General features: G+C 47.4%; 39 protein-coding genes, 1 pseudogene and 1 riboswitch (1 of these 41 running past the window's edge). Of the genes and pseudogenes, 38 read left to right on the top strand and 2 right to left on the bottom strand.

Annotation, left to right across the window (positions count from 1 at the left end):
- The 19 genes and pseudogenes from AC4EVX_RS05110 to AC4EVX_RS05020 all read left to right on the top strand — a co-directional run.
- Positions 1 to 5,236: the 3' portion of an FMN-binding protein gene (locus AC4EVX_RS05110; RefSeq protein WP_490159708.1), read on the top strand. 1,526 nt of this gene lie to the left of the window's left edge; 5,236 of the gene's 6,762 nt are visible here — the last part of the coding sequence; its start codon lies beyond the left edge, outside the window; its stop codon occupies positions 5,234 to 5,236.
- 702 nt (positions 5,237 to 5,938) lie between these two features.
- Positions 5,939 to 6,490 (top strand): TetR/AcrR family transcriptional regulator, encoded by a 552-nt coding sequence (locus tag AC4EVX_RS05105; protein WP_308450996.1) that lies wholly within the window; start codon positions 5,939 to 5,941, stop codon positions 6,488 to 6,490.
- A gap of 96 nt (positions 6,491 to 6,586) precedes the next feature.
- Entirely contained in the window at positions 6,587 to 7,108 is a 522-nt protein-coding gene (locus tag AC4EVX_RS05100; protein WP_490159707.1) for a GNAT family N-acetyltransferase, read from the top strand.
- 108 nt (positions 7,109 to 7,216) lie between these two features.
- Positions 7,217 to 7,327, top strand: a riboswitch (TPP riboswitch).
- Between the two features lie 188 nt (positions 7,328 to 7,515).
- The gene (thiC, locus tag AC4EVX_RS05095; RefSeq protein ID WP_490159715.1) at positions 7,516 to 8,859 is read left to right on the top strand and encodes a phosphomethylpyrimidine synthase ThiC; all 1,344 of its coding nucleotides are present in this window, start codon (positions 7,516 to 7,518) and stop codon (positions 8,857 to 8,859) included.
- A 35-nt stretch (positions 8,860 to 8,894) separates the two neighbouring features.
- A complete protein-coding gene (gene thiD / locus AC4EVX_RS05090; protein ID WP_177978288.1) occupies positions 8,895 to 9,716 on the top strand; it encodes a bifunctional hydroxymethylpyrimidine kinase/phosphomethylpyrimidine kinase in 822 nt (273 codons plus the stop codon).
- A gap of 152 nt (positions 9,717 to 9,868) precedes the next feature.
- Positions 9,869 to 10,756 carry an SIS domain-containing protein gene (locus AC4EVX_RS05085; protein WP_177978289.1) on the top strand — a complete coding sequence of 296 codons (888 nt, stop codon included), beginning with the start codon at positions 9,869 to 9,871 and terminating at the stop codon, positions 10,754 to 10,756.
- Positions 10,757 to 10,965: 209 nt separating this feature from the next.
- Positions 10,966 to 12,900, top strand: a complete 1,935-nt coding sequence (locus tag AC4EVX_RS05080; RefSeq protein WP_308451426.1) for a beta-glucoside-specific PTS transporter subunit IIABC — start codon at positions 10,966 to 10,968, stop codon at positions 12,898 to 12,900.
- A gap of 69 nt (positions 12,901 to 12,969) precedes the next feature.
- The gene (locus tag AC4EVX_RS05075; protein ID WP_177978291.1) at positions 12,970 to 14,406 is read left to right on the top strand and encodes a 6-phospho-beta-glucosidase; all 1,437 of its coding nucleotides are present in this window, start codon (positions 12,970 to 12,972) and stop codon (positions 14,404 to 14,406) included.
- A gap of 227 nt (positions 14,407 to 14,633) precedes the next feature.
- On the top strand, positions 14,634 to 15,626 hold the full coding sequence (locus tag AC4EVX_RS05070) for an ROK family protein (RefSeq protein ID WP_177978292.1): 993 nt from the start codon (positions 14,634 to 14,636) through the stop codon (positions 15,624 to 15,626).
- Between the two features lie 159 nt (positions 15,627 to 15,785).
- On the top strand, positions 15,786 to 17,297 hold the full coding sequence (locus AC4EVX_RS05065; RefSeq protein WP_177978293.1) for a transglutaminase domain-containing protein: 1,512 nt from the start codon (positions 15,786 to 15,788) through the stop codon (positions 17,295 to 17,297).
- Positions 17,298 to 18,091: 794 nt separating this feature from the next.
- The gene (gene tyrS / locus AC4EVX_RS05060; protein WP_177978294.1) at positions 18,092 to 19,315 is read left to right on the top strand and encodes a tyrosine--tRNA ligase; all 1,224 of its coding nucleotides are present in this window, start codon (positions 18,092 to 18,094) and stop codon (positions 19,313 to 19,315) included.
- Positions 19,316 to 19,338: 23 nt separating this feature from the next.
- Positions 19,339 to 20,139: pseudogene (locus AC4EVX_RS05055) on the top strand (GTP pyrophosphokinase); the annotation flags it as partial.
- A gap of 293 nt (positions 20,140 to 20,432) precedes the next feature.
- A complete protein-coding gene (locus AC4EVX_RS05050; RefSeq protein ID WP_490159706.1) occupies positions 20,433 to 23,660 on the top strand; it encodes a hypothetical protein in 3,228 nt (1,075 codons plus the stop codon).
- A 121-nt stretch (positions 23,661 to 23,781) separates the two neighbouring features.
- Positions 23,782 to 24,315: a signal peptidase I gene (gene lepB, locus AC4EVX_RS05045; RefSeq protein ID WP_308451420.1), complete on the top strand. Its 534-nt coding sequence runs from the start codon at positions 23,782 to 23,784 to the stop codon at positions 24,313 to 24,315.
- Positions 24,316 to 24,350: 35 nt separating this feature from the next.
- Positions 24,351 to 25,394: a DUF7601 domain-containing protein gene (locus AC4EVX_RS05040; RefSeq protein WP_490159705.1), complete on the top strand. Its 1,044-nt coding sequence runs from the start codon at positions 24,351 to 24,353 to the stop codon at positions 25,392 to 25,394.
- 220 nt (positions 25,395 to 25,614) lie between these two features.
- Positions 25,615 to 26,346, top strand: a complete 732-nt coding sequence (gene srtB / locus AC4EVX_RS05035) for a class B sortase (protein WP_490159704.1) — start codon at positions 25,615 to 25,617, stop codon at positions 26,344 to 26,346.
- 22 nt (positions 26,347 to 26,368) lie between these two features.
- On the top strand, positions 26,369 to 27,217 hold the full coding sequence (locus AC4EVX_RS05030; protein WP_177978298.1) for a Spy0128 family protein: 849 nt from the start codon (positions 26,369 to 26,371) through the stop codon (positions 27,215 to 27,217).
- 112 nt (positions 27,218 to 27,329) lie between these two features.
- Positions 27,330 to 28,256: a sortase domain-containing protein gene (locus tag AC4EVX_RS05025; RefSeq protein ID WP_177978299.1), complete on the top strand. Its 927-nt coding sequence runs from the start codon at positions 27,330 to 27,332 to the stop codon at positions 28,254 to 28,256.
- Between the two features lie 289 nt (positions 28,257 to 28,545).
- Positions 28,546 to 29,805 carry a CNNM domain-containing protein gene (locus AC4EVX_RS05020; protein WP_177978300.1) on the top strand — a complete coding sequence of 420 codons (1,260 nt, stop codon included), beginning with the start codon at positions 28,546 to 28,548 and terminating at the stop codon, positions 29,803 to 29,805.
- Positions 29,806 to 29,993: 188 nt separating this feature from the next.
- Here the strand turns inward: AC4EVX_RS05020 and AC4EVX_RS05015 are convergent, their stop codons facing one another.
- A complete protein-coding gene (locus tag AC4EVX_RS05015; protein WP_177978301.1) occupies positions 29,994 to 31,136 on the bottom strand; it encodes a DUF362 domain-containing protein in 1,143 nt (380 codons plus the stop codon).
- Between the two features lie 240 nt (positions 31,137 to 31,376).
- Between AC4EVX_RS05015 and AC4EVX_RS05010 the strand changes: the two genes are divergently transcribed.
- From AC4EVX_RS05010 to argH, 12 genes are all read left to right on the top strand, one after another.
- Entirely contained in the window at positions 31,377 to 32,144 is a 768-nt protein-coding gene (locus tag AC4EVX_RS05010; protein WP_490159703.1) for a FadR/GntR family transcriptional regulator, read from the top strand.
- A 248-nt stretch (positions 32,145 to 32,392) separates the two neighbouring features.
- Positions 32,393 to 34,180 carry a dihydroxy-acid dehydratase gene (ilvD, locus tag AC4EVX_RS05005; protein ID WP_490159702.1) on the top strand — a complete coding sequence of 596 codons (1,788 nt, stop codon included), beginning with the start codon at positions 32,393 to 32,395 and terminating at the stop codon, positions 34,178 to 34,180.
- Positions 34,181 to 34,499: 319 nt separating this feature from the next.
- A complete protein-coding gene (locus AC4EVX_RS05000; protein WP_490159701.1) occupies positions 34,500 to 35,237 on the top strand; it encodes a hypothetical protein in 738 nt (245 codons plus the stop codon).
- Between the two features lie 121 nt (positions 35,238 to 35,358).
- The gene (locus AC4EVX_RS04995) at positions 35,359 to 36,171 is read left to right on the top strand and encodes a histidinol-phosphatase (RefSeq protein ID WP_490159700.1); all 813 of its coding nucleotides are present in this window, start codon (positions 35,359 to 35,361) and stop codon (positions 36,169 to 36,171) included.
- An 805-nt stretch (positions 36,172 to 36,976) separates the two neighbouring features.
- A complete protein-coding gene (gene aspS / locus AC4EVX_RS04990) occupies positions 36,977 to 38,308 on the top strand; it encodes an aspartate--tRNA(Asn) ligase (protein WP_177978306.1) in 1,332 nt (443 codons plus the stop codon).
- Between the two features lie 139 nt (positions 38,309 to 38,447).
- Positions 38,448 to 38,741: an Asp-tRNA(Asn)/Glu-tRNA(Gln) amidotransferase subunit GatC gene (gatC, locus tag AC4EVX_RS04985; protein WP_177978307.1), complete on the top strand. Its 294-nt coding sequence runs from the start codon at positions 38,448 to 38,450 to the stop codon at positions 38,739 to 38,741.
- Between the two features lie 26 nt (positions 38,742 to 38,767).
- Positions 38,768 to 40,243 (top strand): Asp-tRNA(Asn)/Glu-tRNA(Gln) amidotransferase subunit GatA, encoded by a 1,476-nt coding sequence (gene gatA / locus AC4EVX_RS04980; protein ID WP_177978308.1) that lies wholly within the window; start codon positions 38,768 to 38,770, stop codon positions 40,241 to 40,243.
- 1 nt (position 40,244) lies between these two features.
- Complete coding sequence (gene gatB / locus AC4EVX_RS04975) at positions 40,245 to 41,681, top strand: Asp-tRNA(Asn)/Glu-tRNA(Gln) amidotransferase subunit GatB (RefSeq protein WP_177978309.1); 1,437 nt, start codon at positions 40,245 to 40,247, stop codon at positions 41,679 to 41,681.
- Positions 41,682 to 41,916: 235 nt separating this feature from the next.
- Complete coding sequence (locus tag AC4EVX_RS04970) at positions 41,917 to 43,251, top strand: aspartate aminotransferase type Ic (RefSeq protein WP_177978310.1); 1,335 nt, start codon at positions 41,917 to 41,919, stop codon at positions 43,249 to 43,251.
- Positions 43,252 to 43,573: 322 nt separating this feature from the next.
- Positions 43,574 to 43,987: a GtrA family protein gene (locus tag AC4EVX_RS04965; RefSeq protein ID WP_177978311.1), complete on the top strand. Its 414-nt coding sequence runs from the start codon at positions 43,574 to 43,576 to the stop codon at positions 43,985 to 43,987.
- A 46-nt stretch (positions 43,988 to 44,033) separates the two neighbouring features.
- A complete protein-coding gene (locus tag AC4EVX_RS04960; protein ID WP_490159699.1) occupies positions 44,034 to 46,853 on the top strand; it encodes a YfhO family protein in 2,820 nt (939 codons plus the stop codon).
- Between the two features lie 79 nt (positions 46,854 to 46,932).
- Positions 46,933 to 48,309: an argininosuccinate lyase gene (gene argH / locus AC4EVX_RS04955; protein WP_490159698.1), complete on the top strand. Its 1,377-nt coding sequence runs from the start codon at positions 46,933 to 46,935 to the stop codon at positions 48,307 to 48,309.
- A 447-nt stretch (positions 48,310 to 48,756) separates the two neighbouring features.
- On the opposite strand, the gene AC4EVX_RS04950 is transcribed toward argH, so the two are convergent.
- Entirely contained in the window at positions 48,757 to 49,515 is a 759-nt protein-coding gene (locus AC4EVX_RS04950) for a 3D domain-containing protein (protein ID WP_408612093.1), read from the bottom strand.
- 559 nt (positions 49,516 to 50,074) lie between these two features.
- Between AC4EVX_RS04950 and hrcA the strand changes: the two genes are divergently transcribed.
- The 7 genes from hrcA to AC4EVX_RS04915 form a co-directional block, all read left to right on the top strand.
- On the top strand, positions 50,075 to 51,118 hold the full coding sequence (gene hrcA / locus AC4EVX_RS04945) for a heat-inducible transcriptional repressor HrcA (protein ID WP_177978314.1): 1,044 nt from the start codon (positions 50,075 to 50,077) through the stop codon (positions 51,116 to 51,118).
- Positions 51,119 to 51,124: 6 nt separating this feature from the next.
- Positions 51,125 to 51,724, top strand: coding sequence for a nucleotide exchange factor GrpE (gene grpE / locus AC4EVX_RS04940; RefSeq protein WP_177978315.1), 600 nt, complete (start codon positions 51,125 to 51,127; stop codon positions 51,722 to 51,724).
- Between the two features lie 114 nt (positions 51,725 to 51,838).
- On the top strand, positions 51,839 to 53,719 hold the full coding sequence (gene dnaK / locus AC4EVX_RS04935) for a molecular chaperone DnaK (protein WP_177978316.1): 1,881 nt from the start codon (positions 51,839 to 51,841) through the stop codon (positions 53,717 to 53,719).
- A 251-nt stretch (positions 53,720 to 53,970) separates the two neighbouring features.
- The gene (dnaJ, locus tag AC4EVX_RS04930; RefSeq protein WP_490159697.1) at positions 53,971 to 55,125 is read left to right on the top strand and encodes a molecular chaperone DnaJ; all 1,155 of its coding nucleotides are present in this window, start codon (positions 53,971 to 53,973) and stop codon (positions 55,123 to 55,125) included.
- A 480-nt stretch (positions 55,126 to 55,605) separates the two neighbouring features.
- The gene (locus AC4EVX_RS04925; RefSeq protein ID WP_490159696.1) at positions 55,606 to 55,833 is read left to right on the top strand and encodes a hypothetical protein; all 228 of its coding nucleotides are present in this window, start codon (positions 55,606 to 55,608) and stop codon (positions 55,831 to 55,833) included.
- Positions 55,834 to 55,921: 88 nt separating this feature from the next.
- Positions 55,922 to 57,265, top strand: coding sequence for an electron transport complex subunit RsxC (gene rsxC / locus AC4EVX_RS04920; protein WP_177978318.1), 1,344 nt, complete (start codon positions 55,922 to 55,924; stop codon positions 57,263 to 57,265).
- A partial coding sequence (locus AC4EVX_RS04915) for an RnfABCDGE type electron transport complex subunit D (RefSeq protein WP_490159695.1) occupies positions 57,262 to 57,671 on the top strand: 410 nt, incomplete at its 3' end. The genes rsxC and AC4EVX_RS04915, both read left to right, overlap by 4 nt.

The following is a 57,671-nucleotide window of genomic DNA, read 5'->3' as shown; positions in this document are numbered from 1 at the left end:
TGAGAACGGCGCAGTTGATGCAGGTGAAACTGGAATTACCGTTAGTGGAGCAGAACTCCCGGCTGATTTTGATGTTGAGTATGTAGTAAAGAATTCCCTCGGCGAGAGCGCCCCTGTTCAGTATGATGCCGAGAGCGGAAAGCTGACGTGGGAAGGAAAACTGAGTGCAGGAAGCTACACGCTGACTGTGACCGACAAGTCCGGTAAGTATGCACCGTTAACCGGAAGTTTTGTTCTTGAGACCGAGGCAGTTCCGGCGGTATTTACGCTGACTGAGGATGGCTGGAAGCTCACAAAGGCTGACGATGTTTCTGATGAGGAGTTCCGTGCTTACCTGTCCGCAATCACGAGTGTAAAAGTTGGTGAGAAGAGTTACTCAGCAAGTGGACGTGGATCTGTGAAGATCATTGACACGATGACCGGAGAGATTGATTTCACTGCAAAATCAAACAATGAGACAATCTTTACCACCGGAGAGACGTATGAGCTTGAGATCACAGCAACCGGATACAAGAAGAATGTAGTCGGAACCGTAACTGCTGAGGAGAAGAAGCCGACAACAACCGCAAAAGAGGGCGAGGCAACTGTTGAGTCAGAAAGTGGCAAGCCGGTAGCAGGAACGTATCAGGCAAAGGTTCTCGTAACAACCGATGCAGATGGCAAGATCGTTTCGATCAAGGATAACGGAACAGAGCCGGGAGCGAACAGCACGTTCTGGAACAATGCGACAGAGATCTTTAAGAGGTTTGCAGGAAAGACTGTCGATGAGGTTGATGGTGTCGAGGCGATCAGCGGAGCAACCGTTTCCTCAAATGCAATCAAGCAGGCAGTCAAGAATGCACTTCAGAAGAGCGATGCCACCGAGGAGTACCAGTACCTGCTGATGAACATCCCATATGAGGAGTTCTATGAGGCAGAGATCGAGGGCAATGAGATGCCGGTAGATGGCGTTTCCTCTGCAACCAAAACAAAGACGAGAAGCGGAAGCCTTGTAGGTGGTTCCTATCATGTGAACAGCGACGGAACCGACATCAGCGGTGTAATCTTCCCGGTTAAGGTTGCAAAGGATGCAGATTTAAGCAAGTTTAAGCAGATCACAGACAGCGATTCTCTGACGATCACCGTGACGAACCGTGGTAAGGAAGTAACAACCACATACGAGGGCAAGGAAGCACTGTTTGAGAGTGCAGACTATTCTTACTACATTCTCTCTCAGACTCCGGATTATTACAAGGAGCTGACGATTGACGAGAATGGAACGCTTTCCTTCGGCGAGGTTCAGGGCGAGAAAGAAAATATCGCGAGCGGTGTAAGTGCAACCCTTTCTACGGAGACTAATTACGGCGATTATCAGCTGAGCTTTACCGGACTTCCGTCTGCAATCAACAATGATACAACCGTTTACGGTGTTGTTCTTCATACTGATAAGGGCGAGGACTATGGTCTGCGCCACCTTGAGAATATCTGGCTGAGAACAAACCTTGCATGGTCCGCAGGTATTGTGACAACGACTCATGGAAATACGCTGAAATCTGCGCATTACGAGTCGATGATGGGCAAGGCAATCACCGGAGTGACCTACTACACAAGCAATGGTGTACTGGAAATCACGCTTGACGATGAGGTCTATGTACCGTTCAAGTTTGCTCATGCAGAGTTTGATGTTGCTGGTGCAACCGTTGAGTCTGGAAAGGCAGAGATTAGCGGACTTGATGCGGTTCCGGATGATTATGAGGCAGAGTACACGATCACCGATCCGAATGGAAATACCGCAGATGGATTTACGGTTGAGAACGGTCAGGTTGTGTGGAGTGGAAAGGCAATTGCCGGAACTTACACGCTGACCGCAAAGGATAAGAAAGACAAGTACGCAGAACTGACTGCAAGTTTTGTTCTGACGACCGAGAGCATTCCGGCAACCGCGACTGCAAATGCAGATGGTGTATGGTCTCTGACAGTAGCAGAAGATGCAACCGCAGACGAACTCAAATCTTACCTGTCCTCGATTGTTTCTGTAACGGTAAACGGAACGAAGTATCAGGCAAGTGGACGAGGCGCTGTGAGCATCATCGACCCGAACACCGGTCTGATCAAGACGGATGCAAAGAGTGGCGATGAGGCAATCTTCGTCACGGGTGAGAAGTATGAGATCGAGGTAGAGGCAACCGGATACGAGAAGAACCTGACATTCGAGATGATTGCAGGCGAGGCTCCGGCACCGGAAGGCACAGTTGTAGAAGGCTCTGCAATGGTAGATGTCTTTAATTATGAGGCAAAAGTAAAAGTAACCTATAATGCAGAGAACGGTGTTATTGAGAAGGTAGAGGATAATGGAACAGAGCCAGGAAGCAATAAGAGCTTCTGGCAGACTGCATTGGATAAAGTTCTGTCTCGTTTCATTGGAAAGACGAAAGACACTGTGGATGAGGTAGATGCGAAGTCTGGAGCAACTTATTCGGCAAATGCAATCAAGAAGGCAGTTAAGAATGCACTTCCGGATAATGGAGTTGAGAAGCCGGATGCACCGAAGCTGACGACTGCTGATTTCCGCACGAAATTCCTCTATGCAGGAACAGACAGTGCAGAGCTTGCCGTGGAGGCAGAGGATGACGCCGTTGTGAGGTACACGATCGACGGCAGTGATCCGTCCGCAAATGGAAACAGTGTTCTGACTGCTGTGGATGGTGTGATTACCATCACACCTGAGACAAATGCAGACCAGACAATCACAGTCAAGGCAGTTGCCATCAAGAATGGTGTAGCTTCCGCTGTTACGGAGCAGGAAGTTCAGTTTATTGAGATTCCGGAAACACAGAGTGGTATGAGAGTATACGAGGGAAGCTCGATCGTCAATACCCCGTCTGGCAAGCCGTATACTGCAAAGCTCAAAGTTACTGTTGCTAATGGAAAGATTGTCAAGATTGAGGATAATGGAACAGAGACAACCGATATCCGCGATGAGGCATTCTGGGGTCCGTACATGTTCCCGAAGTATGAGCAGGACATTTCTGCGAAGTTTGCAGGAAAAGATCTTGAAGAACTGGTAAATGCAAAGACGGTTCCGAACAGCACTTCTGATCTGCGTGTCGATGCAGTTACCGGAGCAACCGTATCTTCGGATGCAGTGAAATACGCAGTTATCGATGCAATGCGCTCTGAGCCGATTGATTCGAGCGATGAGACTGTGATGGCACCGACCGTAACCGCAGGATGGAATACTCTCGTAACAAGAAAGAGCTACGGTGTAAACCTCAGAGTTTCTGCTGGTGAGAACACAACTGTTTACTACACGACAGACGGATCTGATCCGACGCTGGAAAATGGAAGCAGATGCTATGGTTCTGTTACTGTTTATACAAATGATAGAGTGAATGGTGATAAGGTTCAGGTGAAGTTTGCTGGTTTTGATGCAGATGGAAACCGCAGTAAGATCGTTTCCGTATGGTGCGCATTTACGGATAATGTTCCGAGTGCAATCTACAAGACCGGAACTTACACCGGAAGCGCCGATGATCTCGAGGCAACCGTAACCGTGACGAATGGATATGGAGACAGACCGATCATTTCCCTGGTTAGTCTTGACGAGGAATCTCAGAAAGACTGTGAGGACTTCCTGTCAGAACTGCTTGCAGAAGTCTTCTATGAGCAGAGCACGAAGATCGATCTCCTTGATGAGTACGATGCAGAGAAACAGCAGAAGGTTCTCGATGCAATCGATGTTGCGCTGGAAAAAGCTCTGAGTGCAGAAGTAAGCGTTTCCCTGAATCCGGAAAAGAAGATTTATGGAACACGTTACGGTAAGTATGAGTTTGACGAGGCACCTGAGGTAACACTGAGTTGTGCGGTGAAGGGCACTGAGATTTACTATCATGAAACGGATTCCTCTGCAACAGAGACTCCGGATGCAGATACTTGGACGCTGTATGACGGAGCATTCACTCCGACATTCACAAATGAGCAGGGCGGTACGCTTTATATTAATGTGGCATCGACGAAGGATGGAGAGAACTGGCTTGATACAAGACAGATTTCAATCACCTACAAGGAGAAGCCGGATGAGAATACCGTTATGATCGGTGATACCGGTTACACCAGCCTTGAGAAAGCATTTGCAGAGGTTGAGGATGGTGACACGATTGTTCTGAATAAGGATATTAACCTTGAAGACAGTGTGGAGATGCCGAAGGCAAGCTTCACAATCACTTCCGCAGAGGGCGAGTGCTACAAGCTCGAATCCAAGTATGCACTTGAGCTGAACGGTGATCTGGAAATCTCCAACCTTGACTGGGATGCAGAGGCATATCTCAACGGTCATAACTTTACTGCTGGTGAGGGTCTTGCAGAAAGCGAGTGGAGTTACACAACGCTCTACGCTAGCTCGAAGACAGGCAGTGTTGAGAGAAATCCGGAGATCAATATCCAGTCTGGGCAGTTTGAGATTTACGGAGTTGCAAGAAATGCAGAGCTGATCGGTGATTTGACTGTTTCTGTAAGCGGAGCATCTAAGATCAAGTTCATCGGTGCACAGTACAGCGGTAAGCTCGATGGAGACATCTCTGTGACGGTCAACGGTGATGAGGGCGCAATGCTTTACTCCTTCGTCGGAAGACAGAGCAGTGGAGAGGTAACTGGCGATTTGAATCTGAAACTGGAAGGTGCAGTTGAGCTTAACAGTGGATGGTTAGCAACCTACCAGACTGTTCAGTATAACGATGATGCAAGCTGGGGAACTCTTGATCTGTCAGAGGCAGATCTCACTGAGGATGAGGTAAAACTCTTCAAGGGATTTGAGAATGTAATCAAAGCTAATGAGGATGAGATTACTGAGGAAGTTCCGGCAACCGAGGTAGCTGAGAAGAAGACTGAGATCGAGACGGATCAGATAGAAGAAATCACAGAGGACGGCGAGACCGCAAAGGATGAAACCACAGAGGAGGATTCCAAGAAGGATGAGACGGCTTCTGATGAAGATGAAATCACCGGTGACGACGAGATCATTGATTCTGATGAGACAACGGATGAGATCACAGATGATGCCGAGGATGAGAAGTCCGAGGACGATTCCAAGGACAGCGGTTCTGAGAATGCTGAGTCTGAAGAAAAATCTGATGAGGATTCCGAAGCTGACGCAGATGAGGTAGAAGAAGATACAGAGGACGCAGAGATCGAGGGTGAGAGCGATGTCGAAGAGACAGTCGAAGAATCCGAGCTGATCGAGGAGGACTCTGAGAACTAAAGAATTGGTAGCGTAAGTAGCAAAGAAGAATTTTTAAAGAGACCAGAGGTTTCGCAGATTCTCCCCGAAAGGGAGAGCGTTTGTGGCATCTCTGGTCTTTTGTTTTAATGTGCTTTGGCACGAGATTGTGGAAAATTTGTGGATAAATAGGGTGAATAAACATGCATATATCAGTGAATATCATGCAATATTTTTTGTGGATAATGTGGATAACCCAAATTTCCACCCTCAAATAACTTTAAAATCACCTTCAAACAGTCCTCATAAAAATCATATTAATAACCTGTTTATAACCTGCTTAACATGCAGGTTTTTTATATTAAAAAGATAATAAAACCAGCTTTTTTTAACCAGGTTTTTCTATTAAAACAACACTTGTTGATTTAAAGCAAGTAGAGTATAATAAAAAGGCTCAAAAATGGCGATATTATCCATACAAGTGTTGAGATAAAGAAATAAACCAACATCTGTATGGATATTAAAAGAGAATAACACAACATATGTTGCGTTAATAGAAATAATTAAACCAACATATGTTGAAATAAATAACAAAAAACCAACAAGTGTTGTGATAAAACGCCATAAAAAACCAACATCTGTTGAGTTAAAAGATTTATTAAACCAACATGTGTTTAGATAATATAGGAGAACCAGCATAAAAAGCATATGAACAAACCAAATAATAAAAGAAAACGTACCTCTATGGAATGTATTGAAAAGGTATTTATGGAGCTTCTCAGAACAAAAAAATTAAGTGAAATACAGGTTACTGATATTTGCAAACAGGCAGGTTTGAATAGAACCACATTTTATGCAAGTTATGCAGATGTGTATGATCTTGCAGACTCGGTTCGCAACAAATTTGAGAAGGTATTGCCGGAGTTTTACAATGGAGATCAGGACACTTTGAATGGCGAAGAGGAAGCAGATCACAGAGGATATTATTTGCGCCTGCTTCGTCATATAAAGGCAAATCAAATTTTTTATAAGACTTATCTCAAATTGGGGAATGATACTCCTTATGGGATGTTTTCTTATGATAAGAATGACAGAAAGCGGATGCAACCGCATTTGGAGAGTCAGAGTTCCTTAGAAAAATATCGCATGGAATTTCTGCGCGGTGGAATTTTTCAGATTATCAAGATTTGGCTTTACAATGGATGTCAGGAGACTCCGGAGGAACTGCTTGGCGTTGTGGAGGCAGAATGTCAGGGATGGATTGCGGAAAAAGGAAAACTCCCAAGGATTTTTTAATCTTCAATCTTCAAATGACAAAAGAGAAAAAAGGGCAAGTTAAGAAAGAATCAAAGAGAATAGGTGCAACAAATCATTCAGAAGGAGAATAGAGAGATGAGAGAGATCAGAGTGGCACAGCCGGAACAGCTTGAAGAAATCATGGGGATCTATGCGTATGCACAGAAATTTATGGCGGAACATGGGAATCCGACCCAGTGGGAGACGATTTATCCGCCGAGAGATCTGGTTGAAGAAAATATTCATCAGAAGAAATGTTATGTCTGTATGGACGGAGGCAAGATAGAAGCAGTCTTCTATTTTGCGAAGGAAGAAGACGAACCTTCTTACCGTCAGCTTGAATCAGGAGAATGGCTCAATGACAGACCTTACGGTGTCGTTCACCGGATTGCGGTGGCAGAGGGGACACGTGGAGCCGGCTCGTTTTGTCTGAACTGGGCATTTGAACAGTGTGGAAATTTGAAAATCGATACGCATGACGACAATAAGCCGATGCAGAACCTTCTCGCAAAACTTGGGTTCGTGTACTGTGGCAAACTTAAACTGGAGGAGAATGATCTGAGAAAGGAATTTCAGGAAGTGCGAAATCCGTGGAGAGGATATCACAAGGCGAACTGAGGAATTTTCTCGATTCGTTCAGAAAAAAACTGGACAGAATCATTCGACAGTGATAAACTAAAGAAGAATAAAATCAGATAATTTCATTCAGACAAAATAATTCAGATAAAAGCAAACAAAGGGAGCTTGTGGAAGCAGGCTGAGAGGAAGTAATCAAACTTCGACCTTAATAACCTGATTTGGGTAATGCCAACGTAGGGATCGAATGCGAAAACCGATGACCGAAAGAACATTTCAGACGGCGTCCTGTAAAGAACATCTCGTTCCCACACAGGATGCCGTTTTTTGATTTCATAATTTTGTAATTCGTACCATAATTCGTGGGAAATTGTATTTTATGACACAAAAACGCTTCATGTAAATACACCAAAGAATATTTTATATGAATGATATGAATGAATCGCGTCATGCTGATGAATGCTGTTATAGGAGGAGAGAAAATGAGAGAGTACACAACACAGATGGATGCGGCGAGAAAGGGAATCATCACGCCGGAGATGAAGATTGTAGCAGAAAAAGAAATGATGAGCGAGGAAGAACTGCGTGCCCTGATTGCGGAGGGCAAGGTAATCATTCCGTGTAACCGCCTGCACACTTCGATTGATCCGAACGGAGTCGGTTCGATGCTCAAGACAAAAATCAATGTCAATCTCGGAACTTCCCGTGACTGGAAAGATATTGATATGGAGCTGGAGAAGGTAAATGACGCAGTGAAGATGGGAGCGGAGTCCATCATGGATTTAAGCTCTTACGGAGACACGCAGGCATTTCGTCGCAAGCTGACCGCAGAGTGTCCGGCAATGATCGGAACCGTGCCGATTTACGATGCCGTTGTCTACTATCATAAGGCACTCAAGGACATTACCGCGGAGGAGTGGCTGAAGATTGTGGAAATGCACGCAAAGGATGGCGTGGACTTCATGACGATCCATGTCGGCATCAACAAGAGCACCGCAAAGCGTTTCAAGGACAACAAGCGCCTGATGAACATTGTATCGAGAGGTGGATCAATCATCTTTGCATGGATGATGATGACCGGGGAGGAGAACCCGTTCTATGAGTATTATGATCGCGTTCTGGAAATCTGCCGGGAGTACGATGTGACGATCAGCCTTGGTGATGCCTGCCGTCCGGGATGTCTTGAGGATGCAACTGACATTTCCCAGATTGAGGAGCTTGTGACACTTGGCGAGCTGACCCGCCGTGCATGGGAGAAGGATGTGCAGGTTATGGTAGAGGGACCGGGTCATATGCCACTTGACCAGATCTCTGCAAACATGAAGATTCAGCAGACCGTCTGCAAGGGTGCTCCGTTCTATGTCCTTGGACCGCTCGTCACGGATATTGCACCGGGGTATGACCATATCACCGCAGCGATCGGAGGTGCGATTGCAGCAGCATCCGGCGCAGCCTTCCTGTGCTATGTAACTCCGGCTGAGCATCTTCGCCTTCCGGATGTCAACGATGTAAAAGAGGGAATCATTGCTTCCAAGATTGCAGCCCATGCAGCAGATATTGCAAAGGGCGTAAAGGGTGCAAAAGATTGGGATCGCGCAATGGGCGCAGCGAGAAAGAAACTCGACTGGGAGGAGATGTTCAAGCTCGCAATCGACCCGGAGAAGGCGAGAGCATACCGCGCATCTGCAAAGCCGGAGAAAGAGGATACCTGCTCGATGTGTGGAAACTTCTGTGCAGTCAAGAATATGAACCGCATCATGGACGGAGAGATCGTTACCATTTTTGATGAGTGATGAAAATAAATAGGTAATAGGTGACAGTGACAATTATGGAAAACGGAGACGATAAAAAGATCAGCCGGAAAACCGTTCTGACGATCGCTGGATCGGACAGCAGTGGTGGAGCCGGGATTCAGGCGGACTTGAAGACGATGACGGCACTTGGCGTCTATGGAATGAGCGCAATCACGGCGTTGACAGCGCAGAACACGACCGGAGTGGCGGGGATTTTTGAGGCAGATCCCGCCTTTGTCGGACTTCAGCTCGACAGTGTATTCACAGATATTTTTCCGGATGCAGTGAAGATCGGAATGGTTTCCGGAAAAGAGACGATCCGTGTGATTGCGCAGAAACTTCGCGAGTATCATGCGAGAAATGTCGTGCTCGATCCGGTTATGGTGTCAACGAGTGGTTCGAGACTTCTTGCAGAGGATGCGATGGGGATACTCGCAGGGGAACTTCTTCCGCTGTCAGCGGTTCTGACTCCGAATATTCCGGAAGCTGAGATTCTCGCAGAGATGAAGATTGAGAATGAAGCTCAGATGGAAGAAGCCGGAGAAAAGATCTCAAAGCGCTACGGTGGTGCGGTTCTGGTAAAAGGTGGTCATCAGATCTCAACCGCAAATGATGTTCTCTACCGTGATGGGGAGTGGATCTGGTTTCGTGGAAGCCGGGTCAACAACCCGAACACACATGGAACCGGATGTACACTCTCATCAGCGATCGCCTGTGGACTTGCAGAGGGAAAGAGCGTGGAGGAGAGCGTAAGATGTGCAAAAGAGTATCTTACGGGAGCACTTGCCTCCGGTCTGGATCTCGGAAGGGGAAGCGGACCGCTCGATCACTGTTTCAAGATCAGACCGCTTACTTAGGCGTTGTGCATAAGCGCAGAATCCCAACTTCACGAATTCTTTTATTTATAGTATAATAATGAGTATAACTCAGAGTGGATGCCTCCTCCTCTAAAGGTGGAGGCATCGGACTTTTGCCACCGGCAAAGAAAATGATGGAATGAGGTTGAGGGATGATTTTTGAACAACTTACGGAGATGAAGGGATTTACTCATCAGGAGCAGGCTGTGGCCCGTTACATCTTGGAGCACACAGAGGCAATTCTGCCAATGTCTGCGGAAGAACTGGCGAAGGCATCTTACACCAGCAAGGCGACGGTAATCCGCTTGAGTAAGAAACTTGGACTTGCCGGATATCAGGAGCTGAAATTCCAGATCGTTTCAGAGAGTGTGCAAAATATCCGGATCAATCAGTTGCTTCAGAATGAACCGATCAACGAAAAAAGCACCTATCAGGATGTTTTAAATGTGATCCCGGCATTGTATGACAAAGCGATCAGTGATACGCGAATGTGTATGGATAAAAATGTGGTAAACCGGATTTTTAACAGGATGATGCGGGCGGATCAGATTGATTTTTACGGAAACGGGATCACTTACACGCTGGCACAGTCAGCGGCGTTCAAATTTTCCACGCTTGGTATGGAATGTCATGCCAGAGAGAGCGTGAATGCCCATTACCTGACGGAACGACAGGATCAGAAGCGGATCGCTTTTGTAATGAGCTTTACAGGGGCAAATCGTTCTATGATTGATGTTGCCCGGTATCTGAAAAAAACAACAAAGACGTTTGTGACAGGTATTGTGGGGAGACACAATGCGGATATTCGGGAATACTGTGATGAAATCATAGAGATTCCCTCCAGGGACTCACTTTTGAGTCTGAAAGTCATGACTTCTTATACGGCGGTTACTTATGTGCTGGATGTGCTGTTTGGCATGTGTCTTTCTCAAAATTACGGAAATCATGTGGAAGCAGCTTTGAAAATGGTAAACCGGGAGTCTCTGCGGACTACGGTGGACTATTGGAATCTGATTTACAATAAAGAGAAAAAGTCCTGAAAGAGAAAAACAATCAGAGACAATTAGAAACAATCAGGACTAATCAGGACTGATAAGGAATTGGACCATTGGTTCAAAATTTTGACCGGCTGGAACGGCAATTTTGAACCGATGGTCCTTTTGCTTTTTCGGATGCTGACATTTTATTGAATCAATGGTAAAGTTGCAGACAGAAAGAACCAGAGAGAACGATAAGGAGGAGGTTACACATGGATTACAAAAGACTTGCAGAACAGATCTTAGAGCTTGTAGGCGGAAAAGAAAATGTTTCTGGTCTTGTACATTGCGCGACCAGGCTTCGTTTTAACCTGAAAGATGAAAGTAAGGCGCAGACGGATGCTCTGAAAAAGACAAAGGGTGTAGTTGGGGTAGCAAAGAGTGGCGGTCAGTATCAGGTCATCATTGGAAGTGATGTGGCAAATGTGTTTGCACCACTGAATGAATTGTGTGATTTAAAGGAAAGCCGTGTAGGGGAGGAACAGAAAGAGAAAAAATCGAAAGTGGCAACGGCGATCGATACCTTATCTGGGATTTTCACACCGATTTTGCCAGCATTGACAGCCGCAGGTATGTTGAAAGCGGTACTGTCACTGCTTGTAGCGTTTAAACTGGTTGCTTCGAGTGACCAGAGTTATCAGATTCTGAACTTTATGGGAGATGCAACCTTCTATTTTCTGCCGATCCTTTTGGCAAGCTCGGCGGCAAAGAAGTTTAAATGCAACCCGTATCTTGCTATGATGTTGGGAGGTATTCTCCTGCATCCGAATTTTGTCAATATGGTATCTGCATCCAAAGAATCGGGAGAGGCGATTCGCCTGTTTATGATTCCGATCTACAATGCCAGTTATTCTTCCTCGGTAATTCCGATCATTTTAGCAGTATGGTTTATGTCCGTGGTGGAACCAATTGCAGACCGGATTTCTCCAAAGGCAATCAAATTTTTCTCCAAGCCGTTGATTACGATTCTGGTGAGTGGTGTTGTAACGCTCTCTGTGCTGGGACCGATCGGTTACGTCATCAGTAACTATATTGCGACATTCCTGCGGGCAATGGAGAGCTATGGATGGCTGGTTTCTATGATTCTTGGTGCGGTGTTCCCGCTCCTTGTTATGACTGGAACACATTATGCGATCGTCCCGGTAGGCATCAACAATCGTATGACTATGGGTTATGACAGTATGGTTTATCCGAATAACCTGGCATCCAACGTGGCTCAGGGTGGTGCAACCCTTGCAGTGGCGTTTAAATCAAAAGTATCTGAAATAAAACAGCTTGCGATGTCTGCCGGTATCACGGCAGTCTGCGGAATTACAGAGCCGGCGCTGTATGGTATTAATGTACCTTACCGGACACCGCTCTACTCTGCGATGGCAGGTGGTGCTGTGGGTGGTCTGTTCGTCGGACTGATGCATGTAAAGAACTACTCTGGCGGATCACCGGGACTTCTGACTCTGCCGAGCTATATTGGCGGAGATAGCCTCAGAGATCTGCTGTTTGCCAGTATTGGTGCGGGAATTGCTTTTGTGGTTGCTTTCGTAATTTGTTTTATTCTTTACAAAGACCCGAAGGAAGCTTTAGAGGGGGATGGAAAAGAAAAGGACAGTGTTTCCGCAGAGAACAAGAGCACGGTGGAGACAGAAAAGACAGAAACCTTTGTTTCAAAAGAAGATTGTGCACAGCCGGCTTCTGACTGTGATATGGTTTGTTCTCCGGTTTCAGGTAACGTGATTCCTCTGAGTGAGGTGAAAGATGAGGTATTTTCTCAGGGAATCCTTGGAAATGGTGTTGCCGTGATTCCGGATGAAGATGTGATTGTATCTCCGGTGAATGGAACAATCGTATCTATTTTTGATACGCTTCATGCGGTCGGTCTTCTGGCAGACAGCGGAGAAGAAGTGCTGATCCACATTGGTCTTGATACGGTAAAGCTGGGTGGAAAGTATTTTAAGGCTCTGGCAAAGACCGGAGATCGTGTATCGGTTGGCACTCCGCTGATTCAGGTAGAATTTGACAAGGTGAAAGAAGCCGGGTATGACACTGTAACCCCGGTGCTGGTAAGCAACACAGCAGTTTATCGCAGTGTGACGGGCGAAACAGGAAAACACGTAAAAGCAGGAGAGCCGGTTATTCAGGTACAAAAGTAAAAACGTAAAACGTAAGAAAGCAAGAAAGTAAGAATAATCGACTGGTGGACAGGAATAGGAGAAATGACGATGCATGGATTACCAAAAGAATTTTTGTGGGGCGGTGCGACAGCAGCAAACCAGTGTGAAGGCGGTTATCTGGAATGCGGAAAGGGATTAGGAACGGTAGATGTGATTCCCTGGGGAGAAAACAGACGGGCAGTGATGGAGGGCATCATGGATTATCATAGCTTGCCGGAGGATTCCTTTTATCCGTCCCACGGTGCTACCGATATGTACCATCACTGGAAAGAGGACATCCAGTATATGGCAGAGATGGGATTTAAGTGCTATCGCTTTTCGATTGCCTGGTCCCGCATTTTCCCAACAGGAGAAGAGGCAGAGCCAAATCAGGAAGGACTGAAGTTTTATGATGATCTGATTAATGAATTACTGGCAAATCGGATTGAGCCGGTGGTTACGATTTGTCATTTCGATGTGCCACTGCATCTTGAGGAAACCTACGGATCATGGAGAAGTAGAAAGCTGATTGATGCCTATGTAAAATACAGCAGAGTCCTGTTTGAACATTTTAAGGGGAGAGTTCACTACTGGATGACGTTCAACGAAATCAATATGCTGATGCATCTTCCGTTTATGGGAGCAGGAATTCGTTTCCGGGAGGGAGAAAACCAGAAGCAGGTGAAGTATCAGGCAGCGCATTACGAACTGGTGGCTTCTGCGATGGCAACAAAAATTGCCCACGAGATCGACCCGGAAAATAAGATTGGCTGTATGCTGGCAGCAGGGAGTTTTTACCCGAATACCTGTAATCCAGAGGATGTCTGGGCGGCGAAGAAGCGGGATCGTGGAAATTATTTCTTCGTGGATGTACAGGCGCGCGGTGGATATCCGGCTTATGTAATGAAACAGTTTGAGCAGGAGAATATCCATATCACGATGGAGCCGGAAGATGAAAAGATCCTTCGGGAGAATACGGTGGATTACATCGCATTCAGTTATTATACTTCCCGTCTCACCAGCGCTGATCCGGATGTAATTGCGAAAAATTCCATTTCCGGTAATGTAATGAAATCCCTGAGAAATCCACATCTGAAGGTAAGTGAGTGGGGATGGCAGATTGACCCACTGGGACTGCGCATCACGATGAACGATCTCTATGACCGCTATCAGAAGCCACTGTTTATTGTGGAGAATGGTCTGGGTGCGGCAGATCGGATTGAGGAGGATGGAAGCATTCAGGATGACTACCGTATCGCCTATCTGGAGGCTCATCTGAAGGAGATGATGAAGGCTGTGGAAGAGGACGGTGTGGATTTGATTGGTTATTGTGCCTGGGGCTGTATCGATTTGGTGAGTGCTTCCACCGGAGAGATGAAAAAGCGTTATGGTATGGTCTATGTGGATCGGGATAACGCCGGAAACGGAACCTTAAAGCGTACTCCGAAAAAGTCGTTCGGATGGTATCGGCATGTGATCGAAACAAACGGGGAGTGTTTGAAATAAATAAAAAACAATGGCGGTAGGTCCAGATAAAAAATGGATCTACCGCCATTTTCTGTGTATATCGGAGACATGGTTGTTTGACAAGAATCTTATGACAAGTCTGATAAAAAATGGTATGATTAATTGAACTGGGATAAATGGATAAAGGCAATGAACAAAGGTAATGGATAAAGACATAGTTAAAAACAATAGATAAAGACCGCGACAGGTGAGGAGATGGACAGCTTATGGGACAGAGATATGTGGGGATTGATCTTGGGGGAACAAAGATTGCAGTTGGAATCGTCAGAGAGACGGCGGAAAATAAGTTTGAGATTGAGACAAAGATCCAGGCTCCGACGGGTCTGCCGAGAGAGCCGGAGGATCTGGCGGATGAAATTTTTCGGCTGGCAGTCCGACTGTTGGATTCTCAAAAACGGAGCTTTGCAGAGATCGAAAGTGTGGGAATTGGAATTCCGGGAACGGTCAATCAGGAAAAAGAGAGCGTGGAGTATGCAAATAATTTTGGCTTCGACAACGTTCCGTTTGTGAGAATGTTGCGGGATCGATTTCCATGTCCGGTCTATGCGGAAAATGATGCAAAATCGGCATCCTGGGCGGAGTATTTAGCGGGAAGCGGTCAGGGAAGTAAGTCGATGGTGGCAGTGACGCTCGGGACCGGAGTCGGTGGTGGCTTGATTCTCGATGGAAAGATTGTGAGCGGAGTCAATGCTTCTGCCGGGGAACTCGGACACATGGTGATCCGAAAAAATGGGCGCAAATGTACCTGTGGGCGAAGGGGATGCTTTGAGGCGTATGCGTCGGCATCCGCGCTCGTCCGGTCGGCGAAACGGGAGGCAAAGAAGAATCCAGATTCTCTCCTGAATCAATTGTGCGCAGGCGACCGAAGTGCGATTGATGGAAAAACAATTTTTGAGGCGGTTCGGGCAGGGGATCTGACAGCAAAGGGGGTGTTCGATCAATATCTTGATGATCTGGCGGATGGAATTGCAAATATCATCAATATCATTCAGCCGGAAGTACTCTGTATTGGAGGCGGGATCAGTGGAGCGGGAGAGGAATTGCTTGCTCCGTTGAGGCAGAGAGTTGCGCCGATGATTTATTCGCGGGGTTCCGAGAAAAATACGCGTCTTGTGACGGCAAAACTCGGAAATGATGCCGGTATCATCGGAGCCGGGGTGCTCTGTCGCCTGGAAAAAGCGATAGAAAAGAAAGGATAGAAAAGAAATAAAGAGAGAGCTAAAATAAAGAATAAATGAAAGAATAAATAAAGAGTAAATAAAGAATACAGATAAAGACAAGACAAAAAAGAGACCAAAACAAGAAACAAAAAGAAGCAAGAAAAGCAAAAATACGACAAAGAAGGGACAGGAGCGACGATGAGTGAAGCAGAAGATAAGAGAGAATACTCAAAGGAGAGACAGGAGAATCCAAACAATAAGAACGAAAACAGAATTTATCTCGAGGCAGGAGGGAGCGTGAAGAGCCTTGATGCGCTGACCGTGGAACTCCCGGAGGATATTGCAAGACTTAAGGCAATGGGACATTTAAAACTCGCGAAGCGGGTAATTGAGAAGCGTCTTGAAAAGGACCTTCCGGAGGCGTTGAGAGAGCGTCTTCTTCTTGAGCGGGAGATTATTGCGCGTCTTCCAGAGCAGTATCCGCACAGTTGGCAGAGTGCGATCAATATGATGAAGGAGACATTTGCAGATTTTGAAAATGAGGAACTCGATGATCTTCTGGTGGAGGGAGCGTTTGAGTGGATCTGCATCAACGGGGAGATCAAACTCAAGGACAATTTCATTGACAACCTGATCAAGACCCGGAAAGATCTTAGCTATCGTCTGCTCAATGAGGAGACGATCTGGGATCGCCGAGCACAGCTCAATATGCTCGATGATGTGATGCACAAGATGAAGGAAAAGGGAAGTCTGAGAAGCAAGATTCATATCAAGAGTACAGCATCTCTGCGTCCGTCTGCGAGAAGAGAGGGCACAAAGATTCAGGTACAGCTTCCGCTTCCGATCGAGTATGCTCAGGTGAAGAAATTTGCATATCTCGGTTGCAGTCCGGAGTGTGGACAGGTGGCTCCGACGTCTGCGCTTCAGAGAACGATCTGCTTTGAGACAGAATATCAGAGTGGGCAGACCTTTGAGGTGGAATATGAACTTGAGAATGAGATGAAATACTGGGACTGGAAAGAAGCCGCCGAAAAGTTGGATTTGAGCCGGGAAGAGGAAGAATCGAATGAACCGAATGGAGAGCGGGAAGAGGCGAAAAAGTATCTGGGGGAACAACTCCCGCATATCCGTTTTACTCCATATCTGAGAGCACTTGCGCAGGAGATTGTCGGGGATGAGACAAATCCGGTGAGAAAGGCAAAGAAAATCTATGATTATATCACGACTCATGTAATGTATTCCTATGTGCGCTCCTACTTTACGATCGAACAGCAGGCGACGTTTACGGCGACAAACTTAAAAGGCGATTGCGGACTTCAGGCACTGCTCTTTATCACGCTCTGCCGAATCGTCGGTGTGCCGGCGAGATGGCAGTCCGGTCTCTATGCATGTCCGAAGAATATCGGCTGTCACGACTGGGCACAGTTCTACATAGAGTCGTATGGCTGGCTGTATGCAGATGCCTCGTTTGGAGGAGCTGCGTGGAGAGCGGGAGATCTCGAGCGCTGGGAGTTTTATTTCGGAAATCTCGACCCATACCGGATTCCGACAACCTGCGAGTATCAGAGTGATTTTTATTTCCCGAAAAAGTATCTGAGACAGGACCCATATGACAATCAGATGGGCGAAGCGGAATACGAGGATCAGGGGCTTCTCGTGGGAACAGATTTTGATACGAAGCATGAGAAGATTGAGATTGATCTCATTTAAATCGCATTCGGCAAGGGGCTTGACAAACATCCTGGGAAAAGGCTATAATGCAAGCGTGATCGCAAAATTTTCGGCGCATGGGAATGCGACAGCAATCAGATCGGATAGGAATCAGATCGAGTAGAATCCAAATTGGATAGAAATCAAACTGGATAGGAATCCGACAGAATTTGTGATCAGAGATCAGAAAAGTGAAAATCAGTCAGGCAATGAGAGGAAGAAGTACCATCGGGAATACCCGCACAGAAAGTAGCCGGAAGATGAGAGGCGCGCGGAGAGACGGCATGGGAATACATCCTTGAGCTTCACACTGAACGTGGTCGTGAACAGAAAAAGAGCAAAGAATCGATCCGATTTTTGTTTTGTTTCAGAGAGCGGGACATCAGTAGGCTGTGACGGAGTCGGCGACCGTTATCATGTCGGAACGTTATAGAAACCATGCAGAACAATCACAGATGGGATAGAATATGACGCTCAGTGAGGCAGGCAGTGCAAGCTGTCTGTGAACAGAAGGTGGTAACACGAGCATGCGCCTCGTCCTTTTGATGGCAGAACCATTGAGAGGGCGGGGCTTTTTCTTTCATAGGAACTTGATAACGCCCGGACTTCTCGGTTCTCACGAATAGACGTGTGTTTGAATCGTATTTTCAGATGCACGCAAGCGCAGAAAATAAAGATTTCCCCCAAAAAGAGCGAAATCAAAAAACAAATAAGAAACACAGACAAGAAATAAAAAAGAAAGACAGAAGCAACGAAGAAAAAAGAACGAAAAAGAGAAAAAGGAGATTACAGCGATGAATTGTTACGAAGAGCTGGTTGCCCGCGGTCTGATCGCGCAGGTGACAAATGAGGAAGAGATCCGTAAGATGGTCAATGAGGGAAAGGCAACGTTCTACATTGGATTTGACCCGACCGCAGACAGCCTTCATGTTGGACACTTTATGGCACTGTGCCTGATGAAGCGTCTTCAGATGGCAGGAAACAAGCCGATCGCTCTGATCGGAGGCGGTACCGCAATGGTAGGTGATCCGTCCGGACGTACCGATATGCGTCAGATGATGACGGTTGAGACGATCCAGCACAACTGTGAGTGCTTCAAGAAGCAGATGAGCCGTTTCATCGATTTCGGTGAGGGCAAGGCAATGATGGTAAACAATGCAGACTGGCTGTTAAAGCTGAACTACGTTGAACTGCTTCGCGATGTAGGTGCTTGCTTCTCCGTAAACAACATGCTTCGCGCAGAGTGCTACAAACAGCGTATGGAGAAGGGACTGAGCTTCCTTGAGTTCAACTACATGATCATGCAGAGCTACGACTTCTATGAGCTGTTCCAGCGTTACGGCTGTAACATGCAGTTTGGCGGAGATGACCAGTGGAGCAACATGCTCGGCGGTACCGAGCTGATTCGTCGTAAGCTGGGTAAGGATGCTCATGCGATGACAATCACCCTGCTCTTAAACTCTGAGGGCAAGAAGATGGGTAAGACCCAGTCCGGCGCTGTATGGCTTGATCCGAATAAGACCTCCCCGTTCGATTTCTACCAGTACTGGAGAAATGTCGACGATGCAGACGTATTAAAGTGCCTGCGTATGCTGACCTTCCTTCCGCTTGAGCAGATCGATGAGATGGATAAATGGGAAGGAAGCCAGTTAAATACTGCAAAAGAGATTCTTGCATTTGAGTTGACGAAACTTGTTCACGGTGAGGAAGAGGCAGTTAAGGCTCAGACCGCTGCAAAGGCTCTGTTCTCCGGTCAGGGAAGCCTTGAGAACATGCCGTCCTACCAGCTGAAGGAGGAAGACTTCACGGATGGAGCAATCGACCTTCTCGCAGTTTTGCAGAAGTCTGGTCTGGCTTCCTCTCGTTCCGAGGCTCGCAGAAATGTTGAGCAGGGCGGTGTATCTGTCAACGGAACTCAGGTAAAGGACATTAAAGCATCCTTTACGAAAGACGATTTCGGCGGAGACGGAATGGTTGTAAAGCGCGGTAAGAAGAACTTTATGAAGGTAACTCTGTAATGCCATCTGGAAACCAGATTAAGATGATTAAAAAGAAAAAATTTTTAAAAGAGTATCACATCGAAAAAGAAGAGCTGAAACGAACCGGCATGAAGTGGGATGAGCTGAATGCGATCTATGATCACTATTGTCAGCTTGAGGGACAGTTGAAACGGATCGGAAAGGATTTTGTGAATGATTACCTGTATGACATTGAGCGTGCAGGCATTCACTCCTACCGTTACCGAACGAAACAGCCCGGTCACCTGATTGAGAAGATCATTCGCAAGAAGCAGATGACCCCCGATCCGTATCAGTATATCGATCGGACAAATTACTGGAAATACATGACGGACTTGATTGGAATCCGCGTCTTCTTCCTTTACCGGGAAGATTGGATTCGCTTTCACAACTACATCACTTCCGTGTTTGAGAATAATCCGGAATGTTATATAGAAGACCGTCTGATGGATTTTGATGAGAATCCCGATCACTGTTACATCGCGGAGCGCCCGAAGGTTTACCGCAGAACGGGTGATACCAGAATCTATGACAAGCGCCTGATCGACATCAAGTCGGACGGCATTTACCGGTCTCTGCACTATATCATTAAATATAAGGGATATTATGTGGAGATTCAGGGAAGAACGCTTTTTGAGGAAGGTTGGAGCGAGATCGATCATGACATCGTCTACCCGTATTTTCAGGATGACGAGATGCTGACGGATTTCTCGACTCTGCTCAATCGTCTCGCGGGAATGGCGGACGAGATGAGTTCTTATTTCCGTCGGATCAAGGATATGAAGATGGAATCCGCTGAGAAAGCCGAGAAGGCTGAGAAAGAAGAAAAAGCCTACAAAGCAGAAAAAACAGAAAAGACAGAGAAGGCGGAAAAGTCTGAGAAATCTGAGAGTCTGAGCAAGGCGGACAAGGTGACAAAGAAGGCATCAAAAAAAGAAAAAGAAGCTCAAAAAAGCGAATAAAACTGAATAACAATCGAAGAAGCGTCGAAAAAGAAAGAATACTGTTTACGGATTGTTCCGAAAACGGTATTCTTTTTTTCATATTTTTTTGCCCCCTTTCATATCTTTCCATTAGAGCGTGTCCCGGGAAGGGATTCAAGAAAGGGGGGAAGGCAATGGATACACATTTCAAGCAAGAGGTATCCAGGATCGTTCATGTTCTGAAAATGCGCGGAAAAAGATTCTGTGCGGTACTTTTGTGTGTGACGCTTGCGATGGGAAGTGGACTGTTTCACCTGGCAGTGGTGGCATCATCGGGAAATAGCGGTGTGACGGAACTCGAACTTGACCCAAAGCAGCTTTACGCATGCATTCAGCAGACCGTGAAGTCTCAGAAGTCCCTGAATCCGGATGATCGGAAGTGGAGAGGGGCATATGCCGGAGAGTACCAGAACATTCTCTACGGGGAGGATGGGGAGGGAGAGAACCTGTATGAGGTTGCGCTTCCGGAGGACTTTACAAAGAAAAACAGGAAAGAAAAGGTCGGGCTTCATGTGTTTGTCCGGCTGGATGATCGAATCAACCTTGAGAATGATTTAGAGGATGATTTGGAAAATGATCGCGATTTAAGCGGGGATTCAAGAAAAGATCTTCGAGAAAATTTGAATATTCATTCTGTGAAAACTCAGCAGGAGCTCTATGAGTTTCAGGGGGATGAGACTCTGATGTTTCTTTTCACGAATCAGACGGATGTGACACAGCGCGTCAGCTTAAATCTTGGAAGATATTCGACCGGAATTGCCTCGATTGGTCCGAAGAGCTGGGTGAAGAGAGGGGCGGATGAGGAATGGTCGACCGGATCGGATGCATTTGGCAGTGCGACAAACTCCGATTCCGATGAGTTTGAGACGATGGCAACAGAGGGGATGAAAGTGGAATCTGGGACAACCTCAAATGCGGATGGTACTTCCAGTACACGTTCCGGTGTAGTTGCGACGTCCTCAAATATCGAGCGCCAGACCTTGAAGGGTCAGTGGCTGGAGATGGTTTTGGCAGACCGCAGGGCAGGAAGAGGATTTGTGACAACGGCAGAGGATCTTGAGCTTGAGCAGTTAAAAGATCTTGCTTCCGATTCCGATGCAGACTTTTATGAGTCGGAGACAGAAATTGCGGTTGTGCGTGCGTGGGCAGAGCAGGGAAGCTTGCCGGATCATGCGAGTCTTGAAGTCACGCAGATAAGCGGGGATGAAGGACAGGATGGCGAAGAATATCAGGAATACCAGAGAGCGAAAGAAGCTCTTGATCAGCAGGAGATTGCATATGACGGGATGATGGCATTTGACATCGGATTTCTTGATGAACAGGGGGAGGAGATTGAGCCGGACGGAGTTGTGGAGGTACATATTGAACTCAAGGACGGGGCACTTCCGGAGGATGCAGATCCCGAGTCGCTTGCGGTTCAGCATTTGCTTGAAAACGGCGAGGAGATGGAGGTGCGCCGGATGAATGTGGAGGGTGAACCGCTTGAGTTTAAGACAGACAGTTTTTCGACCTACACGGTGACATTCCGGACGGAGCTCTCATCGATTCGATCGATTTCGATTCGAGATGACATTACAAATAGCGGAACTCTGATTCCGCTGATCAATGGCTCAGAGCTGACCCAGGGGGGATCGGGAAGACTTTTTCTTCAGTGGTACCGTCAGACTTCTGACGGAGACTGGGAGGCAATAGAGCGCGTTAAGGTCAGCGGAGATTCCTACAACGTTTCAGATGACGGAAGACTTAATGTTGCCCTGGATATTTATACGAGACGGACGGAAGACTCGGATTACCGGAACAAGCAGTATACATACCGAGTAGAGGCGTGGCTTGAGGGGGACGAAAACAATAAAAAGGTTTCCTCCTCCTACACGGAACCGTATTATATGCAGATTCAAAACGGTGGATTTGAGAACCCTTCTGTGACAAGGTGGATTCAATATAAGAAATCTTCTTTTGTGCAGCTTCCAAATGGAACGAGCGGACTTGTGTGGAGGACGACGGGATCAGATGGAAAAATCGAGATCACGGGGGACAATCCGAGTGGAGCCTATCATTTTGAGCAATATATAGAGGGAGAGAGGGCTGCCGAGCTCAACTGTGAGGCATATGGTTCTCTATATCAGGATGTCCTGACGGTTCCGGGATCGGAGCTTCACTGGCAACTTTCCCATGTCGGCAGAGAATTTCCCCCTGTCGGTAAAGAGGGAGCTGATACGATGCGCGTCGTGATCATGTCGGCGCCGGAGGCGATCGCTTCTAATATCACGAGTCAGAGCGCAATGGAGACACTTTGGGCGGAGCACCCGGAATATTTCCAGATTGCAGATGGACTCACGAGTGCGGATATCACAGATGGACCGGCGGACTGGAAAACGTATTCCGGCGAGTATCAGGTTCCGGCAGGTCAGTATCTGACGCGATTTTTCTTTGTTGCAGTCAATGCCGTGGGTGGAGCGACGCAGGGAAATCTGATCGACAACGTGTGGTTCAGCACGGAGCTTCCGCCGGCAAAACCGGATCGCGGACATTTGACACTTAAAAAGACTGTGTTCGGTCTTGACGCAGAGGATGCGCAGAATTATCGGGTGACTGTGACGGCAAAGAAGGAGGGCAGTAAGGAGACTCTGACAGCGGAGCTTTCCGGATTTATCGCAAATGGAGACGGAAGTTATTCAGCGACGAGAACGTTTCAGAATGTAGGTACCGGAACATATGAGATATCTGAAAATGTGTCGGAGACGGTAAAAGAGCTGCTCTCGGAAAAATATCAGGGTCCGACGAGTACGGTCAATGGAGAAAACGGAACAAGTACAACTGTTGAGGTTCATGACCAGAGTGAGACGATTGCAGAATTTGCGAACACCTATGTGATCTATTCGACACAGGTCACGGTGGAAAAGCAGGTGAGCGGAAACATGGGCGGAAAGAGAGAAGAGTTCTTTTTCCGTGCGGAGGTGTCAAGAGCGGGAAGCCCGATCAGACAGCTGGAATTTCCGCTTCAGGATAAGGATCACGCTTCTTCAGATGAGACAAGATCCCGTGTGCTCACAGAACTTCGCGAGGGTGATGTTGTGACGATCACAGAGACGGGAGGTGCGAGCGGATATGAGACGACGCCGACGGTGAGTGGAAATGTTTCGGATACGCAGATTCTGAATTCCGGAAAGACGATCCGGTTTGTGATTGGAAGTGGAGCGGGAGATATCCGGGTAACATTCACAAATAACCGGGAGATCACGTCTCCGACAGGAATTCCGGGACAGAAACTTTCTGGTCTGCTCGCGATGATGGGACTCTTGTTTGGCTCTGTCTGGATCTGGTGTGAGGGATGTTTTTCAACAGGAAAGAGAAGAAAATAGAGTTGTGAAAGTGCAACGTAAAAAGTTTATTTGGGAAAACGTGGGAAAAGTGCAAAAAAGGCGTGAGAAGTTTAAGGAAAGCGTGAAAAGTTCAGAGGAAAATGAAGATGGGGAAGTGAAAATGAGGAAAACGACAGAGAAGAGAGACCGGGAGGAGAGAAATTGGCAGAGAGAAGAAATTGTGATGTTTTTTCGGAATCTGGCAGTTATGGCGCTTACGTTGATTGTGATGTTCGGTGTGGTATTTGGGGTTTACCGCGTGCACGATAATGCGATGTCACCGCGGATCAGCGCCGGAGATCTGTTGTTCTATTATCGTCTGGAAAAACAGTTGCGAACTCAGGATGTGGTGGTGCTCAGAAAGGATGGAAAACGCTATGTAGGAAGAGTTGTGGCAAAGAGTGGAGATCAGGTGGAGGTAACGGAGGACGCATGTCTCAAGGTAAATGGAAATCTGATTGTGGAGACGGATATTTTTTACGATACGCTCCGAGATGGAGACCATCTCGATTACCCCGTAATACTCGGAGACGGTCAGTATTTTGTGCTTGGAGATTTCCGAATCGGTGCAGAGGACAGCCGGTATTTTGGTCCGGTGGAAAAGAGCGAAATTCTCGGAAAGGTGTTGATTTTGCTTAGAAGAACCGGATTTTGAGATATAAAAAATGTGTTGGAAAGAGAGGATTATCTATGAGACGAAGAAGAATGGGAAAGAAGGCAGTGGTGGTAACGATGACGGCAGTGGCGCTGTCTTCTATTGGAGCGCTTCCGGCGTTTGCAGAGGTGGCACCGATTGAGTCCGTGAATCTGATCAAGAAGGTTCCGACGGATGGAAAGACGTACTCACCGGCGACCTCATTCTCGTTTGAACTTACCGAGGGAGATGCAGGAACATTCAAGGATGAGGTAGTCTATGCCGGTATCAGCGGAGGTTTGACGTTAGACCCGAATAATTCCTTTGATTTCACACCGGGAAATGAGGGTGTGCTCGCGGAGTACAGTAAGACAGGAGCGATTTTGGTGGATGCGACGAAGTTTACGACTCCGGGCATTTATCATTATCAGGTGAAAGAGGTTATTCCGGAAGCTGTGGCAGACCGGTATGAGGGAATCACCTATGATGACAGTGTTTATGATGTCTATGTCTATGTGGAGAATAATTCCGACTACACCGGCTATATCGTGTCTGCTGTGAAGGCGACGAAGGATAATGGAGAGACGAAGTCGGATGATCTGATGTTCCGAAATGATTACGATGGTGTACATAAGCTGACGCTGATGAAGGAGGTAACCGGTAATCAGGGCAATCGCGACAAGGAGTTTGAGTTCACAATTCAGGTGAACGGACAGGAGAATGAGAAGTATGCGACAAACTACACGCTTGCGGATGGAAGCACACTCGTGCTCACAAGTGGAGCAGATGCCGTGACGGTATCCCTCAAGCATGGCGAGTCGATAGAGGTCTATGGACTTTCCGCAAATGATGTCTACACGATCGTCGAGGCAAGTTATGCATCCGATGGATATCAGACAACGATCGCGGGTGCAGATTCTTCAGATGGTCTGACTGCAACCGGTAAGACAGATACCGGGGATGACACGGTTGTTTACACGAATGACAAGACGATCACTTCGCCGACCGGTATTGCGATGGAGTTTGGACCGTATGCGTTGATGCTCGGAGCGGCGGGAGCACTCGGTGGTGTGTTCTTCCGCAAGAAGAGAGAGGAGTAAATAAAAAGCTCCGACGGCGAGAGAAAGTCCTGCAAACGCGCTCTCGCTCCGGGTTCAGCGTAGCAGTGCATAAGACCGTAAAATACACGGTCTAAGCACTGACGCTTCACACGGGTTTGCAGGAGCTTTCTCGCCTTACGTCGCTGGTAATGTGTGTGTAAGGTGAATTTTGTAACCCCATAACTTGTAAAATTTTGGGTGAGAAAGGAGGGATCCCAGAGTGGAACTGGCAGGTCATGTGGCGCGGACGGGAAACAGATTTTTTCGGATTCTGGCGGGCATTTTGATTCTGATGATGCTTTTTTTCGGTGGCTGGTCGCTCTGGGAGAACTTCCAGCTCAGTCAGGAAGCATTTTCAAAAGGACGGATTTTGCAGTATAAGCCGGGTACGGATGGAAGTGGAGGGACGTACAGTCTGGACGAACTGGCAAAGCTGAATCCGGATACGCGGGGGTGGCTGACGATTGAGGGAACACATATCGACTATCCGGTTGTGCAGGGGGAGGATGATATGACGTACATCAATAAGAACGTGTTCGGGGAATTTGCCCTGACGGGATCGATTTTTCTGTCGTGTATGAACAGCCCGGATTTCTCAGACCCCTATAACTTGATTTATGGTCATCACATGGACAATGGAGGAATGTTTGGAGATGTGATGGAATTTCTTGACTCGGAGTATTTTGATGAACATCCGGAGGGAGAGTTGGTTTTGCCGGAGAAGAGGTTTCGCGTTGTCCTCTTTGCCTGTCTTGAGACGAATGCCTATGATCCTCTTGTCTATCATCCGGGACCGGAATATCAGAATGAAAATCTGCTTGAGGAACTTCGGGATCGTGCATCCGTTTACCGGGAGATCGGTGTGAGTGATTCAGATAAGATTGTGGGAATGTCAACCTGTGTGGACGCACAGACGGATGGACGCGTCGTGCTGTTTGGAAAGTTGGAATAAAACGGAAGGAGGAGCGGGAAATATGGATCAGATAAAAAGAAAATGGTTGTCGATACAGTCTGTCGTGATGACGGGAATTGCTGTGTTTCTGGCAGTGGTGGTCGGGATTGTGGCACTTCCGGCAATGGCATTTGCATCGTCTGACCTTATCTGGGTATCCATTCCCGTACAGGTGCAGACATCAGGAAATGCGCCGTCAGGAATGACATACCAGATTGAGCTTGCAAGGAAACAGTCAGATGCGCCGATGCCGGAGAGTGCGGGGGATGTCGATCAATTTGTACTGACGGCAAATGTCGGGGAAAATGTAACCTTTGAGCGGATTGCGTATTCAGTGCCGGGGGATTATGTGTATCAGGTTACGCAGACAACACAGGATCGATCCAATTTTACCCTGGACAGAAGTGCTTATCTGGTGACTGTGCATATCTTAAATGGAGCGGATGGCAAATTGGAGAGTGGACTTTCCGTTGAGAAGCGTGCAGGGGACGGGCAGACGGAACCTGGGGCGAAGGCGGAGAGTATTCTGTTTGCAAATCGCTATTCACGGTCGTCAGGGGGCGGTGGTCATTCTGGAGGTAGTTCCTCATCCGGAGGTGGATCTTCGTCATCAGGAAGTTCAGGTTCGACGAGTACGTCGGAGACAACGACGGGCGAGCCGACGGAGACTTTTCCGGATATTCTGTTTCCGGAGCAGGAAGCAGTTCTTCCTCAGCCGTTTACTTTGCCGAAGACGGGAGATCTCACCCATGAATGGTTCTGGACCTTGCTTGCAGGAGCTTCCGGAGTGGTTGGAACGGGACTTGTAATCGGAACTTTTGTCGGAAAGAAGAGACGGAAGGCAGAGGAAAATGGAAGCCGTCTGGCATGAACGTGGATGACGATGAGAAGACATAAAAATGAGAGAAAATCAGAGAAAACGGGATTGACGAGAGCGATTGATGAGAGAACAGAAATGAAATAACATGAAAAACATGAAAAAAATGAAAGAACGGGAACATGCGGGAGGACAAATTGGGATTTTGATCTGTGCAGTCGTATTTCTGATTTCTTCTGTTGAGTGGGGGCGAACCCGGATGCAGGCAGTCAGAGAGGCAGACACGATTGCACAGCTTGCCGAATTGACACGGCAGGATACAGGATCGGTTACGCAGTCCTGGCCTTCGCCACAGGATGATTTTGAGGAAGGACAAGAAAAGGGAAGTTCCGAGCGGAAAATGCCAGATCAAAATTTGCAGGAAGAAAATTTTCCTGAACAGGAAAAGGATCATGAAACCCGCGATTACGCAAAACTGAGCAGACTGAATTCGGATTTTGCAGGATGGCTCTGGATTCCGGGAACGATGGTTGATCTTCCGGTTATGAATGATCCGGGAGACCCTCAAAAATATCTGCGAAAAGATTTTTTTGGAAAATCTTCGACAGGCGGAAGTCTGTTTGTTGCAGAAGGGTGCGGGACGGAGAGTGACTGTCTGTTGATCTACGGGCATAATATGAGAAATGGAACGATGTTTGGTTCGCTTAAGTGTTATGAAAAAAAAGAGTACTGGGAAACTCATCGCTGGATTCATTTTTATATGCCGGAGAATTTGTGCTCGTATGAAGCCTTTGCCGTGTTTCGGACAACGGTTTCAGAGCCTGAAACGGTTTTTGAACAGGAAACAGCGACGGGAGCAGATGCAGATGCGAACGCAGGTGGTCAGGGGGAGAATTTCCCCTATTATCGCTATGCGGGAAATCTGAATCAGGAGCAGTTTCAAAATTTGATTCGGGAGGTTCGTGAATATGCCTGTTATGACACGGGGATCGTGCCCGAGTACGGAGACCAGATTTTGATGCTTTCTACTTGCAGTTACCACGCAAAAAACGGGAGAGTTGTTGTCGTGGCAAGAGCGGCCAAGGGAAAATGATCTGTGATGAGACTATTGACAGAAAATGAGATTTTTTTTATAATGAGATCTGTTTCATGGATATTCGTGTACAAGAAAGGATTTTTTATCAGATGGACGATAGTGACAACCAGAGTGACAGTGATGAAAACCATATGTTTATGATGCGTTGTGAGATAGAAGAGGCATAGTCTGTTCTCTAAGGGGAGGGCAGGCTGTGCCTTTTGTGCGTGTCAGACGACACAAAAGATGTAAAAAGGTATCGAGTAGAAAAAACGGAAACAGAGATGGAACTAAAGGAGAGAATATGATGAGTAGTAACAGTGTACAGTTGGCAGTGATTCTTGTCTGCCTGGTGATGTCTGCCTATTTTTCGGCAACGGAGACAGCATTTTCTTCGTTGAACCGAATTCGGATCAAAAATATGGCAGATAAAGGAAACAAGAGAGCGGAGCTGGTGATGAAGCTCGAGGATAATTTTGACAATATGCTGTCCTCGATGCTGATCGGAAACAACATTGTAAATATTTTGGGAACATCACTGGCGACGTTGATGTGTGTGCGGATTCTCGGTGAGGAGAACGGCGCAAGCGTTTCCACGGTGATTATGACAATCGTGGTTCTGGTATTCGGTGAGGTAACGCCGAAGAGCGTTGCAAAGGAAGTGCCGGAACAGTTTGCAATGTTTTCTGCGCCGTTTATGAACATTCTGACAAAGATTCTGACCCCGTTAAACTTTCTGTTTGCACAGTGGAAAAAACTGCTTGCAAAGTTATTCCAGATGGAGAACGATCATGGAATCACAGAGGAAGAACTGCTGACGTTCGTCGAGGAAGCGAAGGAGGACGGTGGAATTGACGAGCAGGAGGGACGCCTGATCCGAAATGCAGTCGAGTTTACGGAGCGCGATGTCATGGATATCGGAACTCCGCGTGTCGATGTGATCGGTGTGCCGGAGGATGCAGAGCTGACGGAGATTGATCAGGTGTTTGCGGAGACGATGTTCTCCCGCCTTCCGGTTTACCGGGAAAATATTGACTGCATTGTCGGAATTATTTACCAGAAAGATTTCTATTCAAAGGTTTATCACAAGGGAGGAAAACTCGCAGATATCATCCGTCCGGCGCTCTTTGTTTCAGAGAGCAAGAAGATTGGTTCTCTGTTAAAAGAGCTTCAGCAACAGAAAATGCACATCGCTGTGATTGCCGATGAGTTTGGTGGAACGGCGGGAATTGTGACGCTTGAGGATATTCTCGAGGAGCTTGTCGGAGAGATCTGGGATGAGCATGATGAAGTCATTCAGGAGATCGAGAAGATTTCCGATCATGAATACATTGTCCGCGGTGATGTAAATCTTGACAAGTTCATGGATCTGATCGGACGCGAGACGGACAGTGATGCCCAGACCGTCAGCGGATGGGTGATGGATCTGTCAGGAGAGATTCCAAAAGAGGGAGATGTGGTCACTGGCGAGGATTTGAAGGTGACGGTGCTTGAGATGGATCGCAGACGCGTAGAGCGGGTGAAGATTGAGATTCTTCCGAAGAAAGAAAAAGACGAGGAAGATTAAATTTTTATATGCGATACGTTGTACCATACGGTATTCAATTAATGTTCGTAAAGAGTCATCGTGTGATTTACTATAACGGATATACAAACAGCTGTGAGACAGTGGGGAGATGACTCCCCTGCTGAATCACAGCTGTTTTTGTATATAACCGTTTTTTACGGCTGTTTCGTTTTTTGACTGGTTTTTATTTAGTGTCCCTGACGGCAATCGATCAGCTCGTAATCACGGCTTCCAAGACCGATCTTCTCTGCATGCTCAAGGCAGGAACGCCACTCAGACTCCGGCGTGGAGTTGCGGAACGGATCGTGATGATCATGGAAATGAGGCTCGGACATATGGCGGTCGAGCTGGCTTCCCGGCATCGGAGATGCTTTCATGCAGGCATCCACGCAAGCCTGATCGAGGGCAAGCGGATCGAATGAAGCGAACATACCGATATTCGGCAGAATCGGAACATCGTTCTCACCGTGACAGTCGCAGTTCGGAGAAACATCTACGATCAGGGAAATGTGGAAGTTTGGGCGACCGTCGACAACTGCCTTGGTGTACTCTGCCATACGGCAGTTTAAGAGCTCATTTGCATTGTTGTTGTCAAAGCTGATTGCATCGAAGTTACATGCTCCGAGACAGCGACCACAGCCGACGCAGTTGTCCTGGTTGACGTGCATCTTGCGGGTTTCTTTGTCAAATACGAGACCACCGTTTGCACATTCTCTCTGACAACGGCTACATCCACGGCAGAGTGCTTCGTCGATGTGCGGTTTGCCACTGCAATGCTGTTCGGTCTTTCCGGCGCGGGAGCCACAGCCCATACCGATGTTCTTGATTGCTCCGCCGAAACCGGTCATCTCATGACCTTTGAAGTGGGTCAGGCTGATGAAGACATCGGCATCCATGACAGCGCGTCCGATCTTTGCAGATTTTACATACTCACCGCCGACAACCGGAACATCAATGTCATCGGTTCCCTTTAAGCCATCACCGATGATAACCGGACATCCGACTGTGAGCGGGGTAAAGCCGTTCTCCCAGGCGCACTCGAGATGCTCAAGTGCATTCTTACGGCTACCCGGATACATCGTGTTACAGTCGGTTAAGAATGGCTTTCCGCCGAATTCCTTTACGACGTCAGCAACTGCCTTTGCGTAGTTCGGACGCAGATAGCTGATATTTCCGAGCTCACCGAAATGCATTTTGATTGCAACAAATTTGCCGTTCATATCGATGTCACCGATGCCGGCTTTTTTGATCAGTTTCTTTAATTTGGTCGGAAGACCGTCTCCAAATGCGATGGTGTGGAAGTCTGTGAAATAAACTTTTGATTTTGCCATGTGAATAGTCCTCTTTCTTTTCTTCTTGACTCTGACTTGAAAAAGTCTCATAATTGACTGATTTTATCAGTAAAAGTATAGCACTTAAAGTATACTTTAGGTCAAGCGTTTTCGTGGATTTTTCGGATAAATAATGATATAGTGATTACAGTCTAGGTGGTAGGGATTTTCTGAAGTGAAAAATTTATATTACAGCCATATGAGGAATGATGAAACGAAAGGATTTGAAGGGATTTATTTATGAAATCAGAGAAAATAGAATCAAATACGGAAAATGCGAAATCAAGGGCATCAAAATCAGTAAAATCAAAGTTGAAGAACAGCCATTTAGCAGAGCAGGTTCAGCAACAGATTTATGAATATATTTTGGAAAAACCGTTTGCGATCGGGGAGAAAATTCCGAATGAGTTTGAGTTGGCAGAAAAATTTGGGGTCGGGAGAAGTACGGTGCGCGAGGCGGTAAAATTGCTGATCTCAAGAGGGATTCTCTCGGTGCGTCAGGGATCGGGAACCTATGTGACGAGCACGACACCGGCAGATCAGGACCCGCTTGGACTCGGCGGAGAGAAGGACAAGATGGCGCTGGCGCTTGATCTGGCGGAGGCGCGCTTGATTTTAGAACCCGGAATTGCGGAGCAGGCCGCCATCCATGCAACGAAAGAGCAGATTGAGGCACTTCAAAAAATCTGTGAGAGTGTGGAAAAGAAAATCCGTGCGGGGGAGGATTATATCGAGGAGGATATTGCATTTCACCGCTGTGTCGCAGAGTGTTCCGGAAACCGCGTGATTCGCCAGCTCGTTCCGATCATCGATTCGGCGGTGCTGATGTTTGTGGATGTGACGCACCAGCAGTTGAAGGAGGAGACGATTTTGACGCATCAGGCGGTTGTGGATGCGATTGCACTGCATGATCCGGTCGGGGCGAGGAGTGCGATGGTGATGCATATGACATTTAACCGGAGAATGATCCAGAAGAGCATGCAGAAAGAGCAGTCGTCTAATGACTGACAGAGACTGATGAGTTAGGGCATCTAGGCGAGAATCCTCGGCTATTCAATAACTGAGTCGTTCACAGGGAGATAAATCGGAGTGAGAGTGCAGAAATTGTGGTCAAAAAAATGATAAAATGACAGAAAAATACATCTGACGTATTGAAAAAAAGATTCCAGTATGATACGATAAAAGCATCAAAACATCTGATGAATTATTAAGAAAATCATCAATAACAGCGATGCAAATGTATGGAGGAGGATCATATGGAACTGTATAGTCAGACAATTCGGAAACTGGCACCGGAAAATGACCCGTTGAAAATTGGAATGGGATGGACGAGGGAGGATCTCTCGAAACCGCAGATTCTTGTGGAGAGCACGTTTGGAGACAGCCATCCGGGAAGTGCCCATCTCAACCAGTTTGTAGAGCAGGCAGTCAGTGGTGTGAAGGATGCAGACGGAAAGGCAGCGCGCTATTACGCAACAGATATCTGTGATGGAATTTCTCAGGGACATGACGGAATCAATTATTCTCTGGCAAGCCGTGATATGATTGCGAACATGGTTGAGATTCATGGAAATTCGATCGGATTTGACGGAGGAGTGTTTATTGCAAGCTGTGATAAGTCGATGCCGGCAATGCTGATGGGAATCGGAAAACTCAAGGAGATGAGTGCGATTGTTGTGACCGGAGGCGTGATGGAGGCACACAAAATTACTCCTAAATATGTCGAGAATGATCCGGCTTGCGCAATCAATGAACTCTTGACGCTTGAGCAGATCGGAAAGTTTGATGCGCAGGAAAAGCGCGGGGAGATTCCGGTCGAACAGCTTGATTACTACAAGGAGAATGCCTGCCCGAGCTGTGGTGCCTGCTCCTTTATGGGAACGGCATCGACGATGCAGGTTATGGCGGAGGCTCTTGGTCTGATGCTTCCGGGAACGGCTCTGATGCCGGCAACAGCTCCGGAACTGCGCCAGGCATCTTATGATGCGGGAAAACAGCTGATGAATCTTGTCCGCCAGGGAATTCGTGCGAAAGACATTGTGACGAAGGAGAGCTTTGAGAATGCGATCATGGTTCACGCAGCGATTTCCGGTTCCACGAATGCGACGATGCACATTCCGGCAATCGCACACGAATTTGGTATTGAGATCGATGCGGATACGTTTGACCGGATGCACCGAGGAGCGCATTATCTCTTAAATATCCGTCCGTCCGGAGACTGGCCGGCACAGTATTTTTACTATGCGGGAGGTGTTCCGCGCGTGATGGAGGAGATTCGCGGAATGCTTCATCTCGATGTGATGACAGTAACTGGAAAGACGCTCGGAGAAAATCTGGACGATTTGAAAAAGAACGGATTCTATGAGCACTGTGAGGAAATTCTGAGAGAGAAGAGCAAGGAACTTGGGCGTGAGATTTCCCGAACCGAGATCATCCACAATTTCGATGATGCAAAGGGAACCGATGGAAGCATTGCGATTCTGCGCGGAAATCTTGCACCGGAGGGATGTGTGATCAAACATACGGCCTGCCCGAAAGAGATGTTTCAGGCAGTTTTGCGCGCGCGACCGTTTGACAGTGAGGAGGCGTGCATTGATGCCGTTCTCAAAAAGCAGGTAGAGCCGGGAGATGCAATCTTTATTCGATATGAAGGACCGAAGGGAAGCGGAATGCCGGAGATGTTTTATACCGGAGAGGCGATCTGCTCGGATCCGGAGCTTGCATCGAGCGTGGCACTGATTACGGATGGGCGTTTCTCGGGTGCATCGAGAGGTCCGGTTATCGGGCATGTAAGCCCGGAGGCGGCAAGTGGCGGACCGATTGCGCTTGTGGAGGAGAATGATTTGATTCATATTGATGTTCCGGCGCGTGTCCTTGAGATTATCGGAGTGAATGGAAAAGAGCTTCCGCCGGAGGAGATTACGGCAATTCTTGAGGAGAGAAAGAAGGCGTGGAAGCCGAAAGCACCGCGTTATCAGAACGGAATTTTGAAGCTGTATTCCCAGCATGCCGTGTCACCGATGAAGGGTGGATATATGGAGTAGGTTTGCATTGACTTTTTCGTCTGCGTCGCCCGCTGGTGTAACTTAGAAGAGCAATGATTCTGACTGGAATATGTCAGCAGAGCCGACTAAAATTATAAATCATCTTCTACATAAATTTGTAAGAGAAATGTTTTGTTTTTTCAATAGTATTTCTTCGGGCTTTTTGATATACTGCGAGTACAGAGCATAGAAAATAATGTTTATAAAAAATGTGAGCTGTACAATGTATGAAAGGTGTCAAAAAATAAAAGAGCAATTTAGAACTTGAAACATACAAATTAAAGTTGCAGTTGAAAGTGAGAATAGACGGAGGAATTCTATGAAAAAAAATAAGATGAAATTAATGGCAATTGGGTGTGCATTGACGTTTGCAGTGGCAGTAACGGGATGTTCCAAACAGTCTTCAACAAAGGAAAACGCGGTAGTTGAGACGGAATCAAAGACGAGTGAAGTGACTGTAAATGAAGCTGTGAAGCCGGAGCACGCATCGGGAACAACGGCAATGGCACCTTCCGAGGTTTCTGGAACTTCTGAGTCAGAGGGTGATGTTTCTGAGGAGAATTTCTGCATTTCCGGTCCGGTTCTGAGTGTGGAGAACGGACAGATCACGATGGACAATCAGTCAGGAAATTCTTATGCGGGAGAGGTTGTTTTGACGGTCAGCTCAGATACGACTACGATTGTGGACGGAGAGCAGGGACTTCCGATGGACCTGTCAGAGATCAAGGTGGGCGATACGATTTATGCCTATATCGGACCGGCTATGACGATGAGCCTGCCACCGCAGACAAATGCAGAATTTATTGTCTGCAAGGTTCCTGCTGATGCAAAGGCACCGGAGTATGTGAAGGTAAAGTCCATGGAAGAGAACAAGGATGAGAGCTGGACACTTGTGAGTGATGCAGGAACGACGTACCAGATTGCAGCGTATTGTCCGATTCAGCCTTATCTGACGAGACAGATCGTGAAGCTGATTGATGTGGTGGACGGAAGCCGTGTGCTGATCTGGAGCGATGCGCAGAATCAGGCACAGAAGCTGATTCTGTTCAACGAATAAAAAGTTTGCAAAATTAAAAAATAAGTTTTATTGTAAAGGGTGTCTGCGAATGAAGACACCCTTTGCGGTATCAAAAATTAAAAACAACAGAGAATTACACGAAATATGTGGGGGAAAGAGAATGAAACTTCTGGCTGATTATCATACACATACAACTTATTGTGACGGAAAGAGTACGCCGAGAGAGATGATTGAGTCGGCGTGTCGGATGGGATTTACGGATCTCGGATTTTCGGGTCATGCAGATTTTTCGTTTGCAGAACCTGGGTTTGGAATGTCGGAGGAGAAACTGAATGCTTATCTGAATGAGATTCGGAAACTTCGAGAGGAATATGCAGATCGGATACGGATTTATGCGGGGATAGAGCTTGATTGCCTTGGCCCTGTGCAGAAAGCGGAGTATGCGATTGGTTCTACGCATTGTGTCTGCAAAAACGGAGTTTATGTGTCTGTGGATGACACGGAAGAGAAGCTCGTCGATGCGGTAAGAACACTTTGGAATGGCGACTGGTATGCATTTGTCCGGGATTATTTTGAGCTGGAAGCAACGATTATTGACAGAATGGATTGCGACTGGATCGGACATTTTGATTTGTTGACAAAGTTCAATGAAAATAATCGCCATTTTGATGTGACAAGAGATGAGTATCGAGAACCGGCACTTGTCGCACTGCGCCGACTCAATGAGGCAGAGATTCCGTTTGAGATCAACACCGGAGCAATTTCGCGTGGTTATCGCACAGAACCCTACCCGTCTGCTTTTTTGCTCAGGGAACTGAAAAGCATGGGCGGGCGAATTATGATCAGCTCGGACAGCCATCATGCAGATACGATTGGCTTTGCATTTGACCAGGCACTGAGACTTGCAGTGGAGTGTGGATTTGATCGAATCACAGTGCTCAGACCGGAAGGGTTCCGGGAAGTGGAAATATAGTTATGATTTGTATGTTTGATGAACGGCAATAAGATATAGCTCAGAGTGTATGGTATCAATTGCGGTAGGAAGAAACGATTCATAAATCATCATCCCCTGCGTCCATCGAAAGTCCAACTGTTTTATCTACGCTATTTATGATAATTATTTTGTATTACTTTTTTGTCCTTATTTTTTATGCGGAAATCTTCAGAAAAATCAGGTTTTCTCATTTGTTTTTCTGTATTCAGAATATGATTCCAGATTGTCGTATGTGCAGAAAATCATCCCAATTCAAGTCAATATCAACAGAAACCGTGCTCCCGAAAAGCAGGATGTTTGTGAAAATTAGGTATTGCAAACGAAAAAAGCATGTGCTAATATAATACCAATTTAGTGCGGCAAAGCACCAAAACGGCTGAGAAGGAGACTCTTGCCAGAAGGACTTCGACAGGAAGACGGCGTCACCGACTGAGAGCGCGGTCATGTTGGACTTGGCGAAAGGGAACACTCCGGAGCTGGTATTCTGAAAGAATTTCCAGACAGTTCAGATGGATATTGATCATTCTGATCCTATTTTGGAAATTGCGTAGGGGTATCCGTCAGACATACGTTACATGTCGAGAGAGGAGCGCCGGTTTTTGCACTGGATCGGCCTCAATGCGGGTGGTACCGCGGAACATGAGAATAATGTCCCGTCCCGGAATATGCAGCGATATTCCGGGACGGGTTTTTTGTTATCCAATATTAAAAAACTATGTCTGACCCGGTTCCGGAGATCGCGATTTAGAATCCCAAAACGCATACAGGTAAGGAGAAAAGAGACATGGAATTTTTAACAGGAGTAAAAGAAAAAGAGGTTGTGGGCATCCAGGAGATTCTGGATCAGGATTATGTGGGAAAGACCGTTTGCATGAACGGAGCCGTCCACAATGTCCGGGATATGGGAGAGGTCGCTTTCGTGATTCTGCGAAAGGCAGAGGGTCTCGTTCAGTGCGTATTTGAAGAGGGAAAGACCGAGTTCAATTTAAAAGAACTCAAAGAGGAGTCAGCGGTTGAGGTCACCGGCGTAGTTGCTCTTGAGGAGCGTGCTCCGCACGGTTTTGAGATTCGTTTGCAGACAATCCGCGTGCTCTCCGAGCCGGCAGAGGGAATGCCGATCGCAATCAACAAGTGGAAGATGAACACTTCCCTTGAGACGAAGTTGGGTCTTCGCCCGATTTCTTTGAGAAACGTCAGAGAGCGTGCAAAATTCAAGGTTCAGGAAGGAATTGTCCGTGGTTTCCGCGAGTTCCTCTCCTCTCAGGGATTCACCGAGGTGCACACCCCGAAGATCGTTTCCCGCGGAGCAGAGGGTGGAGCAAACGTCTTCAAACTGAACTACTTCAACAAGAAAGCAGAGCTTGGACAGAGCCCGCAGTTCTACAAACAGATGATGGTTGGTGTATTTGACCGCGTCTTCGAGGTTGCTCCGGTATTTCGTGCCGAGAAGCACAACACCACCCGTCATTTGAATGAGTATATCGGACTTGACTTTGAGATGGGATATATCGACAGCTTCGAGGACGTGATGGCGATGGAAACCGGTTTCCTCAAGTACACGATGGAGCTTCTGAACAGGGAGTACAAGAAAGAACTCGATATGCTCGGAATTCAGCTCGAAAATATCGAAAAGATCCCGCAGGTTCGTTTCGATAAGGCAAAAGAGCTTGTCGCTGAGAAGTACAACAGAAAGATCCGCAACCCATTTGATCTTGAGCCGGAGGAAGAGGTTCTGATCGGTCGTTACTTTAAGGAGGAGTACAACAGCGATTTCGTCTTTGTCACCCACTATCCGAGTAAGAAGCGTCCGTTCTATGCGATGGATGATCCGGCAGATCCGCGTTTCACCCTGAGTTTTGACCTTCTGTACAAAGGACTTGAGATCACGACCGGCGGACAGAGAATCCATGACTACAACATGATTCTTGAGAAGATGGCAAAGCGTGGAATGGACCCGGAGGACATCAAGGATTACCTGATGATCTTCAAGTATGGAATGCCACCGCACGGTGGTCTGGGAATCGGTCTTGAGCGTCTGACGATGCGTCTGTTAGACGAGCAGAACGTCCGCGAGACTTCTCTCTTCCCGCGTGATGTGACGAGACTGGAGCCGTAAGCATCTGAAAAACAGAAATGTAAAAAGTGTAAATACAAAGAATGTAAATACGAAGAACGAAGAGCACAGGTGCAAGAAGCACAGATGCAAAGAGCGTGAACGTGAAAACGGAAATTGGAACGTGAAAGGAGAGAGAACGATGGCAAATATCATCAGTGACGAGACGATTGAGTACGTTGGTATTCTGGCAAAATTAGAGCTTTCTGAGACCGAAAAAGAGGAAGCAAAGAAAGATATGGGAAGAATGCTTGACTATATTGACAAGCTGAATGAGCTGGATACGAGCGGAGTAGAGCCGATGTCCCATGTATTTCCGGTCAACAACGTGTTCCGTGAGGACGTTGTGACAAACGGTGATGATCACGAGGCGATCCTGAAGAACGCACCGGAGAAGAAGGACGGCGCATTCAAGGTGCCGAAGACCGTAGAATAAGAAGAGAAGGACAGGAGGAAAACGCGGTGAGTATACTGGATTTAACTGCCGTTGAGCTCGGCAAAAAGATTAAAGCGGGCGAGGTAACCGCTGTGACTGCCACGAAGGCTGTTCTTGAGCAGATCAAGGCATTGGAGCCGTCCTTAAACTGTTATGTGACGGTCGATGAGGAGGGCGCACTCAAGCAGGCAGAGGAGGTGCAGAAAAAGATTGAGGATGGAGTCTTGACCGGACCGCTTGCAGGTGTACCGGTTGCAATCAAGGACAATATGTGCACGAAGGATCTGCTGACCACTTGCAGTTCCAGGATTCTTGGAAACTTTGTTCCGACCTACTCTGCTGAGGCAGTTTTGAACTTACAGAAGGCGGGCGCAATCATCCTTGGAAAGACGAACATGGATGAGTTTGCAATGGGAAGCACAACTGAGACTTCCGCATACGGTGAGACGAAAAACCCGTGGAACACCGAGCACGTTCCGGGAGGTTCTTCCGGCGGTTCCTGTGCAGCAGTTTCTGCAAATGAGTGCTTTTTCGCACTTGGCTCAGATACTGGCGGTTCGATTCGTCAGCCGAGTTCATTCTGTGGAGTGACCGGAATCAAGCCGACTTACGGAACGGTTTCCCGATATGGTCTGATCGCTTACGGTTCTTCTCTTGACCAGATCGGACCGGTTGCAAAGGATGTGACCGACTGTGCAACAATTCTTGAAGTGATTGCTTCCCACGACCTGAAGGACAGCACTTCGGTAAAGCGTGAGGACTGCGATTTCACTTCCGCTCTTGTCGATGATGTGAAGGGAATGAGAATCGGAATTCCGAAAGATTACCTCGGAGAGGGTCTTGACCCGGAGGTAAAGGAAGCGATTCTGAATTCCGCAAAAGTTCTCGAGGCAAAGGGTGCAATCGTCGAGGAGTTTGACTTGAGTCTTGTCGAGTATGCGATCCCGGCATATTATGTCATTGCATCCGCGGAGGCAAGCTCGAACCTCTCCCGTTTTGACGGTGTGAAGTACGGCTACCGCACGAAAGAGTACGAAGGTCTTCATAATATGTACAAAAAGACCCGTTCGGAAGGATTTGGGGCAGAAGTGAAGCGTCGTATCATGCTCGGTTCGTTCGTTCTCTCAAGCGGTTATTACGATGCATATTATCTGAAGGCACTGCGCACAAAGGCACTGATCAAGCAGGCATTTGACAAGGCGTTTGAGAAGTACGATGTGATCCTCGGACCGGCAGCTCCGACGACGGCACCGAAGCTCGGAGAGTCTCTGAGTGATCCGCTTCAGATGTACCTCGGAGATATCTACACGATCTCTGTAAATCTTGCAGGTCTCCCGGGAATGACCGTTCCGTGCGGAAAAGATTCCAAGGGACTTCCGATCGGACTTCAGCTGATCGGTGATTGCTTCAAGGAGAAAAATATCATCCGCGCAGGTTACGCATTTGAGTGCAGTCGCGGTGGATACGAGGCGCCAGAACTGGCAGAACGGGAGGAGAGATAAGATGAGCAAACAGTATGAGACGGTCATCGGTCTTGAGGTTCATGTAGAGCTGGCGACCAAAACCAAAATTTTCTGCGGTTGTTCCACGGCGTTTGGCGGTGCGCCGAATACCCACACCTGTCCGGTCTGCACCGGTATGCCGGGTTCCCTGCCGGTCTTAAACAAGCAGGTTGTTGAGTATGCACTTGCAGTTGGTCTTGCGACGAACTGTGGAATCAATCAGTATTGCAAGTTTGACCGAAAGAACTATTTCTACCCGGATAATCCGCAGAACTATCAGATTTCCCAGCTCTATCTTCCGATCTGTCACGATGGCTGGGTCGAGATCGAGACGGCTGGCGGAAAAAAGAAAATCGGCATTCATGAGATCCACATGGAGGAGGATGCCGGAAAGCTGATCCATGATGAGTGGGAGGATTGCTCTCTCGTCGATTATAACAGAAGCGGAGTCCCGCTGATCGAGATCGTTTCTGAGCCGGATATGAGAAGTGCGGACGAGGTCATTGCGTACCTCGAGAAACTTCGCCTGATCATTCAGTATCTCGGAGCATCCGATTGCAAACTGCAGGAGGGTTCCATGCGTGCCGATGTCAACCTCTCTGTCCGCGAGGTCGGGGCACCGGAATTCGGAACGAGAACCGAGATGAAGAACTTGAACTCCTTCAAGGCGATCGCTCATGCGATTGAGGGAGAGCGGGAGCGCCAGATCGAGATTCTTGAGGATGGCGGAAAAGTTGTTCAGGAGACCCGTCGTTGGGACGACAACAAGGAATCCTCCCGTGCGATGCGTTCCAAGGAGGATGCACAGGATTACCGTTACTTCCCGGACCCGGATCTGACACCGGTTATCATCAGCGACGAGTGGCTTGAGCGTGTGCGCAACGCCCAGCCGGAGCTTCGCACCGAGAAACTTGCGCGCTATCAGGAAGAATTTTGTATTCCGCAGTACGATGCCGAGATCCTGACGGCTTCCAAGCATATGGCAGATGTCTTTGAAGAGACCGTGAAACTTTCCGGAAAGCCGAAGGAAGTTTCAAACTGGCTGATGACGGAGGCAATGCGTCTGTTAAAGGAGCAGGAGAAGGATGCCGAGCAGATGAAATTCTCTCCGGCACATCTCGCAAAACTGATTGAGCTTGTGGACAAGAATGTCGTAAACCGCACAGTTGCAAGAAATGTCTTTGAGGCAGTCTTTAACGAGGATGTCGATCCGGAAGTTTATGTCGAGGAACACGGACTCAAGGTTGTCAACGATGAGGGCGCTCTGAAAAAGACGATCGAGGAACTCCTTGAGAAGAATCCGCAGTCTGTCGCAGATTTCAAGGCAGGAAAAGAGAAGGCGATGGGCTTCATCGTCGGTCAGACGATGCGTGCGATGAAGGGCAAGGCAGATCCTGCTGTCGTTAATGCACTTGTGCGTGAGCTGATGAGCAGGTAGAGTAAGAGTAGCATAGTAGCAGAGTGTGGAAGACAAAAACGGAATGTGCAAAAAGAATGATCCGATGATAAAAACGCATAACGTCAAAAGAAAAGGTGAAAATTTCGTTAAATTTTGTACAAATGCGAGATTGTCAGTCATTAGAGTTTCATGTAAAATGAAATAGAAAGCAATAGAGGCGAGGGTGCCGGATCTCATCTGGCATCCCGGCCCGCCAGATGAGGAGGACGAGAAGATGCAGTCATACGCAGAGATGAGCAAGGAAGAATTACAGGCACTCAGAAAAAAACTTTCTGCCCAGTACAAGGAATTCCAGGGAAAAGACTTAAAGCTTGATATGTCCCGCGGTAAGCCAAGCGCAGAACAGCTTGACCTTTCCATGGAGATGATGAATGTGCTTAACAGCGATTCAGATCTGACCTGTGAGGATGGAACCGACTGCCGTAACTACGGCGTTCTTACCGGCATCAAGGAGGTAAAGGAACTGATTGGTGATATGATGGAGGTATCTCCGGACAATATCATTATCTATGGAAACTCCAGCCTGAATGTCATGTTTGATACCGTATCCCGTTCGATGACACACGGCGTAATGGGCTGTACTCCGTGGTGCAAGCTCGACAAAGTAAAATTCCTCTGCCCGGTTCCGGGTTATGATCGCCATTTCGGAATCACCGAGTATTTCGGAATTGAGATGATCAACGTTCCGATGAACGAGGATGGTCCGGATATGGATATGGTTGAGAAACTTGTGTCCACCGATGAGAGCATCAAGGGAATCTGGTGTGTGCCGAAGTACTCCAACCCGACCGGAAACAGCTACTCTGATGAGACAGTTCGCCGTTTTGCCCGCCTGAAACCGGCAGCTCCGGATTTCCGTATTTACTGGGATAATGCATACGGCATCCATCATCTGTATGACCATGATCAGGATCATCTGATTGAGATTCTGGCAGAGTGTAAGCGCGCCGGGAATCCGGATCTGGTATACAAGTTCTCGTCCACCTCAAAGATCAGCTTCCCGGGTTCCGGTATTGCAGCAATCGCAACCTCCCGCAACAACCTGGAGGACATTCTGAAGCAGTTAAAGTATCAGACGATCGGTCATGACAAGGTAAACCAGCTTCGTCATGTACGTTTCTTCAAGGATATTCACGGAATGGTAGAGCATATGCGTCGCCATGCTGACATTCTGCGCCCGAAGTTCGAGGCAGTTACGAGCATTCTCGACAGAGAGTTGAGCGGTCTTGGAATCGGAAGCTGGACGACCCCGAAGGGCGGATATTTCATCTCCTTCGATACGCTTGATGGTTGTGCAAAGGACGTTGTTGCAAAGTGTAAGAAGGCAGGTCTTGTGATGACCGGTGCCGGTGCGACCTATCCATATGGAAAGGATCCGCATGACTGCAACATCCGTATCGCTCCGTCCTACCCACCGCTGGGAGATCTGATCCTGGCTATGGAGCTGTTTGCACTCTGTGTAAAGATTGTCAGCATTGACAAATTGCTTGCAGACAAGGAGAAGGTTGAAAAGACAGTAGCTCCGGCAGAGAGCAAGGCAGAAGCATAAAAAGAAGCAAAAAAGAAGTATAAAAGAAAAAAGGTTACGGAAATAAGACAGTGACAGAAGAGAAGCCCCCATAGAACAGAAGAGAAATCGCATTGTTCTGTGAGGGCTCCTCTTTATTATAAGAAAACAGGTAACTATTCATCATACCTTTACATTTTTTGCTCCCTGTCCTATAATGACTCTATATGCGCGCCCGAGGAAAAATGAACCTCGCAGGCGGGTATATGGACATATCGACCTATCATCAGAGATTTGAGAAAATAACGTTGATAAGTCAAGCAAACAAATGAATGAATAAAAACGTGGAGCAGGGAGAAAAAGAATGGCAGAACGTTTATGGAAGAAGTTTGTGAACCGGGAGACGGTTTCCTATCTGATCTTCGGCGTGCTGACAACCCTGACGGACTGGATCAGTTACTGGATTATGAGACGGGCAGGGGTGGATTACCGGTTGGCGACAGTCGGTTCCTGGGCGATGGCAGTGCTGTTTGCCTTTATCACAAATAAGTTGTTTGTGTTTAACAGCTGGGATCTTCACCCGAGACAGGTGTGGAAAGAATTTTCTTCTTTTGTGATCTGTCGAATGGCAACCGGCTTGTTCACGCTGGTCGCGATGATCGTCATGGTCAGTGGTTTGAAGATTTCACAGGATTTTATTTGTAAGATTGCAGTGTCGGTGATTTCTCTGGTTTTAAATTATGTGCTGAGCAAACTCTTTATATTTAATAAGAAATAATTAAAAAGGGAATAACACGACTGCGAATACATCAGGGGATTGATTTATGCAAAATGAGACAAAAAAAGACCGTCATCCGGTCTGGCGGGACGGTTGGGAGATGAGTGAGAGTAGTTTAACTGCGAGAATTCGCGCACACCGTCAGGAAGAGGAGACAAAGAAGGGGGAACGGGCGCTGATTGAGGATCTTGAGAATGATCTAGAGGAACAGGATCGAGAGGATTACAATCGAAGATGCAATCCGATATTACAAAGATCGCCACAAGGACAGTTACAGGATGAATATGAGGGATATGAATATGAATCAGAAGTATTTCCGAATCTGAAAATGGTCAGCCCCCAATATGCGCTGTTGATGTCTTTTCTCATTCCGGTGATTGTCATGGTGCTGATTTTTATCCAGAGAGGAATTTTTCCGTTTGGAGAAGAATCATTTCTCAGGACGGATATGTATCACCAATATGCCCCGTTCTTCTCGGAATTTCGCTATAAGCTGACGCACGGTGGAAGTCTGCTGTACAGCTGGGATGTCGGAATGGGAGTCAATTTTGCGGCACTTTTTGCCTACTATCTGGCAAGTCCGCTAAACTGGCTGATTCTTCTCTGTCCGGCAAAGTATGTGATTGAATTTATGACGATCTCGATTGTCGTAAAAATCGGACTCTGCGGTTGGAGCATGGCCTATTATCTGAGACATCACTGCAAGACGCAGGATTTTGGAATCGTATTTTTCGGCATTTTTTATGCATTGTCAGGATATATGGCGGCGTACAGCTGGAATATCATGTGGCTCGACTGTATCGTGATCTTCCCATTGATTATGCTGGCGCTTGAGCATCTGGTCAAAGAGGGAAAGGGAATGGCATACTGCCTTCTTCTTGGATTTTCGATCCTTTCCAATTATTATATCTCGATCATGACCTGCATGTTCCTCGTCTTCTATATGATTGCGCTTTTGATTCTGGAGCAGGAGATGACACTTGAAAAATTTGTCGGACGCCTGTTTCAGTTTGCGGGTTATTCGCTTTTGGCGGGAGGTCTGTCGGCGGTTGTGCTTTTGCCGGAGATTTTTGCCTTGCAGTCAACGGCATCGGGAAGTTCGACGTTTCCACAGACCTTCACGCAGTATTTTTCGATCTTTGATATGCTTGCGCGCCATATTGGAAATGTCGAGACGGAGATCGGGCTGGATCACTGGCCAAACATTTATTGCGGAGTCGCTGTGATCATGCTGTTTTTCCTTTATCTGGGATGTCGGCAGATCCGCCCGAAGGAAAAAGTGGTATCCTGTGTACTTTTGCTTTTTTTCCTTGCGAGCTTCTCGATCAATGTGCTGAACTATATCTGGCATGGATTTCACTATCCGAACAGTCTACCGTGTCGCCAGTCTTACATCTATATCTGGCTTGTGCTTCTGATCTGTTATGAGGCTTATATTCATCTGGCGCAGACACCGTGGAAACAGGTTGTGCGAGCATTTGGATATGCGGTTGCGTTTGTGCTGATGGCTCAAAAACTGCTTGAGAACAATGAGCAGTTTCACTTTGTGGTTTTCTACGTCGCGATTCTGTTTCTGGCGCTTTACCTTGCGGGAATTGCGTGGTATAAGAAAAAACCGAGATGGCGCTGTATCATCCTGTTTTATACGCTTGCGGTTGTGACGATCGAGGCATCTGTCAATACGGCAGTCACAAGTGTGACGACGACGAGCCGGACTGAGTACACGAGGGATAACTCGGCAGTGGAAAATCTTGTCTCAACCGTTCAGCCGAATGAGACGTTTTTCCGCATAAAGAAGGATAAGGGAAAGACGAAAAATGACGGTGCGTGGATGCATTTCCCGTCCGTATCGCTTTTCTCCTCAACAGCGAGTGCAGATCTGTCTAAGTTGTTCAAGAAACTCGGCTGTGAGAGTTCAACAAATGCATACAGCATCACGGGAAGTACTCCGTTAATCGACTCTCTGTTTTCTGTGAAATATGGGCTTTATCCGCAGGAACAGCCGGATTCGGGACTTCAGACGTTTCTTGCACAGGAAAATGAGACCTGGCTGTATGAAAACAAGTATACGCTTCCACGGGGATTCCTTGTGAATCGCGATTTCTTCTTGCGCTGGGAACTCGACAACAGCAAGCCTGCCGATGTCCAGAACAGTCTTGCGGATGCGATCGGAGCCGATCAGGTGCTCGAGATGATGATGGATGTCGCGGATGACGGAGCTTCGATGAGTTTCACCCCGGAACAGAGTGGATTGTATTATGCCTATGTCAGAAATAAAAAGGTGGAAAAAGTTTCCGCAGACACCTGGAATGGAAGCCGGACATTTACAAACACAGATCGCGGGTATCTTCTGGAGCTGGGATGGTGCGTTTCCGGCGAGGAGGTTGTCCTGACAGCGGAGGAGACAAGCGAACCGCTCGATGCGAGTGTCTATCGCTTCTCGGAGCCGGGACTCAGATCGGTATACGACCGGTTGTCTGAACAGCCGTGGACTCTGACAAGCTGGACAGACAGCACGCTTGAGGGAACGATCACCTGCAAGGCTTCAGGTGTGATGATGACGACAATTCCCTATGACAAGGGATGGAAGATTTTTGTGGATGGAGAGGAGCAGACAGCAGAAAAAGTGCTGGATGCCTTCATCGGAGTTGATTTGACTCCGGGTGAACACACGATTTCCATGAAATATTTCCCGGAAGGTCTGATGCCTGGTGCTTGGATTACAGTCGGAAGCATTGTGATTTTGCTGATGATTTTCGGAACGGTGCGTTTATTCCGAAATGCCCGTCTGTATGAGCAAAAGCATGGACAGAACCAACAGAATCAGAGTGATGGGGAAGAAGATCATGAAAATGATATAAAGTAGTAAAGATATAAAACAAAAAACAGAGGAAAAGAAAACAAAATCAAAGAAAAGAAAAACAGAAGAAAAGGAGAACAGCACTATGAAATTATGGGGCGGACGCTTCACAAAAGAGGAAAATCAGCTGGTACACAACTTTAACGAGTCTCTGTCATTTGACCAGAAGTTTTATCATCAGGATATCGAGGGAAGCATTGCCCATGTGACGATGCTGGCAAAGCAGGGTGTTGTTTCTGAGGACGACAAGAAGGCAATCATTGATGGTCTGAAGGGAATTCTTGCAGATCTTGAGTCTGGAAAGCTGGTATTTACGAAGGAGCATGAGGACATTCACTCTTTCGTTGAGGCAAATCTGACGGAGCGCATTGGTGAGGCAGGAAAGCGTCTGCATACCGGACGTAGCCGTAATGATCAGGTTGCACTGGACATGAAGCTCTACTGTCGTGATGAGATCGATGAGATCGATGGTCTGGTAAAGACGCTTCTCGAGGAGCTTTTAAAGATTATGAAGGAGAATCTGGAGACCTGGATGCCGGGATTTACCCATCTTCAGAAGGCACAGCCGGTAACGCTTGCTCATCATATGGGAGCATATTTTGAGATGTTCCGCCGTGACCGCGGTCGTCTGCATGATATTCGCAAGCGTATGAATTACTGCCCGCTCGGTTCTGGAGCACTGGCAGGAACGACGTATCCGCTGGATCGTGAGTACACCGCACAGCTTCTCGGCTTTGATGGTCCGACCTTAAACAGCATGGATTCTGTTTCTGACCGTGACTATGTGATTGAGCTTCTGTCCGCACTCTCTACGATTGCGATGCATCTGAGCCGTTTCTGCGAGGAGATCATCATTTGGAACAGCAATGAGTATCGTTTTGTTGAGATCGACGATGCGTACAGCACCGGAAGCAGTATCATGCCACAGAAGAAGAATCCGGATATCGCAGAGCTGGTTCGCGGAAAGGCTGGTCGTGTATACGGCGCGCTGATGTCGATTCTGACGGTGATGAAGGGAATTCCGTTAGCTTACGATAAGGATATGCAGGAGGATAAGGAGCTGACCTTTGATGCGATTGATACCGTAAAGGGAAGTCTGGCTCTGTTCACCGGAATGATTTCCACGATGACGTTCAACAAGAACCGCATGGAAGACAGCGCAAAGAACGGTTTCACAAATGCGACGGATGCAGCAGATTACCTTGTAAATCATGGTGTTCCGTTCCGTGATGCGCATGGAATTGTAGGTCAGCTGGTTCTGATGTGTATCGAGAAGAACTGTGCACTTGATGATCTGAGCCTTGAGGAGTTCAAGAGCATCAGCCCAGTATTCGAGCAGGATGTCTATGAGGCAATCAGCATGAAGACCTGTGTACAGAAGCGTGTGACGATCGGTGCTCCGGGACCGGATGCGATGAAGCAGGTGATTGAGATTTATGAGAAAGAACTGGCTGAGAAGTAAGATCAAAATTTCTGATAATTTGCATTTTTATTTCCAGATACATGCAGAATACAGGCAGATTATTTAACTGCAAGCATGTTAGATCCTAAGAAATTAAGATTCTAAGGGAATTTTAGCAGATTTTTGGGTGGTTGGGGTGGCTCCGACGGCGGTTAAAGTGCGTGCAAACGTGCTCTCGCTCCGGGTTCGACGTAGCGGTGCATAAGGTCGCAAAGTACGCGACCTAAACACCGACGTCTCACACGGGTTTGCACGCACTTTCCGCGCCTTTCGTCGCCACAGCACGATTAAATCTTGATAAAAGTTATTGCATAGCTTATTTATATAATTTAAGAAGATTTGAGTTTTAGACAAACAGGTATTATAAAAAGCTCTAAGTTTTCAGATTTGTTTTAAATGGTCTGGAAACTCAGAGCTTTTTTGTGTGAAAAAATATTTTTTATAGGATTAATATAAGAGGAAAACTTCCTGCTGTTTGACACCATGAGCCTTGGACTGGGAATGGCTGTCGTAGAAGATATCGATATGCTTTCCGCGAACTCCGCCTCCACGATCTTCAGCTGTGTAAATGACTCCGCCAATCATAACTTTACTTCCGTATGGGATAATGCGTGGGTCAACAGCGATGGTGCGACCAGAGGTTGCGATCGTTCCGGTGCTTGTACGGCGTCCCCAACCCTCGGAACACTGACGGCAAGGACAGTAACCGGTTGTGCGGAAATATCCGAGAGATTTCATTCCCGGTGTTGCAGAGGATGCCTGAATATCAGCAGAGGACTCGCCTGATTCTGCGGTCTCTTCCTCTTTCTCACCTTTTATGTAAGTCTGTGTGTTTGCGAATTCTTCGTCGCCGGACCAACCACGAATCTCATAAGTTCCATCTGGAAGGGTGTTCCAGTCCATTGAGATTCGGAAACCGTGGCGACCATTTCCGATTCCATCCGCTTCCAGATCTTCACGATAGACACCGGCGGTCGGTGTATAATTTCCAACGGTTTCGCCATCTTCTTTTCTTGTAACAGTGATGTGAACAGGCACAGCCGTGTTTGGCGAGGAAGAATCCCAGCCCCATCCGACGATCACGCTTCCGTCCATCTCATCAAAATATCCAGCCTTTTCACTTGCCCATGCCTGTAAAGCAGTTCCAGCAAAAAGGGTAATCATCAAGGTAAGCAGTGCACATATGGATACTCGTTTCAAACTCATCATTCCTTTCTTCGTTGACAAAATTGTTACGTTTTGTTTGTCAAATCTGGTAGGATACAGACCTACTGATTGCATGTAATTATTGCTGAATAATTACATAATAAAATGTAAACAAACAATTCACACATTTTAAATATATGTAACAATTTTGTAATATATGCGCCATGAGTACTTATTTTACATGTTTTTGAGAATTTGTCAAGGGAAAATGTGGAAGAGGGATTTAACAGAGTTTGGTAAAGCAGAGATTTAATGTTTGCTTTTTTATCTTATAGTGATATTAGGGGAGGATTGTAAAGGTAGAAGCGCAAGCGGGTTTTCAGGAATTGGATGCAGTGTGAGGAGCACGTAGATAAGCAGGCAGAAGAAGCGTAATGAAGAAACTTATTTAGGAAAGCATCGGGTAAGCAATAAAGCGTAAAATATTAAAATATATAGGAAGAAAAACTCAAAAATTTTAGAAAACCCCTTGACAAACGAGTGCCATTAAAGTATATTAATCACAGAATGTTAGCACTCCTCAATAACGAGTGCTAATAACGCGGAAGGAGGAAGTCAAATGGAACTGGATGACAGAAAGATTACAATTCTGAAAGCGATCATCAAGACTTACCTGGAGACAGGGGAGCCGGTTGGTTCCAGAACGATTTCCAAGTTCACGGATCTGAAGCTCAGCTCCGCGACGATCCGCAATGAGATGTCTGATCTGGAGGAGATGGGATATATCCTGCAACCTCACACCTCTGCGGGACGGATTCCCTCGGATAAGGGGTACCGCTTCTATGTGGATCAGATCATGCAGGAGAAACAACAGGAAGTAACCGAAGTCAAGGAACTGATGATTCAGCGTGTGGACCGAGTGGAACTCGTTCTGAAACGTCTTGCACAGATGCTGGCGGCGAACACAAACTACGCTGCGATGATCAGCGGACCTCAGTACCATCGCAACAAACTCAAGTTTATTCAGCTCTCCCAGATGGATGAGCACAAACTTCTCGTCGTTGTGGTTGTTGAGGGCAATCTGGTCAAGAACACAATGTTGGATGTGCCGAGCGCGATCAGTCAGGAAGAACTGCTGAATCTGAATATTCTCTTGAACAGCGCACTGAACGGTCTCTCCCTCGAGGAGATCAACCTGGATGTGATCACACGTCTGAAAGAACGGGCTGGCTCGTACAGTCAGATTGTGGATCAGGTGCTGACGCAGGTAGCGATAGCGATCCGGGCGGATGAAGATGATCTTCAGATTTATACGAGCGGTGCGACCAATATTTTTAAATACCCGGAGCTCAGTGACGGAGAGAAAGCAAGTCAGCTGATCAGTACCTTAGAGCAGAAAGATAAGCTCAGAGAGCTGATCGATGACGTGAACGAGTCAGACGAGAATCGGGAGAACGGCATTCAGGTGTACATTGGCAATGAAACCCCGTTGCAGACAATGAAAGATTGCAGTGTGGTGACCGCCAATTACGAGTTGGGTGAGGGAATTCGAGGAACGATCGGAATCATCGGTCCGAAGCGCATGGACTATGAGAGAGTTCTTGGAACCTTAAAGAACCTGATGAAACAGTTGGATGCAACTTTTAAGAATGAAGAAAGGTGAGAAACCATGAGTCAGGACAGCAAGAATGAGAACAAGACCTGCACTCCTGAGTCCGAGACAGCAGAAGCTGTGAGGGACGAGGCAGTTGAGAACGCTCAGGCAGAGGCAAATGCAGAAGCTGAGCAGACTGCGCAGGATGCAGAGGCTGAGAAAGCATCCGGAAAGAAAGATCCGAAGGATGCCAAGATAGAAGAGCTTCAGGACCGTCTCAGAAGACAGATGGCAGAATTTGATAACTTCCGTAAGCGCACGGAAAAAGAGAAATCTGCGATGTATGAGGTTGGAGCGAGAGACATCATTGAAAAGATTCTCCCAGTGCTTGACAACTTCGAGAGAGGTTTGGCAGCTGTGCCGGAGGACGAGAAGGGTTCATCCTTTGCCGAAGGCATAGAAAAGATTTACAAGCAGTTTGTAAAGACTCTGGAGGATGCAGGCGTCGAGGCGATCGAGGCGAAGGGTCAGCAGTTTGATCCGAATCTTCACAACGCCGTGATGCATGTGGAGGACGATCAGTTCGGAGAGAATGAGATCTCCCAGGAACTTCAGAAAGGTTACAAATACCGCGGTACCGTTGTTCGTCACAGCATGGTACAGGTAGCAAACTAATGGCAATGCGTACCTGAAAAATTGATTTGATGCGATTCCGGTTAAAAGGAAATCGGTTTGAATTGGTTTTATCAGGCAGGACATAGACTCTGAATGAAACAGGAGGAAAAATTTATGAGCAAGATTATTGGTATCGACCTTGGTACAACAAACAGCTGTGTAGCTGTTATGGAAGGCGGAAAGCCGGTTGTTATCCCGAACCAGGAAGGTTCCCGTACAACTCCGTCTGTTGTTGCATTTACAAAAACTGGTGAGCGTCTGGTAGGTGAGCCGGCAAAGCGTCAGGCTGTAACAAACGCAGACCGCACGATCGCTTCTATTAAGAGACATATGGGTACTGATTATAAAGTAACCATCGATGGCAAGAGCTACACTCCGCAGGAGATCTCCGCAATGATCCTTCAGAAGCTGAAGGCAGATGCAGAGGCTTATCTGGGCGAGAAGGTAAGCGAGGCAGTTATCACGGTTCCGGCATACTTCAACGACGCACAGCGTCAGGCAACCAAGGATGCAGGTAAGATTGCAGGTCTGGAAGTAAAGCGTATCATCAACGAGCCGACCGCAGCTGCACTGGCTTATGGTCTGGACAACGAGAACGAGCAGAAGATCATGGTATACGACCTTGGTGGTGGTACCTTCGATGTATCCCTGATCGAGATCGGTGATGGCGTCATCGAGGTTCTGGCAACCAACGGTGATACTCATCTGGGTGGTGATGACTTCGATAACCGTATTACTCAGTGGCTGGTTGACGAGTTCAAGAAGGCAGAGGGCGTAGACCTCTCCGGCGATAAGATGGCAATGCAGAGACTGAAGGAAGCAGCTGAGAAGGCAAAGAAGGAGCTGTCCACAGCTACCACGACCAACATCAACCTTCCGTTCATCACTGCAACCGCAGAGGGACCGAAGCATCTGGATATGAACCTGACCAGAGCAAAATTTGACGAGCTGACTCATGACCTGATCGAGCGCACCGCAGTTCCGGTACAGAACGCTCTGAGAGATGCAGGCATGACCACTTCTGATCTGGGCAAGGTACTTCTGGTAGGTGGTTCCACTAGAATGATCGCTGCACAGGATAAGGTAAAGCAGATGACCGGCAGTGAGCCGAGCAAGTCCTTAAACCCGGATGAGTGCGTTGCAATCGGTGCAGCTATCCAGGGTGGTAAGCTCGCTGGCGATGCAGGCGCAGGTGATGTGCTTCTGCTGGATGTTACTCCGCTGTCTCTGTCCATCGAGACCATGGGAGGCATCGCAACCAAGCTGATCGAGCGTAACACCACGATCCCGACCAGAAAGAGCCAGATCTTCTCCACTGCTGCTGATAACCAGACTGCAGTAGACATTCACGTTGTACAGGGTGAGCGTGAATTTGCCCGCGACAACAAGACCCTCGGTCAGTTCCGTCTGGATGGTATCCCGCCGGCAAGAAGAGGTGTTCCGCAGATCGAGGTTACCTTTGATATCGATGCAAACGGTATTGTAAATGTATCCGCAAAGGATCTGGGAACTGGCAAGGAACAGCATATCACGATCACTTCCGGTTCTAACATGTCCGAGTCCGATATCGACAAGGCAGTCAAGGAAGCTGCTGAGTTTGAGGCTCAGGATAAGAAGAAGAAGGAAGGCATCGATGCAAGAAACGATGCAGACGCAATGGTATTCCAGACCGAGAAGGCACTGGAGGAGGTTGGCGACAAGATCTCTGCAAACGACAAGGCAAGCGTTGAGGCTGATCTGAATGCCCTGAAGGATGCAATCAACCGCGCACCGATTGATCAGATGACTGATGCTCAGGTAGAGGATATCAAGGCTGGCAAGGAGAAGCTGATGAAGAGTGCACAGGCTCTGTTTGCTAAGGTTTACGAGGCAAGCCAGGCAGGTGCAGGCGCTCAGGGTGCAGGTCCGGATATGAGCGGTGCAACCGGTGCAAATGCAGGTGATGCAGGAAACAACGGCGATGATGTCATTGACGGCGACTTCAAGGAAGTATAATAAAAACATACGAATCTAATTATGAGCCGGTAGCGCGAGCGTCGACTTGAATTAAAAAAGTAAGATAGAAAATAGGCTGGCGCGTATTTCCGGAGGGTGCCGAGAGGAACTCTTTGGGGTATGCGACAGCCATTTCGTTGCATTGTCTCAATGCTCCGCAGGTATGCGCCGGTAGACCGTCTGGGCTGGGCAATGATCAAAACTTAGGACAGGAATGAGCAGTCAGCGCGAAGAAGAAAGGGAACCTGGTTATGGCAGAGAATAAGAGAGATTATTATGAGGTCTTGGGTGTTTCAAAAGATGCAGACGAGGCCACTCTGAAAAAAGCGTATCGTACGCTTGCCAAGAAGTATCATCCGGATGCCAATCCGGGGGATAAAGAGGCTGAACAGAAATTTAAGGAAGCATCTGAGGCATACAGTGTTCTCAGTGATCCGCAGAAGAGAAAACAGTATGACCAGTTCGGTCATGCCGCATTTGACGGAGGCGCAGGCGGTGGAGCAGGCGGTTTCGGTGGATTCGATTACGGCGACATGGGCGATATTTTCGGGGACATCTTTGGAGATTTCTTCGGCGGTGGCAGAAGCCGTGGAGGAAGCTCCTACAATGGTCCGGCGCGTGGAGCAAATGTGCGCACCGCAGTCCGTATTACCTTCGAGGAAGCTGTTTTTGGATGCGAGAAGGAAGTGGAGATCAATTTCAAAGAGGAGTGCGCAACCTGTCACGGAAGCGGAGCGAAGGCTGGAACATCCCCGGAGACCTGTCCGAAATGTGGTGGTAAGGGAAGAATTCTCTACACCCAGCAGTCGATCTTTGGTCAGGTGCAGAATGTGCAGACCTGTCCGGAGTGCGGTGGTAAGGGTAAGGTCATCAAGGAGAAGTGCCCGGATTGCTATGGTACCGGATACATCACGAAGAAGAAGACGTTCAAGGTTACTATTCCTGCCGGTGTCGACAATGGTCAGTGCGTGCGCTGTGCAGGCGGTGGTGAGCCGGGAACGAATGGTGGAGAGAGAGGCGATCTGCTCGTTGAGATCGTGGTTTCCCAGCATCCGATCTTCAAGCGTCAGGATACAAGCCTGTTCTCAACCGTTCCGATCTCCTTTGCAACGGCAGCACTCGGCGGACCGATCCGCATCAAGACGGTCGACGGCGAGGTTGAGTTTGAGGTGAAGCCGGGAACACAGACCGATACGAAAGTCCGTCTGAAAGGAAAGGGTGTTCCGTCCCTGCGCAATCGCAATCTGCGCGGAGATCACTATGTCACCCTCGTTGTTCAGGTGCCGGATCGCATGACGGAGGCTCAGAAAGAAGCACTTCGCACTTACGATGCGCTGATGCGTGGAGAAGAACCACCGAAGGAGAAGCACAAGAAGGGTCTCTTTGGCAGAAAAGACAAAGACTGATTGCAAGATGCAAGATTATAGAATCAATGCAAGAGCTGTTTGAATCAGTGGGTGTGCGGATGAGACACCCTGATAAAATAAAAAGACAATAAAAAAAGAGGCGTAACTCTCGGATCATAAGTTCCGGAAGTTGCGCTTCTTTTTTGTTTTCTTTTTTTATTATGTATATCAGGGAAGCGCCAGTGACGCTTCCTCTGATTGAAAACAGTCTTGTCTTCGGCCGTGGAAAGGCGTGTGTGTGATGGGGTGTAATGCATTAAGGAATTTCGTAAAAAAATAAATTAAAATACCTAAATGGTTACTGCCTCGCCTCAGCCAAAAACAAAAGCTCTTTTCATCCGTTCATTAGGTTAATGCAGGACGGAGCATTTTTATTGCACAAAATCAAAAAAAAATAAAAAGAAATTTTGAAATCTGCTTACTGATAAAAAAACTGCAATAATTCAATAGATCTATAAGTAAAATTAATAGAACTTTAGCATGGTAAAGAATAATGATATTTTTTTATCATTTATTAACGGGAATTTAACGGAAAAAGCCAAAAAAGAAGAAAAAAATCTGTGGTTCAGAAAAATCGTGCGGGTGAAATGGGGAAAAACCTGTTTGAAATTTAACGAAAATTGGGAGAAAAAACTGCCCAAAACGTTGAATTTACAAGGAAAATCGGTGCTGGTTTTTGTATACAATGTTAAAGATGAAATTGTCTAATTTACGCAAATGTGCTATACTGATACAGATGACAAACGAGATTATTTGTCAATAGAAGTCGAAAATGTATAGAAAGAGGGTAAAGGTAATGGGATTGGCTACATTTAGAGGCGGCGTTCATCCTTTCGAGGGAAAAGAACTGTCTGAGAGCAAGCCGGTTCAGGTCCTGATGCCGAAGGGCGATATGGTATATCCGATGTCCCAGCACATCGGTGCTCCGGCAACGCCACTTGTAAAAAAAGGCGATCAGGTTCTGGTGGGTCAGAAAATCGGCGAAGCCAGTGGATTTATCTCTGCAAATGTAATCTGTTCAGTTTCCGGAACAGTAAAGGCAGTGGAGATGCGCAGAGTTGCCAGTGGTGCGATGGTGAATTCCATCGTGGTAACCAATGACGGAGAGTACAACACGGTAGAGGGTCTGGGAGCAGACCGTGATCCGTCCACACTTTCCAAGCAGGATATTCGCACCATCGTAAAGGAAGCGGGAATTGTAGGTCTGGGCGGTGCAGGCTTCCCGACCAACGTAAAACTTTCTCCGAAGGATGAGAATGCGATCGATTACATTTTGCTTAACGGTGCAGAGTGTGAGCCGTATCTGACTTCCGACTATCGTCTGATGATGGAGGCTCCTGAGCAGGTAATCGGAGGACTGAAAGTCGTTCTTCAGCTGTTTGAGAAGGCAAAAGGTGTGATCGGTATCGAGGACAACAAGCCGGAGGCCATCAAAAAGATGACTGAGCTTGTGAAGGACGAGCCTCGTATTTCCGTATGTCCGTTAAAGACCAAGTATCCGCAGGGTGGTGAGCGTTCCCTGATTTATGCAATCACAGGGCGCAAGGTAAATTCCTCCATGCTCCCGGCAGATGCAGGCTGTATCGTGGACAACGTAGATACGATGCGCGCAATTTATCAGGCAGTCTGCAAGACCACTCCGCTGATGGAGCGTACATTTACCGTGACTGGTGATGCTGTGGCAAACCCGCAGAACTTCCGTGTCAAGATTGGTACGAACATGCAGGAGATCGTTGAGGCAGCTGGCGGATTCAAGACCGAGCCGGAGAAGGTGATTTCCGGTGGTCCTATGATGGGTATGGCAATGTTTACTCTGGATGTTCCGGTCATCAAGACGAACTCTGCTCTGACCTGCTTTACAAAGGATGAGGTCAAGGCAAATCAGGAGACTCCGTGTATCCGTTGCGGTAAGTGCATCAGCGTATGCCCGAGCCATATTGTTCCGGTTATGATGATGGACGCAGCACTCAAGGGTGACTGTGACCGATTCGAGAAAATAAATGGTATGGAGTGTATGGAGTGCGGAAGCTGTACTTTCATTTGTCCTGCCAAGAGACCGCTTACTCAGGCATTTAAGGAAATGAGAAAGACGGTTGCGGCTAACCGCAGAAAGAAAGCGCAGGAGGCGAATAAGAAATGAGTAAATTATTTAATGTGTCTTCGTCCCCGCATGTGCGTAGCAGTGAGACAACCCGTAGCATCATGATGGATGTAGCGATTGCTATGTTACCTGCAACGGCATACGGCGTGTTCCAGTTTGGTCTTCATGCCCTGCTGGTTCTGATTGTAACGATTTTAGCCTGCGTGCTGAGTGAGTATGTCTATGAAAAAGGAATGAAGAAGCCGATCACGATCTCTGATTTCAGTGCAGTCGTAACCGGTATGATTCTTGCGCTGAATATGCCGGCAACGATTCCGCTGTGGATTCCGGCACTTGGCGGTGTATTTGCAATTATCGTTGTAAAACAGCTTTACGGTGGTCTGGGTCAGAACTTCATGAACCCGGCACTGGCAGCAAGATGCTTCCTGCTGATCTCCTTCGCAGG

It is taken from the genome of Brotaphodocola sp., assembly GCF_983179755.1.
The sequence above is the reverse complement of the archived record's forward strand: the minus strand, read 5'-3'. Positions and strand labels throughout refer to the sequence as shown.

Bases quoted from the DNA above. Each gene is read 5' to 3' on its own strand.
- AC4EVX_RS05085 (WP_177978289.1), top strand. From the start codon at position 9,869: ATGATTTTTGAACAACTTACGGAGATGAAGGGATTTACTCATCAGGAG.
- AC4EVX_RS05080 (WP_308451426.1), top strand. From the start codon at position 10,966: ATGGATTACAAAAGACTTGCAGAACAGATCTTAGAGCTTGTAGGCGGA.
- gatB (WP_177978309.1), top strand. From the start codon at position 40,245: ATGAGCAAACAGTATGAGACGGTCATCGGTCTTGAGGTTCATGTAGAG.
- lepB (WP_308451420.1), top strand. From the start codon at position 23,782: ATGAGGAAAACGACAGAGAAGAGAGACCGGGAGGAGAGAAATTGGCAG.
- AC4EVX_RS05105 (WP_308450996.1), top strand. From the start codon at position 5,939: ATGGAATGTATTGAAAAGGTATTTATGGAGCTTCTCAGAACAAAAAAA.
- AC4EVX_RS04950 (WP_408612093.1), bottom strand. From the start codon at position 49,515: ATGAGTTTGAAACGAGTATCCATATGTGCACTGCTTACCTTGATGATT.
- grpE (WP_177978315.1), top strand. From the start codon at position 51,125: ATGAGTCAGGACAGCAAGAATGAGAACAAGACCTGCACTCCTGAGTCC.
- AC4EVX_RS04925 (WP_490159696.1), top strand. From the start codon at position 55,606: ATGGTAAAGAATAATGATATTTTTTTATCATTTATTAACGGGAATTTA.
- AC4EVX_RS05100 (WP_490159707.1), top strand. From the start codon at position 6,587: ATGAGAGAGATCAGAGTGGCACAGCCGGAACAGCTTGAAGAAATCATG.
- tyrS (WP_177978294.1), top strand. From the start codon at position 18,092: ATGAATTGTTACGAAGAGCTGGTTGCCCGCGGTCTGATCGCGCAGGTG.
- AC4EVX_RS05000 (WP_490159701.1), top strand. From the start codon at position 34,500: ATGAAAAAAAATAAGATGAAATTAATGGCAATTGGGTGTGCATTGACG.
- AC4EVX_RS05020 (WP_177978300.1), top strand. From the start codon at position 28,546: ATGAGTAGTAACAGTGTACAGTTGGCAGTGATTCTTGTCTGCCTGGTG.
- argH (WP_490159698.1), top strand. From the start codon at position 46,933: ATGAAATTATGGGGCGGACGCTTCACAAAAGAGGAAAATCAGCTGGTA.
- AC4EVX_RS05015 (WP_177978301.1), bottom strand. From the start codon at position 31,136: ATGGCAAAATCAAAAGTTTATTTCACAGACTTCCACACCATCGCATTT.
- AC4EVX_RS04970 (WP_177978310.1), top strand. From the start codon at position 41,917: ATGCAGTCATACGCAGAGATGAGCAAGGAAGAATTACAGGCACTCAGA.
- AC4EVX_RS05070 (WP_177978292.1), top strand. From the start codon at position 14,634: ATGGGACAGAGATATGTGGGGATTGATCTTGGGGGAACAAAGATTGCA.
- AC4EVX_RS05010 (WP_490159703.1), top strand. From the start codon at position 31,377: ATGAAATCAGAGAAAATAGAATCAAATACGGAAAATGCGAAATCAAGG.
- dnaK (WP_177978316.1), top strand. From the start codon at position 51,839: ATGAGCAAGATTATTGGTATCGACCTTGGTACAACAAACAGCTGTGTA.
- AC4EVX_RS05025 (WP_177978299.1), top strand. From the start codon at position 27,330: ATGAAAGAACGGGAACATGCGGGAGGACAAATTGGGATTTTGATCTGT.
- gatC (WP_177978307.1), top strand. From the start codon at position 38,448: ATGGCAAATATCATCAGTGACGAGACGATTGAGTACGTTGGTATTCTG.
- AC4EVX_RS05030 (WP_177978298.1), top strand. From the start codon at position 26,369: ATGGATCAGATAAAAAGAAAATGGTTGTCGATACAGTCTGTCGTGATG.
- hrcA (WP_177978314.1), top strand. From the start codon at position 50,075: ATGGAACTGGATGACAGAAAGATTACAATTCTGAAAGCGATCATCAAG.
- aspS (WP_177978306.1), top strand. From the start codon at position 36,977: ATGGAATTTTTAACAGGAGTAAAAGAAAAAGAGGTTGTGGGCATCCAG.
- AC4EVX_RS04995 (WP_490159700.1), top strand. From the start codon at position 35,359: ATGAAACTTCTGGCTGATTATCATACACATACAACTTATTGTGACGGA.
- AC4EVX_RS04960 (WP_490159699.1), top strand. From the start codon at position 44,034: ATGCAAAATGAGACAAAAAAAGACCGTCATCCGGTCTGGCGGGACGGT.
- dnaJ (WP_490159697.1), top strand. From the start codon at position 53,971: ATGGCAGAGAATAAGAGAGATTATTATGAGGTCTTGGGTGTTTCAAAA.
- thiC (WP_490159715.1), top strand. From the start codon at position 7,516: ATGCTGATGAATGCTGTTATAGGAGGAGAGAAAATGAGAGAGTACACA.
- AC4EVX_RS05040 (WP_490159705.1), top strand. From the start codon at position 24,351: ATGAGACGAAGAAGAATGGGAAAGAAGGCAGTGGTGGTAACGATGACG.
- ilvD (WP_490159702.1), top strand. From the start codon at position 32,393: ATGGAACTGTATAGTCAGACAATTCGGAAACTGGCACCGGAAAATGAC.
- AC4EVX_RS05050 (WP_490159706.1), top strand. From the start codon at position 20,433: ATGGATACACATTTCAAGCAAGAGGTATCCAGGATCGTTCATGTTCTG.
- AC4EVX_RS05065 (WP_177978293.1), top strand. From the start codon at position 15,786: ATGAGTGAAGCAGAAGATAAGAGAGAATACTCAAAGGAGAGACAGGAG.
- AC4EVX_RS05075 (WP_177978291.1), top strand. From the start codon at position 12,970: ATGCATGGATTACCAAAAGAATTTTTGTGGGGCGGTGCGACAGCAGCA.
- rsxC (WP_177978318.1), top strand. From the start codon at position 55,922: ATGGGATTGGCTACATTTAGAGGCGGCGTTCATCCTTTCGAGGGAAAA.
- AC4EVX_RS04965 (WP_177978311.1), top strand. From the start codon at position 43,574: ATGGCAGAACGTTTATGGAAGAAGTTTGTGAACCGGGAGACGGTTTCC.
- thiD (WP_177978288.1), top strand. From the start codon at position 8,895: ATGGAAAACGGAGACGATAAAAAGATCAGCCGGAAAACCGTTCTGACG.